Raw genomic sequence first — 50,533 nt, forward strand, 5'->3', positions numbered from 1 at the left:
ATATCGATAAACGCGCTGATGCCTTCCAGCATGATCGGCAGGCGTTGTGCGTCGATGTTCTCGCGTTCGTCGACCAGCTCAGCCAATAGCTGGATGGCGTTGTACGCGTACTGCAGCCATTCGGTGGCGTCATTCAACAATGCATCCGGCCCCGCATCGGGATCGGAGAAATAATGCGCGTGGCGGGAGATCCACGGATCGCCAAAGTCGTTCATAAGCAGCTCCTTGCTAAGCGCCGCATCCTCGCCCCATAAAACGGCACGCCGCCAACAGCTCGACGTGCCGCCGACCTTACGGACTCGAAGATTCACCGACGGCCCAATGCTTGGGCGCCGGGCGGTTTGATTGAGGAAGTGGGTTGTGGCTTCGGAAGCTTCGCCGTTGCGCAGGGCAACGCGCCGGATTACACGGCTCGGATAATTCCTGCGAAAACTCTTAGGCCGCGGTTCTTCAACCGTGTCCGCGATGTCGCCGGACGGCCCGGATGTTCGGTGGGTGTGTCGTCCTGGGGATCGACGAGCGCGTCGGTGCCGTATGATCTGGGGTAGCCATGATCGACTCTCTGTCAGTTGGTGATGGTCAGCGGGTCAGGGGTGCTCGATACACCCTTGGCCCGCGCTTCTCACAGCATTGCTGCCATGGTTACCCGCGACGCGGCGAAAACACTCCGCGGGTAACAGCTACCAAAGTAGCAAGATGACTTAGCCGCTGTCTTTAGGTGAAATCCGATATTGCGCCCAACGTGAAACTCTTCTCCCCTCCGGGGAGAAGATGCCGGCAGGCAGATGAGGGGTCGCTCTAGCGCAAGCGTTTCAACGAAGCGAAGAAGCATCCGCGATATCACCTCACAAATACGCGACGCAAAATGCCAGCACATCGGAAATGTATTTCCGCCTAATCGCGAACACCTGCGATCAAACGCTCGCACCACATTGCGCGCAGACTCGACTCCACGAATTATGCGATTCAAATCGCATCGCCAGCACCACGACGGCGCTAGATTGCGCCCGCGCTCGCATCCGTTCCCTCGTTGCAGAGTCGAACCATGCGAACGCGGACCTGGGGCCCGTCTACCGACACGGCCTGCAGGCATTCGATCATCTTAGGAGCTGCGCCATGGTTAATACCGATGACCTGAAGCACCTGTTCGCGCTGTTCACCAGCTGGCTATCGCCGTAAACCTCGAATAGAGGCTTTCAAGCGCGCCCCATTTCGGGGCGCGCTTTTCTTTGCTTCAAGATGCCGTGGAAACGAGCTAAGGTCGTGACCTGGAAATGCGGAAAATACGTCTTATGCAGAATCGAGCCAGGGTCTCCCGCACCGTTGCGTCTTTCCTCGCCATCGGCCTCATGAGCATGGCCGCCACGCTGGCGACAGCTCCGGTTTCTCCGGCAAACGCCCAGCAGGCATACGTCCCGGCGCAGAAGGATTTCGTCGGCAAATGGAAACTCAGCAGTGCGACCAGTCGGCCGCCGCTTGACATGAAGAATGCGCCGACGCCTTCGCAAGAAGCCGACGCCACGATGTTCCAGGAGACAGTGACGAGCTTTTACTCGACGCTCGACTATCTGGAGATCACCGCGGACGGTCGTTACATTTTCCACCGATCCGGTGACCCGACCGCTGGACCCTGCGCTCGGTGCGGCACCTGGTCCTTCAACGAGAGCTCACTGTGGCTAAAGCTGGATACGGCACCGCGGCTCGATATCCACGCCCAGGGCGGCGAGATGCAGATGACCTTCACCGCGGAAACCGATGCGACATCGAAGTACGCCTGGCTGGCTTTCGGCTGGACCCGGATCAAGTAAGCCGCGCGACAGGCCCCTCAGTTCATGCCACGGAGGCAGGCCAACCCGGGGGCATCATCGAGCCGAAGAGATCGTCGTGCGCCATCGGGTGCACTGACGACATGAGATGGCTCAGGCAATCAAGCTCTCATGCGTGCAATAAGCCGGGATCGGGCCGCCTGCATCGATAAAACGCACTTCCAGATAAAGATGCAGTCGCGTCTGCAAGCGCTCCAGCAACCGCCTGCAGGCCGAAGCGCTCACATCCTCCTCGCCGGTCAGCCTGCCCACCAGGCGCATGAACCAGCTGTCGTGCGCCTGCACGTACAAGAACCAGCGCGGTGGGTCTGCCGTCTCCGGCGGCGTATCGCGGCAAAGCCAGATAGCGCGGGCGTGCTGGAAAAGCGGTTGGAGTTTCTCTCGCAGCAATGCAAGTTCGGTCGCCTGCATGCCATGAGGAAACAGATCGTCGCCTGCTGGCCGGCTTCCATCGCCGCCGGTCCAGGCCAGGTCGGCGACCTGCCGATGCCGCTCGGCTGCTGACGCATCTCCCGCCCGCAGGTAAAGCTCGCAAAGATGGCGGTGTGCTCGATGCTCCGAAGAAGACGGGATGGCACCGATGCGATGCCACGCGGCAATGGCCCCGCGCATATCCCCATCACGTTCCAGGTCATCGGCCTTGAGTTCCAGCAGGGCAAGGTCGTCGGGTGCCTGTTGCAGCCCTTGTGCCATCGCTTCAGCGCGAAGCGGACCTGCGGGATCGAACTGCTCCGCCAACTGCGCCAGCTGCCTCCAGTCGTGCTCGTCAAACAGCTGTTGCTCGCGACGCTGCAGAAGCCTCAGGAACTGGCCATGCTGCCGTGCCCGCCGTTCTTTTGCTTCCTGCCAGCCCCTGGCCGCGTGCTCACGCCAGTCAGCATCAAGCTGCGCAGAGATAGCGGAGGCCTCCCCTTGCAGCCAGTCCGACGCCGCCGACGGTGCTTCAAGGCGCCAGGGAAGGCGGTCCGGAAGTAGATCTGCCGGCCCCCTTCCCGTCGCCGCAAGGCGCTCGGAAAACACAGGGTGAGTATCGTGAATATCCGCTTTCAGGCAGAGGCTTTCGTGCAGCCAGACAGCCGCCTGCGCACCATCACGTGGACGACTGCTTGCCGGCTCCGTCAACAGCTGCGTAAACGGCTGTGCCTGAGCGATGTCATCGTGGCCAGCCCGCGCGAAGATATCCGGCCAGAATTGGTCGGACATGGCTTTTTGCCGCAACACCAGGGCGATTTCCGTTTCGAAAGCGGCGTCGGCACCCACCACCGCCATGGCCTGCGCATCGGCCACGACTTCGCAACGGCGATAAAACTCCAGCGTCTCGCGCCTCATGCGCGGCACATACCAGGCGAGAAACAATCGCAGCGGAGCGGTGATCAGCCGATGATTGCGCTCATGCAATGCACCCAGCGCTCCCCACCGTTGACGTGCCACATAAGCCCAGCGTGCGAAATGGCCATGCCGCCGCGAGATATGTGCATATTCATGCGCAATGACTGCCGCGGCCTGCCTGCTCGTCAATAAGGCAAGAAGCGGCAAGCCGAGCACCAGCACGTGCTTCGGCCGACCGGCACGGGAGCCCGCCTGATAGATGGAGGCATTCAACTCGGTGTTGATATAGATGGCCGTGAACGCCGGCGCATCGCAGGCCCGCCGCAAGCGTTCAATCTCGCCGGCAAGTGCGGGAACCGTGCCGAGCTCCAGCGCCATTCCGTTCGAGACCGGAGCCGGCGGTACCGTCGCATAGGCGCGCAGGACCATCAGGCCATAAGCGAGCCACGACAGCGAAGGCAAGGCGAGGAGCGCCAGCACCAGCGGCGATGACACCAGCCATGCCAGCAGAAGCGGCGACAGGATCAGCGCAACCCCGCAGACCAGCAGACACGCGTCGCCAAAGGCGAGCCATATCAGGGCTCGCGATCTGCCTTCACGCGGTGGAGGGAGCGGGCTGGCCACGGCGACGCTCATTTCGGCGGCAGATGCTCGCTCGAAAGTTTCTTGCCGAAAAAGGCTCGCAGCCCCCGCCCGGCCATCTGCCATCCGCTCGCCCCATAGACCTGCGTCTCCAGCCAATCCAGCGTGGAATGGCTTGGGAAAAGCTCCTTGTAGCGATCGAACCACTGCATGGCGATGAACTCGCTTTGAGGAACCCCATCGCCATATTTGTAGGCCAGGACGATCTCGCCATAGGCCTCTCCAGCGATGTGATCGTCCTCGTGAGCGACCAGGGATTTCATATGGGCGATGGCCTGCTGTTTTTCGTCCGCCGTGCCTTGCCGCCGATCGACGCTCGCGATCCTGATCATCGCCATGTCGATGCCGCCATGCATTGCCCTGACGTAAAGCGAGCGGATGCGCTCGAAGTTCTCACGGACCGTCAGGTCCAGCTTGTCGACATGTTCAAGACGCCAGGCGTAGTTGTGCAGCGCGACCGGCTCACCCTCCTCCGCTGCTTGCATCAGCCAACGATTCGCTTCGCTCTCATCGAGCAGCGATGCCTCCACATCAGAGCGGATTCCTGCGGTGATGTCGTACATGCTGGCCGCGGCAGAGTAAACGCGCCTTTGCGCAAACGCGCGGGTGAGATAGGTCGCCTCCTTCTGAAAGCCCCCATCCCAGATCAATCGGCAAGCATGCATGGGCGTACATTCGTCGGGCTCGTAGAGCGGCTCCAGTTGTACCGCGCGATCGATCAATTGCGTCGCAATGGCCGGGTCGGCTTCGATACCCCATATGCCGAACTGCCAGGCAAAGGCAGCCACGGTGAGCATGGTCGGCTCATCGAAATGGCGCACCGCCGTTTGCAGGACGCTTGCATAGGCGCCTTCTTCATCGTCGACATGTTTGTCGTCGACGTGCTTGATCAACATCAGGTTGGTGAAATCCCGGAACGGACCATCCACGCCCGGATAGGTCTCGGGCGGCTTGCCATATCGAATGGATTCGACATGGCGTTGGTGCGCCAGCTTCGGGTCCTTGAGCGAGTAATGGGTGAAGTTGGCGTACTTGCCGAGCGCCATGAAGCGCAAGTCATCGGAGAGATCGCGGGCAAGCCAATCCTTGAAGATTTTCTCCCTGGCGCGGATCTCGCGAACATCGCCCGGCTCCGGATAATCCGGAATCGTCAGTGCGTCATGCACGCCGGGCCAGCGGACGGCATTGCGTTCCTGCTCGCTCAGCGCAGCACACAAGGGACCGACGGCGAATTTCTCGACCTCTCCATCGTCGCCACCCCAGCGTGGGCTCAGATACTGGGCATAACCCGCCAGGAGACCGGGCCAGCGCGGCCTGAGCGAAAGGCCATAACGCAGCCAGTAATACCCCGGATTTTCGATGTCCGCCGGTTGCGGCGGCGGCAGAGCGGAGGGAAGCGTCGCCGTTAAGCTGCCGGGCGGCTTCAGGCCATGCATGGCCAGCCGGGCGCAGGCGGCATCGTAAAGGCCGGGCTCGAAGTCATCCCGCTGCATGGTGGTTTCCACGGGCGAGCCGCGAAACAAGGCATCGACAAAGTCCGGCTGACCGAGATACTGGCTGATCTGCATCATGGTTTCGACGGCAAGCGCCGGCCGCTCCGAGAGCGCCATCGCCGCCAGCAGATGCTCGGCCGCCGTTACGCAAGCCATGTGGGCGGCGACCCATTGGTCTTCGCTCACCGCGGATGCCCAGGCCGCCGTCCGAATGGCGCAGGCCCGGCCGAAATAATACCGGCCGAGGATTTGCCTGGCGTGGTAGGAGCGCGGACAGGCCTGACTCCAGGCCTCCAACCCTTCCAATCTGAGGGACGCATCGACGCTGGCGTAGTCGAACAGGCCGGCACCGCTGGCCAGAAACCGGTAGTGGACTTCTTCCCCATCCGTCGGCTGCCACCATGCCGCTTCAAGCGCGGTCAGCGTGTGCTCGATCTCGTCGAAGCGCCGCTCAAGCATCGCCTTCCGTAATGCTTCGCGCTGCCGGAACCGGGCCCATTCAGGACCATCCAGCGGCAAGGGCGGCGAGCTTGTGATGATCTGCATGGATAGATCCTTCGACAATGGGGAAGTGGGAGGGGATAAAGAAAACTGGCCCGCGAACAGGGCCCACCGCGCCGCGGGCCGACAGCGCTTTTCGGCAACCTATCTGGCGTAGTCCGGCGCTGCCGGACACGCGTGCTGGGTTACTTCGAGCCGTACGATGTCGTTGCGTGCGAGCAGGTCGTCGCGGACATAACCGACCCGGACCCGTGAATCGGCATGGACTATGCCGCCTCCGGGTTTGGTCGCATGATAGCCAAGCCGGATTTCGTCCGGCCCGTAATCGAACAGCTGCCCCGCCACGAACCATTGCTCCACGCCTGAATCGGACTCGCCCGATGAGGCAAGCCCTGGATGGAACTGATCGAGGCAGCCCTCAACGCTGGCAAAGCGGCCACTCAGAACCTGCGCCTTCACCGCCCTGACATGACGGATCTCGTGCAGCAGCGCCCAGCACGCGCCCACCGTGATGGCCAAGGAAGCCAGAAGGAAGAACCACGCGCCTTTTCGTCCGAAGCGGGTCAGATACGACGTGAAGCCAACCATGCTCAGACCGACCACCACGAAGGTGAGAAAGAAGAGATAGGCCGGGCTGATCAGGTCAGGGTTTCGGGTTAAATCGAAAACGTCCAAGAACACATCCTCTGTGTAGCGCCATACCATGGCCGGACTGGCACGAATCCGCAATGCCATCGGGCTCAGTAAGAAGCCTCATGGAATTCGCTTTCGCATCGACGGTTGCAACTTCACCCACGGGGACCGGGGTTCGCGCCGGTGATGAGCATGTAAAGCGCGAAAGCCACGCTCTCCACCCCTTCTCTGAGGGCCGTCAATGGCCGTAACACGGCATTGAGCCGCCGATTCTGTTTCAGCGCCAGCTCGTCATCGGAAGCGACCAAGGCTTCAGATGTCGCTGATGTCATCAGATCCATGCCCTCGTAAGCCTCGCGGCTATTTGCGGGGTATTGTTGTCCTGACAGTTCGGCGTTCCAGACCATGTAAAGCGGCGTATCAAAATCGCCGACAGAATTGCCATTGGAGGGCTCGAAGCCAAGATCCGCGAGGTCTGATCGGAGAGCGGATCCAGTTGAATGCTGACTAGAGTGTCATGTGCAGAACTCGCTATTGCACGCCCTTAGTGGTCAGCGCTGCATCATCAATCCGCTATCGAGCATGGCCGGAGCCTGGTTGGCATCCATGCCCTGGATCGTACACGCGACCAGGCGCTGATCCAGGCTGATCCTGGGCGGAGTCGAAGGCCTTGACGCTGTGCCTGCGCGGCCTGGAGCGCGATGGGCTGGTCAAGCGGACGGTGCTCGCGAGCATGCCGCCGCACTTGGAATACGAGCTCACCGCGATGAGCATTTCACTGACCAGGCCGGTGACCGAGCTGGGGATGTGGGCGATTGAATATGTGGACGACATCGACGCGGCGAGAGCCGCGTTTGACGCGCAGGACTAAGTAGCTGCGCCTCGAATCAAGGCCAGCGCACCGCCAAGATCAGTTTACGGCGCAATGCTTACACGCCCCGCGCGGGCCAGTGTCTTGCGTGTGGCTTATGCGTCCAGGTCATTCCTACCAGGGATTGAAGCGCCAGCCATCAAAGACTTGACCTCACAAAAAAAGCGCTTGCCGAGAAACAGCAAGCGCCCTTCAGAACAGGTCACAACTTTATTGCCTAGGTCACATCTTTATTTCATTTCCGCAGATGTCACCCAACAACGCCGTGATTACTCCACCGTCACCGACTTCGCCAGATTACGCGGCTGATCCACATCCGTGCCGCGCAGCACCGCCACGTGATACGCGAGCAACTGCATCGGCACCGTAAACACCGCCGGTGCGATGAAATCGCCACCGCCGTCGATGCGCAGAATGCTGCCGCGCGCCGCATTGCCGTCCATGCTGGCCGCGCCATCGGCGAACACCAGCAATTCGCCGCCGCGCGCGCGCACTTCCTGCAGGTTGGACTTGAGCTTGTCCAGCAGCGGGCCGTTCGGCGCCACCGCGATCACCGGCATGTCTTCGTCGACCAGGGCGAGCGGGCCGTGCTTGAGTTCACCGGCGGCGTAGGCCTCGGCGTGGATGTAGGAGATTTCCTTGAGCTTCAGCGCGCCCTCCATCGCCACCGGATACTGCGCGCCGCGCCCGAGGAACAACGCGTGCTGGCGGTGGATCAGGTGCTCCGCCAGGTCGACGATCTGCGGCTCCAGTTCCAGCGCACGCTCGATCTTCTTCGGCAGGCTCTGCAGCTGCGCGGTCAGGTCCGCGTAGCGTCCATCGTCCAGGCCGCGCTGGCGGGCCAGCTGCAGGGTGAGCAGGCCCAGGGCGGCGAGCTGGGTGGTGAAGGCCTTGGTGGAGGCCACGCCGATCTCGGGGCCGGCGCGCGTCATCAGCTTGAGGTCGGCCTCGCGTACCACCGAGGACTCCGGCACGTTGCAGATCGCCAGCGTGCCGAGATAGCCGCGGCGGCGCGATTCGCGCATCGCGGCCAGGGTGTCGGCGGTTTCGCCGGACTGGGAGATCGCCACGAACAGCGTGCCTTCCGGCACCACCGCTTCGCGGTAACGGTATTCGCTGGCCACTTCGACGTTGACCGGCAGGCGCGCGTATTCCTCGATCCAGTACTTGGCGACGAGGCCGGCGTGGTAGCTGGTGCCGCAGGCGATGATGTGCAGGCCCTTGGCCTTGCTCAGCAGCTCGTCGCCGTTCACGCCGAAGATGTTCGGCAGCACGCCGTGCGGGCCGATGCGCGCTTCGAGCGTGTCGGCCACCGCGCGCGGCTGCTCGAAGATTTCCTTCTGCATGTAGTGGCGGTATTCGCCGCGCTCGACGGCATCGGTGGAAAGCTCGCTCTCGTGGATGGCGCGCTCGACCACTTGTCCGTCCTGGCCGAACACGCGCACGCGGTCGCGGGTGATTTCGACCACGTCGTGTTCTTCGAGGTAGATCATCCGGTTGGTGACCTGGATCAGCGCCTGCGCATCGGAACCGAGGAAGTTCTCGCCGATGCCCACGCCGACCAGCAGCGGCGCGCCGCGGCGGGCGCCGACGACGCGGCCGGGCTCCTTGTCGCTGATCACGGCGATGGCGTAGGCGCCTTCCAGTTCATGCACCACCGAGGACACCGCGTCCAGCAGCGACTTGCCGGGTACCAGGCGCTCGCTGATCAGCGCCGCCATCACTTCGGTATCGGTTTCGGAGGTGAACACGTGACCGCGCGCTTCCAGCTCGCTGCGCAGCGACGCGTAGTTCTCGATGATGCCGTTATGCACCAGCGCCACGTGGCCGGCGACGTGCGGATGCGCGTTGACCTTGTTCGGCACGCCGTGGGTGGCCCAACGCGTGTGCGCGATGCCGGTGCCGCCGGGGAACGGGTCGGCCAGATACTGCGATTCCATCTCGCGCACCTTGCCTTTCTCACGGACGCGGCGGATCTCGCCTTCCTGCAGCACGGCCAGGCCGGCCGAGTCGTAACCGCGGTATTCCAGCGCTTTCAGGCCGGCGATAAGCAGGGGAGCAACGTCGCGCTGGGCCGTGGCGGCAACGATTCCACACATGGGCAGAGTCCTCTTGAGGGGAAATGGGGACCGGAAGCGGACTTCCGCCGGCCGGGACTTTGTCGGCCGCCCATTTCAGCAAACTTTCGTGACGCATCCGACCATGCATCGGCCATTTCGTGCACTTGAGCGGCCGGCTGTTCATCGAACAGCCGGCTTTGTGGCGACGAGCATCCGTCAAGGATGGATTGGCGCCTAGTGCACCTTACGGCGTAGGTAATTCAGCAGGTCGATGCGGGTGATCAGGCCCATGAACTGCTCGCCGTCCATCACGATGGCCACGTGGCCGCGCTCGAACACCGGCAGCAGCGCGGTGATCGGCTCGTGGCAGTCGAGGATCTGCAGGTTGCTGATCATGGCGGTGGCCACCGAGTCGCGGAAGCGGCTTTCGTCCGCGTGCACGTGCATCAGCACGTCCGATTCGTCGAGGATGCCGACCAGCTTGTTGCCGTCCATCACCGGCAGCTGCGAGACGTCGTACAGCTTCATGCGCGTGTAGGCGGTCATCAGCAGTTCGCCTGGGCCGACCACCACGGTGTCGCGCTGGGTGAACGGGCGCAGCAGCAGGTCGCGCAGGTCGCCGTGCTGTTCGCGGTCGATGAAGCCGTTGTCCAGCATCCAGTAGTCGTTGTACATCTTCGACAGGTACTTGTTGCCGGTGTCGCATACCAGCGTCACCACGCGCTTTGCGCTGGTCTGCTCGCGGCAATACTTGAGCGCGGCGGACAGCAGCGTGCCGGTGGACGAGCCGCCAAGCACGCCTTCCTTCGCCAGCAGTTCGCGCGCGGCGAGGAAGCTTTCCTTGTCGCTGATCGCGTAGGCCTTCTTGACCCGGCTGAAGTCGCTGATGCTCGGCAGGAAATCCTCGCCGATGCCTTCGACCATCCAGCTGCCGGACTTGGTCGAGAGCACGCCTTCGTTGATGTATTGGGCGAGGATCGAACCGACCGGGTCGGCCAGCACGATCTCGGTGTTCGGCGACACGTCGGCGAAGTAGCGCGACAGGCCGCTCATGGTGCCGGACGAGCCGCAGCCGACCACGATGGCGTCGACGCGCCCGTCCATCTGCTCGAGGATTTCCGGGCCGGTGGTGGCGATGTGCGCGGCCGGGTTGTCGGGGTTGCCGAACTGGTTGATGAAGTAGGCGCCGGGGGTTTCGCGCGCGATGCGCTCGGCCATGTCCTGGTAGTACTCCGGATGCCCCTTGGCCACGTCCGAGCGGGTGAGCACCACTTCGGCGCCCATCGCCTTGAGGTTGAAGATCTTCTCGCGGCTCATCTTGTCGGGCACCACCAGGATCAGGCGATAACCCTTCTGCTGCGCCACCAGCGCCAGCCCCAGGCCGGTGTTGCCGGCGGTGCCTTCGACCAGGGTGGCGCCGGGCTTGATCCTGCCGGCGCGCTCGGCGCCTTCGATCATCGACAGGCCGATGCGGTCCTTGATCGAGCCGCCGGGATTGGCGCTTTCCAGCTTGAGGAAGAGCTCACAGGGACCGGCATCCAGGCGCTGCGCGCGCACCATCGGGGTGCGGCCGATCAGTTCGAGGACACTCTGGTGGACCGTCATGGAAGCTCCTGCGTTGGCTTGCGGGCGGTCCGGATCGGACCGCCTCAGACTGCCGATCATACCGAGCCGACCCCTTCCCCTGGAAACGAGGCGGCCCCGGCAGCCGTTCCCTCGAGGGGTGGCTCCGGGGCCGCGAACTTGAGTTTGAAACCGCAGGCTAGTTGACGATGCGGTGCTTGTGCGCGCGTTCATCCCACATGCGCTGCAACCGTTCCTTGGCGTGGAGCTTTTCTTTCTTCATGCCGGTGAGGGTCATGTCGTCGATGGGAAGGACGCCGATCTCGGCGTCGTGCACCTTGCTGTCGAGCTCTTTGTGGTGCTGGTAGAGCCGACGGAATTCGGCGTCGGCTTTCATCAAGGCTTCGACATCGTCACGCTGCTGGTTTTCGAACATGATCCGACCTCCTCGCGAAGAACCGCGGACGCGGGATCGGTGCGCCCGCTAACGGTGATAAATCATGCGCATGCCAACAGCCCGCGCCGGCTTGCCGGTACGCAGGTGATGGGGTGATCGAGGGATAGGCGCATGATTCAGGTCAGTGACCCATGGTGCATGAGCGCCCCATGGGTATTCGACCCTACTCCCGCCCCCGGGGGCATGCAAGCGTATGGCGGCGAAGCGCGCAGCAGCGCGATTCGCGCTGGAAAAGACCGTCGCGGCAGGCTTTTTTTCGCGTTAATCGATGGTCTCGGCGGAAACGAAAACGCCCGGTGACAAAGCCACCGGGCGCCTCGATACACGCGGTCGGGAGAACCGTCTTACTTGCCTGAATCGCCCTGCATCTGCGAGCGCATCGCCTTGGCGGCCTGGGTGGCCAGGTCGGCCTGGCGCTTGGCGGCGTTCGCCACCTTGGCCTGGGCGGCGGCCAGCTTCTTGGCCTGGTCGGCCTGGGCCTGGGCCTGCACCGCCTGGGCCTGCGCGGCAGCGCCTTCCTGCTGCAGGCGCGAGGCTTCTTCCTGGGCCATCTGGTACTGCATGCGCTGGCGTTCCAGTTCGCGGCGCGCGGCCTCGACCTCGCGGCGGGTGCCGTCGAGCTGGATCTGGTCGTGCTCGCGGTCGAGCTGGTTGACCTTGAGCTGGGCTTCCTGCAGCTGGGCGGTGGCCTTGGCCAGGTCGACCCGGCGTTCGGCCACGTACAGCTCGTGCGGGCGGTCGCGCGAGCGGGCCTGGGCCAGGCGGCCGATGGCGTCGCGGGCGCGGGCCTGCTCGGCCTGCGCATAGCCGCTCAGGGCCGGGTCGCGGGCGAGCTGGTCCAGGCTGCTGTTGAGGCGGGCGACGTCCATATCGTCCTTGGCGTGGGCGCTGCCCACGGCCGCTACGGCGAGCACGAGCGCCGCCAGGGTGGTGCGCAGCGGGGTCATGGGTGGCCTCCCTGATCGTTGGTCTGCGGTTGCGGCTGCGGCAGGGTCTGGAAGCCGCCGCCCTGCGGCAGCGGCTGCAGGGCCGACGACGACGGCGCCGGCATGTCCTGGGTCTGCTCCTGCGGCGGCAGGCCCTGCTGCTGTTCCTGGAACTGCCGCTGTTGCTGCTGGGCCGCCTGCTGGGCAGCTTCTTCCTGCGCATTCAGGTTCTGCTCGATCTGCTCGCGCAGCTCGCGGTTGGCCTGGGTCTTGCGCTGGATCTGGGCGCGGGCGGCGCCAAGGCGCGCCTTGGCGCGCGCCAGCTCGGCATCCGCCTGGGCCTCTTCGGCCAGGGTGGCGGCGTCCTCGTACTTGCGATTGGCCATCGCGGCCTGGGCTTGCTGGAACTTATTCTGGGCGAAATCCAGGTCGACCGGGGCGTAATCGGCCGCCCCGGCGTCACGGGCGTACTGCAATTGCATCTGCGCCTGGTTCATGGACCCGTCGGGCGGAGGCACGCTGGCGCAACCGCCGAGCGAGCCCAGCACCAGGGCTAAAACCAGGGTGGAAAGTACCGTGCGGACGCCATTTTGACGGCCTTCCGGCGCGGAGAAGATGTGGACCATCACTCATTCCTCTAAGAGTGTCGCAGCGTATTGTGGGCGGGCATAATCGTTGTTTGCAACGCGTGAGCGTCAATTCAGGGGACACGAGTGGACATTGGTTACTTCCTCAAGCTCATGGTGGACAAGGGCGCGTCGGACATGTTCCTGACGACCGGCGCCCCCGTGAACATCAAGGTGGAGGGCAAGCTGTACCCGTTGGGCAATACCGGACTGCCCAGCGGCATGGTGAAGAAGATCGCCTATTCGCTGATGGACGAAGGCCAGGTGCCCCAGTTCGAGCGCGACCTCGAGCTCAACATGGCGCTGGCGGTGAAGGAAGCCGGCCGTTTCCGCATCAACGTGTTCAAGCAGCGCGGCGAAGTGGGCATGGTGATCCGCGCGATCAAGAGCGAGATCCCCAGCATCGACCAGCTGCAGCTGCCGAGCATTTTCCGCGACCTGATCCTGGAGCCGCGCGGCCTGATCCTGGTGGTCGGCGCCACCGGCTCGGGCAAGTCCACCACCCTGGCGGCCATGCTGGACCACCGCAACCAGAACACCTCCGGGCACATCCTCACCATCGAGGATCCGATCGAATACCTGCATCGCCATAAGAAGTCCATCGTGAACCAGCGCGAGGTCGGGCTGGACACGCATAGCTATCACGAGGCGCTGAAGAACGCGATGCGCGAGGCGCCGGACGTGATCATGATCGGCGAGATCCGTGACACCGACACCATGGAAGCGGCGATTTCGTTCTCCGAGACGGGCCACTTGTGCCTGGCCACCCTGCACTCCAACAACGCCGACCAGACGCTGGAGCGCATCCTCAACTTCTTCCCGGAATCGGCGCACAAGAACGTGCTGATGAACCTCGCGCTGAACCTGCGCGCGGTGATCAGCCAGCGCCTGGTGATCGGCAAGGACAGCCGCCGCCTGCCGGCGACCGAGGTGCTGCTCAACACCCCGTTCATCCGCGACATGATCCGCCGCGGCCAGATCCACGAGGTGAAGGAAGCGATGGACCGCAGCCTGCAGGAAGGCATGCAGACCTTCGACCAGTCGCTGTACCGCCTGTACAAGGAAGGCCGCATCGAGCTGGACGAGGCGCTGGCCAAGGCCGACTCGCGCGACGGCCTGGCGCTGAAGATCCGCCTGTCCGAAGGCGGCGGCGCCGACAACACCGAGCTGGTCGGCAACGACCCTTACGGGCTCGGGTTCTAAGTACCGCTCAGAAGAGAACACCGTCACCCCAGCCTTCGCTGGGGTGACGCGTTTCAAGGCCCAGCTCAATCCACCGCCGGCGCATCCGGCTGCGCTTCCGGCGCGGCGCGCTTGAACGCATCCAGCGCCTGGCAGGCCTCGACGATGCGCTGGATGGTGGGGAACGCGTCCATCGGCAGCTTCCAGCGCACCGCGTTGTAGTGCTGCGGCACCAGGCAGGCGTCGGCCAGGCCGGGCTGGTCGCCATGGCAGAAACGCCCCGTCGCCGGGTTGGCGGCCAGCATCGCCTCCAGCGCGCGGAAGCCCTCGCCGATCCAGTGCCGCGACCAAGTGCCGCGCACGGACTCATCCACATGCAGCTCGTTGCCCAGGTACTGCAGCACGCGCAGGTTGCCCAGCGGGTGCACGTCGCAGGCCAGCAGCTGCGCCAGCGCACGCACGCGGGCGCGGCCGGCGGCATCCGATGGCAGCAGGGCTGGCGCCGGATGCGTCTCATCGAGGTATTCCATGATCGCCATGGACTGGGTGAGCACCTGCGCGCCGTCGACCAGGCAGGGCACCAGCTCCTGCGGATTGAGCGCGCGGTAGGCCTGCAGGTGCTGCTCGCCGCCGTCGCGGACCAGGTGTACGGGGCGCTGCTCGTAGGCCAGCCCCTTCAGGTTCAACGCGATGCGCACGCGGTAGGCCGCGCTGGAGCGCCAGTAGCCGTACAGCACCAGGTCCGGGGTCATGGGCTTGAAGTCCTTTGGCTGTCTCAAGGCGGCCAGGATACCCGTGCCGCGGTTTGCATCGTCATGGGGCGGGCGGGACAATACGGGGTTCGCGCTCTATCGGGCGCCCCGTTGCATCCACACTTCCAACCAGGAGTTGCGCCGTGTCGTCCTTCCTCCGCATGAGCGATCTTGATCTGCGCGGCAAGCGCGTGCTGATCCGCGAAGACCTGAACGTGCCGATCGAGGACGGCCGGATCACCTCCACCCAGCGCCTGGACGCCTCGCTGCCCACCATCGAGGCGGCGCGCGACGCCGGCGCCCGCGTCATGGTGATCTCGCACCTGGGCCGCCCGAAGGAAGGCCAGTTCGACGCCGAGTCCTCGCTGGCACCGGTGGCCAAGTGGCTGGGCGACAAGCTGGGCAAGCCGGTGCGCCTGGTCTCCGACTACCTCGGCGGCGTCGACGTCGCCGAAGGCGAGGTGATAGTGCTGGAGAATTGCCGCATGAACGTCGGCGAGGGCAAGGACGACGAAGCCCTGTCGAAGAAATATGCCGCGCTGTGCGACATCTTCGTGATGGACGCCTTCGGCACCGCGCACCGCGCGCAGGCTTCCACCCATGGCGTGATCAAGTACGCCCCCATCGCCGCCGCCGGCCCGCTGCTGTCGGCCGAGCTGGACGCGCTGGGCAAGGCGCTGGAGCATCCGGCCAAGCCGCTGCTGGCGATCGTCGCCGGCTCCAAGGTCTCCACCAAGCTCACCCTGCTGGAGAACCTGATCGGCAAGGTCGACCAGCTGATCGTCGGCGGCGGCATCGCCAACACCTTTATCGCCGCGGCCGGCTACGGCGTCGGCAATTCGCTGTACGAACCGGACCTGCTCGACGCCGCCAAGAAGGTAATCGCCGACGCCAGGCGCCGCGGCGCCGAAGTGCCGATGCCGGTGGACGTGGTGGTGGCGCCGGAGTTCTCCGCCCACGCGCCGGCGACGGTGAAGCCGGTGGACCAGGTGAAGGACGGCGAGTTGATCCTCGATATCGGCCCGCAGACGGCAAAGAATTACGCCGCGCTGATCGCCAAGGCCGGCACGGTGGTGTGGAACGGCCCGGTCGGCGTGTTCGAGTTCGACGCATTCGGCAAGGGCACCGAGACGCTGGCGCGTGCCGTCGCCGCGTCCGACGCGTTCTCCATTGCGGGCGGTGGCGACACGCTGGCCGCCGTCGAGAAGTACGGCATCGAGAAGGATGTCTCGTACATCTCGACCGGCGGCGGCGCCTTCCTGGAATTCCTGGAAGGCAAGGAACTGCCCGCGGTGGCGGCGCTCAAGGCGCGCGCAGCGAAGTGAGCGATTCGCGCATGCTTTGCCTGTTCGACCTCGACGGCACCCTGATCGATTCGGAACTGGGCATCGTCAGCTGCGTGCGGCACGCCTTCGAGCAATTGGGCGTGCCGGCGCCGGAACAACTGCGCCACTGGATCGGCCCGCCGCTGCGGTATAGCTTCGCGCCGCTGCTCGACCACGATCCGGCGCTGGTCGAAGCGGCAGTCGAGCATTACCACCAGCGCTTCCACGCGATCGGCTGGCGCGAGCACACGGTGTATCCGGGCATCGAGGCGATGATCCAGCGCCTGCGCGACGCCGGCCATGAGCTGGCGATCGTCACCAGCAAGCCGCAGCGGCATGCGACGCCGATCGTCGAATCGTTTCCGTTCGCCGATGCGTTTGTGCGGCTGTACGGCCCGGACCCGAGCAGCCCGCATAGCGAGAAGGCGTCGATGATCGCCGCGGCGCTGGCGGATTTCGGCGCGGACCCGGAGCAGACGGTGATGATCGGCGACCGCCATTTCGATATCGACGGCGCGGTGGCCAACCACGTGCGCGGCATCGGCGTGCTATGGGGTTTCGGCAGCCAGGAAGAACTGGAGCAGGCGGGCGCGCACGTGCTGGTAAACGATCCGGCACAACTAGGCGACTTGCTGGTGGCATGACGCTGCCGCAGCGGGCATAAAAAACGCCGCAGAGATGCGGCGTTTTTTTTATCGCTCACCGGGAAGACCCAAGCCTTCCGGGTGTATCGATGCGTCAGCGGATCGTGCGCTTCACCGCGTCCACCACGTGCGCCACGGTGAAACCGAAATGCTCGAACAGCTGGCTCGCCGGCGCGGAAGCGCCGAACGTGGTCATGCCGACCACTTCGCCATCCAGGCCCACGTACTTGCGCCAGAAGTCGGCGGTCGCCGCTTCCACCGCCACGCGCGCACGGCACCAGCCGGGCAGCACGCCTTCGCGGTATTCCAGCGGCTGCTCGTCGAACAGTTCGGTGCACGGCATCGACACCACGCGCACGGCGATGTCCTGCTGCGCCAGCGTCCGCGCCGCTTCCATCGCCAACTCCACTTCCGAGCCGGTGGCGATCAGGATCGCCTTGAACTTCGTGTCTTGCGGATCGGACAGCACATAGCCGCCGCGCGCGATTTCAGCCACCTGCTGCGCGCTGCGCTGCTGGTGCTTGAGGTTCTGGCGCGAGAACACCAGGCACGACGGCGCACCCTTGCGCTCGATCGCCAGCTTCCACGACACCGCCGATTCCACCGCGTCGCAGGGACGCCACAGCTGGTTGTTCGGGATGTAGCGCAGGGTGGCCATGTGCTCGACCGGCTGATGGGTCGGGCCGTCCTCGCCCAGGCCGATCGAGTCGTGGGTGTAGACGTGGATGGCGTGCGCCGGGATCAGCGCGCTCATGCGCACCGCATTGCGAGCGTAGTCGGAGAACACCAGGAAGGTGGCGTCGTACGGAATGAAACCGCCATGCAGGGCCAGGCCATTGGCAATGGCGGTCATGCCGAATTCGCGCACGCCGTAATACACGTAGTTGCCCTTGCCGTCGGCGCTGTTGCCGTTGCCGGCATCGAGGCTGCCCTTCCATTTGGTGAGGTTGGAACCTGCCAGGTCGGCGGAGCCGCCGATCAGTTCCGGCAGCAGCGGGCCGAACGCGTCCAGCGCCATCTGCGAAGCCTTGCGGCTGGCCACTTCCGGACCTTCCAGCTGCAGCTTGGCGACGTAGGCGCTCGACTTCTCGGCCCAGTCGGCCGGCAGTTCGCCGGCGAGGCGGCGCTTGAACTCGACGGCGAGTTCCGGATGTGCGGCGGCGTAGGCGTCGAACGCGGCGTTCCACACCTTCTCGCGCTCGGCGCCGGCGGCCTTGTGATCCCAGCCGGCGTAGATCTCGGCCGGAATCTCGAACGGCGCGTAATGCCAGCCGAGCTGCTCGCGCGCGGCGGCGATTTCGTCCTTGCCCAGCGGCGCGCCGTGGCTCTCTTCCTTGCCCTGCTTGTGCGGGGCGCCGAAGCCGATGATGGTCTTGGCGCAGATCAGCGTGGGCTTGTCGGACTGCGCCACGGCCTGCGCGATGGCGCGCTTGATGTCGTCGGCGTTATGGCCGTCGACGTGGCGGATCACGTTCCAGCCGTAGGCTTCGAAGCGCTTCGGGGTGTCGTCGGTGAACCAGCCATGCACTTCGCCGTCGATGGAAATGCCGTTGTCGTCGTACACCGCGACCAGCTTGCCCAGGCCCCAGGTGCCGGCGAGCGAGGCCACTTCATGCGAGATGCCTTCCATCAGGCAGCCGTCGCCGAGGAACACGAAGGTGCGGTGGTCGACGATCTCGTGGCCCGGACGGTTGAAGTGCGCGGCCAGCACCTTCTCGGCCAGCGCAAAACCCACCGCATTGGCCAGGCCCTGGCCCAGCGGGCCGGTGGTGGTTTCGACGCCGGGGGTTTCGCTGGCTTCCGGATGGCCGGCGGTCTTCGAATGCAGCTGGCGGAAGCGCTTGAGCTCGGCCATCGGCAGGTCGTAGCCGGTCAGGTGCAGCAGCGCGTACTGCAGCATCGAACCGTGGCCATTGGAGAGCACGAAACGGTCGCGGTTGAACCACTTCGGATTGACCGGGTTGTGGCGCAGGAAGTCGTTCCACAACACCTCGGCAAGGTCGGCCATGCCCATGGGCATGCCGGGGTGGCCGGACTTGGCGGCCTCCACGGCGTCCATGGCGAGGGCGCGGACGGCGTTGGCGAGTTCGCGGCGGGTGGTCATCGGGGAGTCTCCGGAGGGAAGGCGGCGGCGAAAAACCGTGATTGTCGCCGATCCATGCAGGGCTGTCGCCCGCTTCACCCCGTTCCAACGGACTTAACTCGGCCTTAATTTGTGCGGTCGCAGTACGGAAACCCTTCAGTCCCGGGCCGCTCTAATCCGGGGCATGGCTGGCAAGGCCATGTGCGATCGCAGGCCACCCCCTCCCCCTTCCGGCCGGCGATCGCTCCCTATAAGGAAAAGAGGAGTATTCCCATGAAAAAGTCCCTACTTGCCCTCGCTTTCACCAGTGCCAGCCTCATCGGCGCACCCGTCCTGGCTCAGGACAGCAGCTCCACCCCCTCGACCGCCCCGGCGGGCGGCAACTACCTGCCCAGCCAGCCGGTCGGCAGCGGTAACTGGTTCATCGGCGCCAACGTCGGCCGCACCAATGGCGGCGACAACGGCGGCTTCGGCAGCGGCAACGGCAGCGGTTTCAATTTCCTCAAGGGCGAAAAGGGCCGTCGCACCGGTTACGGCGTGCTCGGCGGCTATCGCTGGAAGGCCGGCCAGGATCTGGGCCTGGGCCTTGAGGCCGGCTACGCGGACCTGGGCAACTACCGGGTCAAGAACGTCTTCAATTCGCAGGACGTCAACCAGCGCAGCACCAGCAATGCCCTGCGCGGCTGGCTGCTCGGCGTGAACGGCCGCATCAACTTGCTGCCGCAGTGGTACATCAGCGCCCACGGCGGCTACTTCCGCGCCAATGACAACGGCAACAACTACAACAACAGCCTGGGCCAGGACCTCGGCCTGACCAGCGGTGGCCGCTCCGGCCGCGGCAGCTGGTACGGCGGCGTCGGCACCGGCTGGGACATCACCGAGCAGGTCAGCGTGGGCGTGAACTACGACTACTTCCACGCCAACGCCGGCAAGATCAAGAGCACCAGCACCGGCGAGGTCAGCCAAGGCCTGAAGCGCTCCACCGGCATCGTGTCGCTGAGCGGCGAATACCGCTTCTGATATCTGGGCACACAGCAAGCCGGGTTGAGAACGGGCGCCCCTGGCGCCCGTTTTCTTTTCTTATCAATAAGTTAAATCTGCCCGAGCTCTGCCATAAATCTTAACTTTGGCTTAATACTGAACTCATCGGTATTGAATCTTTTCCGGCCGGTTCCCATCTAACTCTTGTGAAGCCGAGACCCCTCGGCCACGCGGTGCCCGGCCCTTCCCCCAACGGCCGCCACCGTTCTTCCATAACAGGAGACTCTCCATGAAGAAGACGCTGCTCGCCCTCGCTTTCGCCACCGCCGGCCTGATGGCCGTTCCCGCTTTCGCGCAGAACGCGTCGTCTGACAACGGCGGCTGGTTCGTCAACGGCAATGTGGGCCGCACTTCGATCAACAAGGGCCCGTACGACGACCACGACACCGGCTACGCCCTCAACGGCGGCTACCGCTGGTCGCTGGCCCCGAACTTCGCGCTGGGCGCCGAGGTTGGCTACAACGACCTGGGCAACATCCACCCGAAGAACCTGTTCAACAGCAACCCGGTGGTGGACAAGGGCAAGACCCAGCTGCACGGCTGGACCGCCGGCGTGAACGGCCGCTTCAACATCGACCAGAACTGGTATGTCGGCGCGCGCGCCGGCGTGTACAGCTGGAAGGGCCACGGCCTGAGCAACGACGTGAACCCGGTCCGCAAGAGCCTGGACGACACCAGCTGGTATGCCGGCGCGGGCTTTGGCTACAACTTCAGCAACAACATGAGCGTCGGCCTGAACTACGACTACTTCGACGCCAAGAAGAACAAGGTGGACCTGAGCACCGACATGGTGTCGGTGAGCGCGGAATACCGCTTCTGAGTAAGGCAAGTCGCAGGTCTACGGACCGGCGAGCGTGACAGCGGGAGGGCGCCGGAAGGCGCCCTCTTCGCTTGTCCGGGGCATGAAAAAAGGCGCCCTGGGGCGCCTTTTTTCTTATCGGGACGGCGCGAAAACTCAGCCGTTCCACTGACCCTGCGCAGCCAGGCCATTGTCCTTGGCGCGGGCGTGCACGGTCTTCTGCGCGTCGCCGTAGTTGGCCTTCATGTCCTTGGCCCACAGCTTCAGCGCGGCCTGCTGCATGGCGCGGCCGTAGGAGAACGACAGCGGCCACGGGTGCGGGCCCATGCGGTTCATCGCGTTGAGGTGCGCGGTCGACTGCTCGTCGGTCTGGCCGCCGGACAGGAACACGATGCCCGGCAGGGTGGCCGGCACGGTGGTCTTCAGCACGCGCACGGTGGCCTCGGCGACTTCCTCGACGCTGGCCTGCTCTTCCGCGTCCTTGCCCGGGATCACCATGCTGACCTTCAGGATGGAACCTTCGAGCAGCACGTTCTGCTCGTACAGCGCGTTGAACAGGCTGCGCAGCACGGCTTCGTGCACTTCGTAGCTGACTTCGATGCTGTGGTCGCCGTCCATGATCACTTCCGGCTCGACCATCGGCACCATGCCCGCTTCCTGGCACAGCGCGGCGTAGCGCGCCAGCGCGTGGCAGTTGGCCTCGATCGCGGTGGAGCTGGGGTTGTCCTCGGTGATGTTGATCACCGCGCGCCACTTGCAGAACTGGGCGCCGAGCCGGGCGTATTCCTGCAGGCGCTCGCGCAGGCCGTCCAGGCCCTCGGTCACCACGTCGCCGGGGAAGCCGGCCAGCGCGACCGGACCCTTGTCCACCTTGATGCCGGGGATGATGCCGTTCTTCTTCATCACCTCGGTGAAGGGCACGCCGTCCTTGGTGGACTGGCGCAGGGTTTCGTCATAGAGGATGGCGCCGGAGATGTGCTCGCTCAGGCCGGGCGTGGTGAGCAGCAGCTCGCGGTAGGCGCGGCGGTTCTCTTCGCTGTTCTCGATGCCGACCGCTTCGAAACGCTTCTTGATGGTGTTGGTCGACTCATCGATGGCGATGATGCCCTTGCCGGGCGCGACCATCGCCAGGGCGATGCTTTCAAGATCTTCGATGCTCATGACGACTCCGTGGAACGCGGGGACGGCCCTTGGCCGCGTTGATATGGAGACCATCCCGTCGCCGGGCGGCCAAGTCTAAAGAGCGCGAGTATAGCCGGATCGGCAAAGCGGAAAGCCCCGCCTCCGGTGGAGGCAGGGCCGCAGGGGCTTCGCAGCGGGGCGAAAAGCCGTTTTTAGGCCTGGTCGTAGCCGGGCAGTTGGCAGGCGTCGGTGATCTTCTTCGCCGCGGCCTTGTCCTCGGGCAGGTTGAAGCCCACCACGTAGTAGGTCGACACGGGTTCCTTCTTGCTGCCGTTGTGGAGCGAGGGGCCGTACTCGAAGCGCTTGACCACACTGAGCGCGGCCGAACCCAGATCGCTCCTGGGCACCACCTGCTTGATGGCCGCTTCCTGCGGCTTGCCGTCGGTGCCGATCTCGTACGTCACCGCCACGCAGCCGGGCTTGTCGAGGTTCTGCCCGCTGTTGGGCACGTCGGCCTGCACGGAACGGTAGTTGAGCAAAATCCAATACGTGGAAAGCTGCTCGGGGCCGACCCTGCGCGCCTGCGACTGGGCCAGCGCCGGCATGGCGGCGGCCAGCGCCAGCGCCGTCGCGGCAGCCAGCGACAGGGAACGAAGCATCGTGTTCATGGAGCCGACTCCTTGGGGACGGGGGTGTGGCAGGCAGTGTAGCCCTGGCGCTGCGCGGCGGTGCATGCCGCGCCGGCGCTCAGAGATCCTGCAGGCTCTCCACCACGCCGTCGGCGCCGACCGAAAGCAGCTTCAAGGTATTGGTGCCGCCGCCGCGACCGATATGGTCGCCATGCGTCATCACCAAGCGGTCGCCTTCGGCCAGCTTGCCCTGGCTGAACAACAGGCGCACCGCTTCGCGCGCCGAGGCCGCGGTGGTCTGCGAGCTGGCATGGGTGAACTCCACCGGCTGCACGTCGCGCAGCATCAGCATGCGGCGGCGCGCATCGGCGAACGGCGACAGCGCATAGATCGGCACCGCGCTGCGATAGCGCGACAGCCACTGCGCGGTGGCGCCCGATTCGGTCAAGGCCACCAGCGCACGCACGCCGACCTGGCTGGCCAACAGCATCGCCGCCAGCGCAATGGCCTGATCGGTGCGGTCCAGGCGATGGCCCGCCGTGGCGAGATCTTCCTTCGGCTCGAACTGGCGCTCGGCGCCGAGACAGATGCGGCGCAGCGCCGCGACCGCCTTGTCCGGATGCGCACCGGCAGCCGATTCCTCGGACAGCATCACCGCATCGGTGCCGTCGATCACCGCATTGGCCACGTCCAGCACTTCGGCGCGGGTCGGGATCGGCGAACGCACCATCGACTGCAGCATCTGCGTGGCGGTGATCACTGCGCGATTGCGCTGTACCGATTCGCGGATGATCTTTTTCTGCAGGCCCGGCAGCTCGGCATCGCCGATCTCCACGCCCAGGTCGCCGCGCGCCACCATCACCACGTCGGACGCGTCGATGATTTCGCCCAGCACCGGAATCGCATCCGCGCGCTCGATCTTGGCCACCAGCGAGGCCTTGCCGCCGGCTTCTTCCAGCAGGCGCCGCGCCAGTTCCATGTCGGCGGCGGAACGCACGAACGACACCGCCAGGAAATCCGCGCCGATTTCGGCGGCGAGTTTGATATCCGCCTTGTCCTTGTCCGACAGCGCCGACACCGACAAGCCGCCGCCCTGGCGATTGAGGCCCTTGCGGTCGGACAGGCGTCCGGCCACCAGCACGCGGCAGCGCACTTCGGCGCCAACCACGCTTTCCACCGTCAGCGCCACCAGGCCGTCGTCCAGCAGCAGCACGTCGTCGGCGACGACGTCCTTGGGCAGGTCGTGATAGCTCACGCCTACCCGAGTGTTGTCACCCGCCGGCGCGCCAGGGCTGCAGTCCAGCACGAAGTCGTCGCCCACCTTCAGTTCGATCGGGCCGTTGGCGAATTTCTCGATACGGATCTTGGGACCTTGCAGGTCGGCCAGCACACCTACTTCAAGGCCCAGCTTTTCGGCGGCCACGCGGACCGCATTGGCGCGGGCGCGATGGTCGTCGGGCTGGCCGTGCGACAGGTTGAGCCGGACGACGTTGACGCCCTCGGCGAGAATTTTCTCGAGCATCCCGGGCACGTCGGTGGCGGGGCCGAGGGTGGCGACGATCTTGGTGCGGCGCAGCGGAGTTTCATTGGTCATCATTCGAGGCTAACAGAACTGCCTCGTTGCGCCAGAGGGGTGCCGCGAGCCTTTTTCACGGCCCCTTGGCGCACCCCTGGGGACCGGTCGGCACCGGTCTACCACTGTCTAAAGTGGTATCACCGACCAGAGACCACATGAGTCCTCAGCCAACTAACTGGTATGCCGTATGGACGTCCAGATGGCTGGCGGGAGGTTCGCCACGAAGCTCGTCGCGAACCCGTTCACCCGAGCACCCAGGCGCCCCATCCAGGCACTCGCCAGAGCCCTTCGAATACCCGCGATGCGCCACAAAAATTCATCCCGCATCGCAGCAAAAAAACCAATCACTGCGCCAAGGCGCGATTCAACACCTCGGCCAGCCGCACCCCCGCCACGCGCAACTGGCGCTCGGCCAACGGCAGCTCGGCGGCCACGTAGGCGTCGTCGATCTGGTGCCCGTCGGGATAGATCTCGCGGCTTGCCGCGCAGGACTGCTCGGCCCACTGGGCATACACGTTGTCCTGCGGCGCGATCGGCGCCGACATGGTTTCGGCCGGACGCGCGTCCAGCTCCTGCGCATAGGCGCGCCACTCCTTGCCATGCGTGCCGAGCAGGCCGGAATCCCACACGCTGTGCAGGTTCGTACCCTTGCCCTGGAACTGCACCTGGTAGGCATTGCCGCCCTTGTCGTCGCGATTGCCGGCGTGCAGTGGCTGGTGCACGTCGCCGACGAAATGCACCACGAACTTCAGCGCTTCCAGGCGAGCCGCATCCGGCTGCTTGCGGTCGGCCAGTACGGCGACGTAGCGATCGAGGCCACCGACCACGCACTGCCCGTCCGTGCAATCGCGCGGCGGCACGTACACGCAGTCGTCCGCGCGGAAGTTGATGTAGTGCAGCTTGCTGGTGGCCTTGGCCAGGTCGACGCGCGTGTCGTCGCTGCGCAGTTCGTCGGCCCAGCTGGCGATATCGGCCAGCGACTTGGTGTTTTCCGGCGCCAGCAGGCGCTCGACCTCGGCCTCGGCGGCCGGACTCAGGCGCCGCTGCGCCAGCTCGGCCACGATGGCGTGGCCCTGGCGTCCCCAGGCGTGGACGGCGGGTGCAACGGCGAGCGCGGCCAGGAGGCCGGCGAGGAAACGTCGGGAAGTGGACATGTAATTCAACTTGATTTGATTAATGGGGACATCGAAAAAAGTCGGCGCCGCGTCCGACCCGGGGAAACGTCTTAACGGGTGCCCGCCTCAGCCAGTGGCGGCTTTGTGCAGCAGCGTGCCCGCGGCATCGCGCACGCTTACGTCGACGGCGATGCCCTGCCGCACGCTCTGCGTCACCGTGCAGAACTCCTCGAACTGCGCCAGCGCCCGGTCCACGTGCGCCAGGTCCGCCTCGGCCTGGCCCAGGTCCAGGTCCACCGCGATGCGCGCCACGCGCCAGCGCCCCTGCTCGTTGCGCGCCAGCGTGGCGCGAGCCTTGGCGGCGAGCTGGCCGGGATCGTTCTTGTACTTGCGCAGGGCGAACAGCAGGCTGGCGGCCAGGCAGTTGGCCACCGATACCGCCAGCATCCGGGTGGGATTGGGGCCGGCGCCGGTGCCCAGCGGCGGCAGCTCGTCGGTCAGCAGGTCCGGCGCGGCGGTGTCGTCGAAACGCACGCGGAATTCGTAGCCGGACATCTGTTCCAGGCTGATCTCGATGGTCTGCTGTTCGTCGCTCATGGCCCGGCCCCTGTGTACCGCATCCGCAGATAAGGCCCGCGAGCCTACCCCACATGCACGCCCTATGAACCGTGCCGGATGAGATGGCCCTGCTTTCCAGCTAACATTAGGGTTCTTTGGCGGCCGGGTCCGGTCGCCGCTGCCCCGCCATCATCTCCGGAGGACGCTGTCCCATGGCCATCAAGGTCGCCATCAACGGTTACGGTCGCATTGGCCGCAATGTATTGCGCGCGCTGTACGAGTCCGGTCGCACCAACGAGTTCCAGATCGTCGCGATCAACGACCTCGGCGACGCCGAGACCAACGCCCACCTGACCCAGTACGACACCGCCCACGGCCGTTTCCCGGGCACCGTGTCGGTGGACGGCGGCGACCTGATCGTCAACGGCGACCGCATCAAGGTCTGCGCCGAGCGCGACCCGGCCAAGCTGCCCTGGGGCGAGCTCGGCGTCGACGTGGTGCTGGAGTGCACCGGCCTGTTCACCTCCAAGGCCAAGGCCGGCGCGCACATCGCCGCCGGTGCCAAGAAGGTGATCATCTCCGCCCCGGGCGAGAAGGACGTCGACGGCACCTTCGTGTTCGGCGTCAACGACGACACGCTCACCGCCGCGCACCAGGTCATCTCCAACGCATCTTGCACCACCAACTGCCTGGCGCCGCTGGCCAAGGTGCTGCACGAGAAGATCGGCATCGTGCACGGCCTGATGACCACCATCCACGCCTACACCAACGACCAGGTCCTGACCGACGTCTTCCACAAGGACCTGCGCCGCGCCCGTTCGGCCACCATGAGCCAGATCCCGACCAAGACCGGCGCCGCCGCCGCAGTCGGCCTGGTGCTGCCGGAACTCAACGGCAAGCTGGACGGCTTCGCCATGCGCGTGCCGACCATCAACGTGTCGGTGGTGGACCTGTGCTTCGTCGCCAAGCGCGCGACCAGCCACGAAGAGATCGACGCCATCATCAACGAAGCCGCCAACGGCAAGCTCAAGGGCATCCTGGCGGTGAACACCCAGCCGCTGGTGTCGGTGGACTTCAACCACAACCCGGCTTCTTCCACCTACGACGCGACCCAGACGCGCGTAATGGAAGGCACCCTGGTGAAGGTGCTGAGCTGGTACGACAACGAGTGGGGTTTCTCCAACCGCATGCTCGACATGACCAAGGCGCTGATGGCCGCGAAGTAAGCGGCAGTCGCTGGCTGGACCGAAAAAGCCGGGCATCGCCCGGCTTTTTCTTTGCGTCGACTTGCCGCACGGCCCTCGCCGGCACCGCGCCCTATGATGGACGCCATGGAACGCTCAGCCTCCATCGACGAAAGCAGCCTCGCCCTCCTGGTCGAGCGCTTCTACGACAAAGTCCGCGCCGATCCCGCGCTGGGCCCGATCTTCAACGCCGCCGTGCACGACTGGGACCAGCACCTGCGCACGCTGGTCTCGTTCTGGTCGTCGGTGGCGCTGGGTACGCAGAGTTATCGCGGCTCGCCGATGTCGGTGCACCGGCAGCAGCCGATCCGCGGCGAGCATTTCGACCGCTGGCTAGAACTGTGGCGGGAGACCGTGCGGGAGTTGTTCGAGGAAGCGGCGGCGATGCGGATGATCGGATATGCCGAACGCATCGGCAGCAGCTTGCGCATGGGGCTGGGACTGCACGAACGCCGAGGGGCGAAACCGCTCGGCATTCCCATCGTCAATCAATAAACGATCGGCGTAGGTTGGGGTGAGCCGCAGGCGAACCCCAACACCACGGAATCGAAACGCCTCGCATCGTTGGGGTTCGCCTGCGGCTCACCCCAACCTACGGGTTGCGTACGTCAGAGCACCTTCAACGCCGCCTCGTAATCCGGCTCATGCGCAATCTCCCCCACCAGCTCCGCATGCAGCACCTTGTCGTTCTGGTCCAGCACCACCACCGCGCGCGCCGCCAGCCCGGCCAACGGACCGGAAGCGAGCGCCACGCCATAGTCGCGCAGGAATTCCGCGCCACGCAGCGTCGACAGCGTCACCACGTTATCCAGCCCCTCCGCGCCGCAGAAGCGCGCCTGCGCGAACGGCAGGTCGGCCGAGATGCACAGCACCACGGCATCCTTCAGCCCGGCAGCCTGTTCGTTGAAGCGGCGCACCGACGTCGCGCAGGTCGGCGTGTCGATACTGGGAAAGATATTCAGCACCTTGCGCTTGCCGGCGAACGACGACAGCGCCACGTTGGACAGGTCCTTCGCCACCAGCGTAAACGCCGGCGCCTTGTCACCAAGCTTGGGAAAGCGGCCATCGACCTGGACCGGATTGCCTTTGAGCGTAACTGTGGACATGCGGATCTCCTGGATGAAAGGGCCGCCCAGTAAACCACGCGGCGGCGCCTTGCATCCATGCCCGTCAGTCCAGGGCTTTCTCCAGGTTCTTTTCGAATAGATCCGGATCACGATCGCTGGTCATGTCGTAGAGGTTATAGCGTCGATACAACCGCGCACCGCCATCGCGCAGCAGCGGCTCCCACATGAAACTGGCGCGGGAGCGGCTGGAATGCGGCAGCAGCAGGTCGAACGGGATCGAGAAATAAATGCCCTTGTCGAAACTGCCCTCGCCCGTCTGCGTACCGGACTTGTTGGTGATCGTGGCGTAGGCACCCATGCGCACGCCGTTGTCGAACTCGCGCGATACATCCAGGGTGACGCCGTAATCCTTGGCCAGATAGCGGCCGACGCTGGCGGCAAGGGTGACGTCATGGAAGCCGGTGTTGAGATACACCGTGGCATTGCCGGTCACGGTCTTGTAGCCGCGCAGTGCAAAGTCCTGGCGGAAGCCGCGCTGGCGCACCCAGTTCAGATCGACGCCGAAGGCCCAGCGCTCACCGTATGGGCGATACAGCACCTCGCCGCCCACGCCGGCATACATCGATTCGAGCATGCCGCCGTAAGCCATGCCGAACAGATCCGGCGCCAGCACCTTGGTGCCAGTGAGCTGGAAGTTCGGCATCGTCACGTCGGACGTAGTCAGGTATTCGCGGATATTGGTGCGCACGCGCGGCAGCAGGCTGGGCGCGGTGTAGGTGAACTTGTCGTAGTTGTTGAGCAGGTTGACGCTGACCACGCCGTCCCACCACAGGTTGCGCGAGAAGCGGTAGGTCGCGTTGCCATTGGCGGTGAACTGGTACAGCACGAACGCATTCGGTCCGCCCAGGCTCTGCTGGTAGCCGAGCGATACGCCGCCATCGAAGTGCTTGGGCGGTTTGATGTAGAGCGTCTGCTCTTCCTGCTGCGCCGGCGGATTCTGCTCGGCGCTGCGGCGCAGCTCCTGCATGCCGATGCGGTGATCGAGCGCATCGATAAAGCGCGGGCGGTGGATGCTCTGCTCCGCCAGCGGCATGCCGTAGTTCTCGTCGGCCACGGTGAACCAGTCGATGCTCTGGTCCACGCGGTTGTCGAGGATGCGCGCGGCACGGCCCAGCGTGCGGCTCGGGTAGAAATACGCGCGCGGCTCGCCATGCACCACCAGCTCGGAACCGCGCAGGCCGATGCTGCTGACGTCGATGCCGGCGTTCCGGCCCAGCGCCTTGCTCAGCTCATCCCAATCCAGCTGGCCCGGCGGCTTGCGCACGATCGCGGCGGCGCCCTCCGCCGGCTCCGGCGTCGTGGCCACTCCGCGCACCGGCTCGGGCGCCGGGTCGTCGGTCTTGCGCGGCTCCAGATGCCTGGCCAGGTTCGTGTGCAGCGTGAGCGTGGCCATGACCTTGTCGCCACGCTCGAAACCGAGCGAGACATCCACATTGTCATTGACCCGGTACATCGCCGCGACATTGATCGGCGAGCGCTGCTTGAACTTGTTGCCCAGGCCCTCGTGCTTGTAGTTGTTGCCGTCCAGCTCGACCTTCAGGCGCAGCTTGTCCAGCGGCGTCTGGTACTCGATGCCGCCGATCACGGCGGCCGGTCCGCGGAAGTAGCGCAGCGTATTGAACTCGCCGCCCTGCTGGTTGGTATTGCCCGCGCGATTGTCGAAACCGCTCCACACCCAGCCGAACGGGCTCTTGATGTCGCCGCGCGCGCCCATGTTGCCCCAGGCCAGGCCGGCGGTGACGTCGAGCGGTCCGAAGCGCTTGCTCGCCACCACGTACTCGCTGCCGAACAGACCGGTACCGCCGATGTCGCGTCCGCCCACCGCCACCGCGGGCCACCAGCGGGTCTCGTCCCACAGGCGCAGCTTCAGGTCGATCGATTTGTCTTTGTAGCTCTGGTGTCCGCTCAAGGCCACCGAGCCATACAAGCGGTTGCTCACCGACGAGTAGCGGAAGGTGCCTTCGATCCACGGCAGCGGCTGCAGCGACAAGTTGTAGTGCGTGTACGGGTAGGTGCGCGACGCGGTGAAGGCCAGGTCGCCCTCGTCGGCCATGCGCGCGGTCGGCGTCTGGATCAGGCCGACTTCGCCGTAGTCGTTGCGCGTATAGCCAGGCGCCGACTGCGCATGCAGCGCGCCGACGATGCACTGCGACAGCAGCAGGCTCGCCGGCAGCACCACGCAGCCGCTGCGCCAGGTCAGGCGCGCGATCATGGCAGCACCCCGCCATCCAGCGGTTGGGTGGCGATGAAATCCGCCATCTCGCGATTGAACACCTTGTCGGCCGCGCCGGCGACGAGGCGCTGGTCGAGCGGCACATACACGATCGCGCCGGGCGCCAGCACCATCGGCGGGCTTTCGTTCCACAGGGCGATGCCGAGCTCGAACACCTGGCCGTCCGGCTGGATCACATACAGAAAATCGCGATCGGCCATCTGCGTGGCGCAGGCTTTCACGTACTTGCGCGCTCCCTGCAAGGCCACGTGCGGCAGCTCGCAGGACTTCTGCACCGCGCCCACCACGCGCACCGTCGAGGGGCGGCGCGGATAGCTCAGCGTGTCGGCGTCGTCCAGCGGCAGGTTGTCCGCGTCGTTCGCGGCCAGCGCGCCGGGATCGAGCGTGTTCGCCACGCGGCGTCCGGTCACCGGCATCGCCTGCAGCCACTGCCGCAACTTCGTGCTCAACGCCGCCAGCGGCGCATTGCCTTCGCGCCGGGCCTGATCGGCAACGGCGCCCAGCTCGTACAGCAAGCCCACCTGCAGCCGTTTCTGCTCGAACTGCTTCGACTGCTGCGTCCAGCTCGCGCCGAGCACATAGGCTTCGGGCTTGATCTGCGCCGCGGTAGCTGCATCGGCCAGCCGCGCATTGCCTTGCAGCGACTGCACGCCGGGCCGCCCGACTTCTCCGGAAACGCTGACGGATACCGCCATCGCGTGAATCGGCCAGGCAACGCCAATGAGCGTCATGCACAGCAGCCATCCGAGCGGGCGGACGAGCCTCACGTTCGGGCCTCGCGATAAGGGCGCAGCTGGATCAGTTCCAGCGCCTGGCCTGGCGCGACATGCTGCCGGCTCTTCCAGATAAAGCCGTCGGCGGGATCGACCCAGTAGCGATTGGTCACGTCGAAGTGGGCGCCGTCGGCGCGCACGCGTTCGTCGTAGCGGCGCAGCCGATGCATCTGGCCGAGGATCTCCACGTTCTCGATGCCCTTCGGTTCGAGCTGCGCCGTCGCCGCAATGCCGTAGCGATAACCCGGCGACCAGTCCAGCACGCGCCGGTACTCGACCTGCGCCTGCACGTGCTGCAAGCCGGCGGCGAACGGATCGCCGCCATCGAACGCGACATGATCGAGATTCGCTTCCAGCCCCACGGTCCGGATCAACACACCGTGGCGCAGAAACACCGCCTGTCCATCCTGCCCATACCAGCCCTGCAGGTCGCCCTGCACGCTGGCCAGCAGCAGCACCGCCTCGCCGCCCGGCGCATCGACCAGCAGCTGGTAGTACGGCTCGGCCGCCACCGAAGCTGCAGTGGGATGCACCGCGGTGCCGCCGCCGACGGCCTGGCGGATCGTATCCACGCTTCCCAGCGATACGTCAGTGCAGCCAGCCAGCGCCCAACTCGCAGCAGCCAGGGCCGCGAGGCGGAGCGAAGCTCGCCACGGGAAGCTCGTCATGCGCGCGTACCTCAATTGGTGAGGTTGTTCTTAGCCGAAGCTGCGTTGGTCACGATGCCGGACAGCGGCAGCAGCTGCGAGAGGAAACGGTTCCAGCGCGTCACGCCCGCAGGTCCCACGAACACCACGTCGCCGGGGTGCACGGAGAACTGCGCAGCCAGCGCGAATGCCGCCGGCGATTTCGCGTCGAGCTGGTAGATCGTGGCGGGCGACTTCTCCATGTCCTCCACGCCGCGGATCACATACACCGCATTGCCCTTGGAGGTGGTCTCGTTCAATCCGCCGGCCTTGCCCAGCACCTGCGACAGGCTCATGTCGCTGGTCTTGAACGGGAACGCCGCCGGACGCGTGACCTCGCCCACCACATAGACCTCCTTGCGATCCGCATAGGGAAGGAAGATCTGGTCGCCGGGCTTGAGCCACACATCGCCCAGCTGGTGATTGCGCGCGAGCGCGTCGAGATCCAGGTGATATTCGCGTCCGTCGCGCGACAACACCAGGCCGGAGAGATCGGCCTGGTCGGTATTGATCTGTGCCGTGCCCACTGCCTGCGCCAGGCTCAGCGGGGTCACCGTCACCGGCAGCGGATCGGTCTTCACGAACGCGCCGCGCATGGTGATGCGCTGCGCGCCGTAGCTGATCACGCTCATGTCGACCTGCGGCTCCTGCACGTACTTGGCCAGGCGCTGCGAGATCTCCACGCGCAATTCTTCCACCGTCTTGCCGGACGCCTTGATCACGCCGACATAGGGATAGAACAGCGTGCCGTCGGCGCGCACCACGCGGCCGTTCGCGCTGGGCAGCTGCTGCGAGCCCGCGGGCGAGGTCAGTTCGGGGTGATCCCATACCGTGATGTAGAGCGAGTCGCCGATGCCGATGCGGTAGGGCTCCGGCTGATAGCTGCTCAACTCGTCGGGAAGGGTGGCCAGCGGATTGGATGCTTTATCCATCGCCAGCAATTTCGGCGTGATCGGCACCAGCTGATAGCGAGCCGCATCGATCGAGCCGTGGCGTGAGAAGTCGGTCACGCTCATGTGCTGGCCCGGAGCCCAGAAACAGCCGTGCAGGGTCAGGGCGGCACATGCCAACAACAATGCCCGTCGCTTGTTCATCCGTAGAGCCCTTCGATTATCGCGAACGCCGCCGCTGCGGCGAACTTGGATCGTCGGCCCCCTACCGATGACGTGAGACGTGCCCGGCCTGTATGTCGCGTGGACTGCAGGCCGCGCGACGCGTTCGCTTCTGCGAACGCGTCGTTAAGAACCTATCAATGCGAGCCGGTCGTGCCCGTGGTGCCGGTGCCACCGGTACCGGTGCCGCCCGTACCCGTGCCACCGGTGCCTGCAACGGCCGCTGCGGCCGCCGCGCCGGGACCGGCATGGTTGGCCTTCATGCTGCCGTGCGCGGCGCCCTTGGCGCTCTTGGGCGAGATCAGCTGCGCCGGTGTCGCCGGCTTGGCCTGCTGCTGGTCGATGAGTTGATTCACGGTGGTCGGCTGCTGCTGGGCGTTCTGCGCGTTCTGCGCGAAAGCGGTGCTGGTCAGGAGCAGCGCGGTGGTCACTGCGATGGAAGCGGTAAAAAGTTTCATGAGCATCCTCTTCGGTGCGTCGCGTGATGGCGGAGATGCGGAGAGTGAAGCGACTGGACTTTAGCGTCGTTCGTGCGTGCATGACTGAACCAACACCAACCCAGCTTGAGAAAAATCTACTGGACGTTCACTTACATCGCTTAGAGTTGCCCTTCTCCGCGAAGAGCTTCAACACGTATGGAACATCTACGTCGCGGGATCGTGATGTCGCTCAAGTTTTTCACTCTTGCGCATCACTCGATCAGCTTGCTGTCATCACCGCTACGCAGAAGCGAGCGAAGATAGGCGACGCGTGACGCTGCATTCGACGCGAGCCATCCCCACTGGATTGCCCCGAGGAAGCCACGATATGCACGACACAAGAACGATGCTCGCCTGCGCTGCGGCCTTGTTCACCTCGGCCGTGGCGATTGTCGTTCTGCGCCGCCTGGCCGAGCCCCTGGGGCTGCTGGACCGCCCCAGTGACCGCAAGCAGCACAAGGGCAGCGTGCCGCTGGTAGGCGGCCTGGCGATGTTCTGCGGCGTGTTCGTCGGCGCCTGGTGGTATGGCGACGCCACGCAGATCAGCCGCATGCTGCTGACCACCGCCGCCGGCCTCACCATCATGGGCTCGCTGGACGACCGCCACGAGCTGAGCGTGCGCACGCGGCTGATCGTGCAGACCATCGCCGTGTTCGTGATGATTGGCAGTACAGACGTCTATATCCGTTCACTCGGCACGCTCAACGGCGTTCAGCTTCCGCTGGGCCCGCTCGGCATCCCGGTGACCCTGATCGCGGTGATCGGCCTGCTCAACGCGTTCAACATGATGGATGGCATCGATGGCCTGTCCGGCAGCATGGGCATGGTGGGCATCGGTTCGATCTTCGCGTTCCATCACGGTGGCGTCACGCCTGGCGTCACGGTTCTGATCGCCATGCTCGGCGCGGCGATGATCCCCTACCTCGCCGCCAATCTCGGCCTGTTCGGCCGGAAGATCTTCATGGGCGATGCCGGCAGCACCGTGCTCGGCTATCTGCTCGGCTGGGCGCTGATCGACCTTAGCCAGAGCCCTGGCTCCGACCTGCTGCCCACCGACGTGCTGTGGTGCGTGGCGCTGCCCGCGCTCGACACTCTCGCCGTGATGTGCCGGCGCATGCGCAACCACCAGTCGCCGTTCAAGCCGGACCGCGGCCATATCCACCACATCCTGCTGCGCACCGGCCTGAGCCCGCGCATGACCCTGGTGGTGCTGGTGATCGCCTCGATCCTGCTGGCCTTTATCGGCCATCTCATTCACGACTACGGCCAGCTCGCCAGCCTGGGCACGTTCGGCTTCCTGCTGCTGACCTACATCGTGTGCACCACGCGCCGCTCCACCATCGCCGCCAGCCAGGCGGTGCAGCAGCGCGGGCAGTGAGCGGAGCGCGCCGGCATCGCGCCTGCGCCAGCGCATGTTCGACCTGGTCAACCTGAGCATCAGCCACCCCATCACCCAGGCGTGGCTGCTCGGCGCCATCGGGCTGCTGTGCCTGGTCGCGCGGCGCTACCGGCTCGGCCTCGGCGTCGCCGCGATGGCGCCGCTATGGCTGCTGCTGTGCGCGACACCCGCGTTCGCCCACGGCCTGCAGCGCTGGCTGGAAGAGCAATACGTCACGCAGCCGGCGGTGGACTACCCCAAGGCGGATGCCATCGTCGTACTCGGCGGCGAAGCGCTCGCCGACGAGAAGGAGAGCTGGCGCGACGAGGGTGGCGATGCGGTCGCCAACAGCCGTGTCGGTTTCGGCTATCTGCTGTTCCGCGCGGGCCGTGCTCCGCTCGTGCTGCTTTCCGGCGAAGGCGATGCGGCGCGCATGGCGACGATGCTGGAACGCCAAGGTGTGCCTGCCACCGCCGTGCGCCAGGAAGGCACCAGCCGCACGACGTATGAGAACGCCCGCAACTCCGCCGCGCTGCTGCGCGGCGAAGGCGCTCGCACCATCCTGCTGGTGACCTCGCCCGGACATATGCCACGCGCGGCGGCGAGCTTCGAGAAGCAAGGCTTCCAGGTGATTCCCGCGCCCGCACTGCTGCCTCCTGTCCGCGTGCCAGGCAGCGACTGGGAACCGCGGCGAGCAGTCCTGTGGGATGCCTCGCACACCCTGCACGAGTACATCGGCCTGTGGGTCTACCGCCTGCGCGGGTGGGCCTAGGGCGTAGGCTGGGGTGAGCCAAAGGCGAACCCCAACGCAATGACGCGCATGAAGTTGGCAATGTTGGGGTTATCACCCCAACCTACGTCAATCGCGCGACCTGCCGCCGAACTCCACCGCCGCTCCATTCGCCACCCGCGGCACGCCGGCATCCACCTTGTTGTCATACTCGAACGACTGCGCATCCAGCCGCACGTCGCCCTTGCTGATCTGCAGTTTCTTGCCCGTGCTCATGAAGGCCATCGGCACCGGCTTGCCCGCGGCCACCGCGCGCGTACGCCGCACCGTATTGCCCGAGATCACCACCGAGCCGATATGCCGCGCACTGTCGGCCGACTCGTCCTCGGAGAAGTTGATACAGGTGCCGTAGATATCGCTGAAGGTATTGCCGGCCACCACCAGCCCGCTGACCCCGAGCACGCCGATCGCGCCCATCTGCGGCCGGATGCCGATAAAGGTATTGCCGGTGATCACCGCATTCACCGCATTGCGGCTGCGTGCCGAGGCCATATCGCCCAGCCGGATCGCATCGCCGCCCGGTCCGTTGCCCGGCGGCGAACGCTCGAAGATGCAAGCCATCACGCGCGCGCCGCTCAGGCCCTTGAGCGCCAGGTCGGTGCGCACCGAGTTGAGGAAATGGCAGTTACGCACGGTGAGGTTGTCCGGCGTGTCCGCTGCGGTCTTGGGCCGGGTGGAGCTGTCGATGCCCCAGTAGCAGTTGCGGAACTGGCAATCGAGCACCTGCCAGTTACCGATATTGCCGCCCTTCTGGTGCCCGTTGAAGAAGGTGATCCCGGCGGTGTTCACCGTATCGATGTCGATGAAGTTGCAGCGACGGATCGTCACGTTGCGGTACACGCTGAAATCGTGGTCCGGCTCGAAGTCGATCCCGCCCACCGAGCACGACAGCTTGGCATTGCCGATATTGCGGAAGGTGCAGTTCTCCACCAGCAGCCCGTCGCAGTCGATGATCGACAAGCCGTTGCGGTTGTCCTTCACCGCGCCGTCGAAGATGCAGTCGCGCACGGTGACCCGCTCGTTGTGCCGCTCGGTATTGGACTTGGTGCCCGAGCCCACGTACATGCCGTCGCCGCGAAAACCGAAGAAGGTCATCCGCTCCACCGTCAGGTCGGAGGTCGCGTTCACCGCCAGCAGATAGTAGAACTGCGCGTAGCCGAACTCGCCGACGCGCCCGTTGAGCTTCAGGTCGTGCAGATGGATATCGCGCATATTGTCGGCCACGCGCGGTGTGCCGCCATCCTTCACGTAGGTGGCCAGCATGAATTCCGAGGCCAGCGAGTTATCGAACGAGCGCAGCTCGCTCGACGCACCCTCGCCGTACAGCTCCAGCCCCGAGCGCAGGTTCAGTTGCTTGACCGGATAGACGCCGACGGGAATCAGCACCCGGCGCGAACCATCGATGGCCTTCTGGATACCGGCCGTGCAGTCGTAGTTGCTATGCCCTGCACGGATCGCCGCGTGCTCTTGCTTGGGCAGGAAGTCCAGTACGTTTGCCGGCGTGTCGGGCATGTGGCGTTTCCTCGGAGCCGACCGCTATGCGGTCATCGCCCCCTGTCCTTTCGAGTTTAGGGATTCGCGCAAGCGCGAGGTTTACTCGTGCATGAACCTGTTCCTTGCGATCCATGCGCAAGAAGTCACCGTAGGTTGGGGTGAGCCGCAAGCGAACCCCAACACCGCAACGCATATACGCACCGTATGGTTGGGGTTCGCCGTTGGCTCACCCCAACCTACGCCGTATTCATCTGCCTCAGGCCACGCGCCGCTGCGCTACCGGCTCTTCCACCGGCATCGCCAATGGTCCGCACAGTTCGCGATACACATCGACGGTGCGGCGGATCACGATGCGCTCGTCGAACTCCGCATGCGCTTTCGCCCACGCCGCCTCGCCCAGGCGCCGCGCCAGCGCGGGATCGTCGTGCAGGCGGCGGATCGCATGTGCCAGCGCCTTGGCGTCGCGCACCGGCACCAGCAAACCGTCGACGCCGTCGGTCACCACTTCGCGGCAACCGGGCACGTCGGTGGTGATCAGCGGCTGCGCGCAGGCCGCTGCTTCGATCAAGGTCTTGGGCAGGCCTTCGCGATAACTGGGCAGCGCCACCACATCGACCGCGCCGAGCAAGGTGGGCATGTCTTCCACATGGCCCAGCCAATTCACCACGCCCTCGTTGACCCAGCCACGCACGGTTTCTTCGGGCACCGCCGCAGGGTTACCCGGATCGGGCGTGCCGGCGAGCAGGAACTCGATGCGCCGCCCCTCTCCCAGCAGTTCGCGCGCGGCGGCCACATATTCCTCCAGGCCCTTGTCCCACAGCAGGCGCGCCGCCACCAGCACGCGCAGCGGTCCACCGGAACGCTCGCCGCCACGCTTGACGAAGCGCCAGCAATCCACGCCCGAGCCGCGCACCAGGCGAATGCGCGACGAGTCGACCAGACCCGCACGCTCGAACAGCGCCACGTCGTCGCTGTTCTGCAGGATCAGCCGCGCACCCTCCCCGTCCAGCGCCAGGCGCAGCAGCGCGCGCACCACCGGTCGCAGCGCACGCGCCTTCAGGTCGTTGCTGGTGAACACATAGCCCATGCCGGCCACCGCGTTCACCCGCGCCCGTACACCGGCGAAGCGCGCGGCCAGCGAGCCGTACACCGCGCACTTGATGGTGAAGCCATGCACCAGCGCCGGCCGCTCGCGCTTGAGCAGCTTCGCCAGATAGCGCAGCAGCGCCAGCTCGCGCAGCGGATTCAGGCTGCGCCGCTCCATCGGCACCGGCTCCCAGCGCAGGCCGAGCGCACGCAGCTTCTCGCCGTACGGACCCGGCGGAGAAAGCAGCAGCAGCTCGTGGCCGGCCTTATGCAGCGATAGCGCCAGCGAGCGCCGGAAGTTGTAGAGATACCAATCGGTATTGGCGAACAGGACGATCTTCATGGGATGGCTTGCCGCTTCGGAGGTAGGGATCGCTCGCGCGGCTCCGCCACAGGCGGCGCATGCGCCTTCCTGCATCGACCGCGTTCATGCCGTTTCCCCCTGTTCGGCGCCCAGCCAGGCCTGGAACATCAAGACGTTCCATAGCTGGTGCTGCCAGTTACGCTTGCCGCTCAGATGTTCCTGCCATACGCGCCGGATCGGCGCATGCCGCAGATAGCCCTCGCGGCGCAGGCGGCCTTCGTCGAGCAGGCTTTCCGCCCAGTCGCGCAGCGGGCCGCGCAGCCAGCTGTCGAGCGGCACGCCGAAGCCTTGCTTCGGGCGCTCGATCAACTCTTTCGGCACGTGCCTATACAGCACCTGGCGCAGCAGCCACTTGCCCTGGCCATCGCGGATCTTCAGATGCAGCGGCATGCGCCAGGCCAGCGACACCACGCGCGGATCGAGCAAGGGCACGCGCGTTTCCAGACTGTTGGCCATGGCCGCGCGGTCGACCTTCACCAGGATGTCGTCGGCCATATAGGCCTGCGCATCCATCGCCATCATCCAGTGCTCCAGGCTGTCGGTCTGCGGCCAGGCCTGCGGATCGGTCAGCAAAGTGGTGGGTTCGGCTGCGCCGTGCACCAGGTGTTCGGGATCGCTCCACTGGCTGGTCAGCTGGTGGAAGAACTGCTGCCCGCTGGACAGCGTAAGCACGCCTGCCAGCTTCTGCGCCTTGTCGCCCGGCGTGGACACGTGCATCCGCTTGGGCAGCAGCACGCGAGCGCTTTCATACCAGCGGTCCCAGGTGGCCGGCGGCACCGCGCGCAAGGCGCCGGCGGCGGCGTGGCGCACGAACGACGGCAGGCGTTGCATGCGTTCCCACACCCGCCGCGCGGCGAGGTAACGGTTGTAGCCGCCGAACAGTTCGTCGCCGGCATCGCCGCTGAGCGCGACGGTGACGTGGCGGCGCGCCAGCTGGCTGACCAGGTAGGTCGGAATCTGCGAGCTGTCGGCGAATGGCTCGCAGAACATCCCGGGCAACTTGGGAATCACCGCCAGCGCATCCTCGGGCCGCACGTACAGCTCGGTGTGCTCGGTGCCCAGGTGTGCGGCCACAGCTTTGGCGTGCTTAGCCTCGTCGTAGCCGTCCTCGCCAAACCCTATGGTGAAGGTCTTCACCGGACGGCTGCTCTGCTTCTGCATCAGCGCGACGATGGTGCTGCTGTCGATGCCGCCGCTGAGGAAGGCGCCGAGCGGCACGTCCGCCAGCATCTGCGCGCGCACGCTTTCGGCGATCTGTGCTTCGAGTGCGTCGACGGCTTCCTGCTCGCTGCCGAAGAACGGTTCGGCCATGCCGGCGGCGACCACGTCGTTGTAGCGCCAGTACGGCTGCGGCTCCGCTTCGCGCGGACCGCCCGCCTGCAGGCGCAGCACGTGGCCCGGCCGCAGCTTGGCGATGCCGCGATAGATGCTGTACGGCGCCGGCACGCAGTTGTGCCGCAGCAGCAAGGTGAGCGCGTCGCGGTCGACGTCGGGACGGAAACCCTCGTACGCCTTCAGCGCCTTCAGCTCGGAACCGAACAACAGCGCCTCGCCCTGCCAGCCGTAGTACAGCGGCTTCTCGCCGAGGCGGTCGCGCGCCAGCGCCAGGCTGCGCTCGCGCCGGTCCCACAGGGCCAGCGCGAACATGCCGATGCAGGCTTTCAGCGCGGACTCCAGGCCCCAGGCCGCGATGCAGGCCACCAGGGTCTCGGTATCCGAATGGCCGCGCCATGCAGGCGCGCTGCCTTCGGCGGCGAGACGCGCGCGCAGGTCCAGATGGTTGTAGATCTCGCCGTTGAACACCGCCGTGTAACGGCCACAGGCCGAATGCATCGGCTGATGTCCGGCCGGCGACAGATCGATGATCGCCAGCCGCCGCTGCGCCAGCGCGATACCCGACACCTCGTCGCTCCACACGCCGCCGTCGTCCGGGCCGCGGTGCAGCAGGCGCGCAGTCATCGCCAAAGCCTGGCGCTCCAGCCGCTCGCGCGGCGCGCCGCCGGGTATCCACCATCCAGCGATGCCGCACATCAGCGTGCCTCCGCATTGCGCAACACATCGGCCAGGCGGGGGGCCTGCGAGGCGAGGCTGTAATGGTCTTCGACCCGATGGCGCCCGGCGCGCCCCTGGCGCGCGCGCAGCTCCGGGCTGCCGATCAGCTGGCGCAGGCCCTCGCGCCAGTCATCGTCGTTGGAGGCGAGAAAACCGTTGTCGCCATGCCGCACGATGTCCGCGTTGACGCCCACCGGCGAAGCCACCACCGGCAGGCCGCAGGCCATGTACTGGATGATCTTGTAACCGCACTTGCCGCGTTCCCACGGCCCGTCGCGCAACGGCATGATGCCGACGTCCATCAGGGCGATCAGCTCGGCCTCGGTCTCTTCCGACCACGGCAGCACCTCGACCTCGACACCTTCGAACTGCGCCGCCACTTCCGGCCGCGCGCCGATCAGCAGCAGGCGCGCGGCGCCACCGGCGCATACGTCGAGCAGCACGTCGCGCAGGTCCAGCGCGTAGTGCTCGGTGGCCGGCGAGCCGATCCAGCCGATCACCGGCTGCGTACGGCCGCCATGCTCCACCGTGTCGTAGCGCAGCTCGTCCACCACCGTCGGGATGATCTCCACCCGCCCGGCCTTGGCCTGTTCCGCGCGCGCGGCCAGGTACGGATTGCCGGCGATCACGCAGGCGGAGCGCGCCATCACGCGATCGATCTTGCGGCCGAGCACGCGGCGTACCACCGGGCTGGGCGAGAGGTCGTACTTGTGGAACAGCGCGTCGTCGTAGTCCACCACATAGGGCCGCGCATGCAGCGAAAGCAGCGCCTCCAGCCCGTACGGCAGATACGGAAACAGCTCGCCCTCGATCCAGGCCAGATCGTGTTCGCTGTTGCGCATCAGCTCGGCGATGCGCCGCCCGTAGTAGCGCCACGCGGTGTACTTGGCCACCTGCGAACGCCCGCCGTAGAGGTTTTCCAGGTAGGAATCGGGAAACAGCTCGTGCACTTCCACGTCGATGCCCCGACGTTCCAGCTCTTCCAGGTACTGCAGGCTGCGCAGCCGCGTGCTGGGCCCCAGCCTGGAGTATCGGGCGAACAGGATCACCTTCAGACGCTTCATGCAGGCACGCGCTCCACCCCGGAGGGGAATTCCACGAACAGCGCCACCAGCGGGATGGTGTACATCCACTGGAACGCGAACGCTTCGATATAGGGATTGGTATTGGAAGCGATGAATGCGGCCACGAAGGCGCAGAACAGGAACTTGTGGTGCGGCGGCAGCTTCCTGGCCGAAGCCAGGCGCAGCACGCGCACGATGTAGACCACGAACGGGAAGGCATACACCGCCGCGCCGAGCAGGCCCACGCGGTAGATAGTGGCCAGCCACACCAGCTCGTAACGCCAGGGATACTCCGCGCTGCTGACGAAGCTCACGCCCTTGCCATGGCCGGCGCCGATGCCGCCGTTGTCGAGAATGCCTTGCAGCAGCGAACCGGCCATGCCCACGCGCGAGCTGCCGCCGCCGGAGCTGAGCTTGTCGGCGAAGCTGTCGTAGATCACTTCCAGGCGGATGCTGGTGTAACTCTCCAGCAGCACCACCACCGCGACCATGCCCACCAGCATCGGCAGGCCGACCTTGACCATCCGCGTGAGCGGCGAGCTCAAACTGCGGTGGAAACCCAGCGTGCGCGGCCCGAGCATGCGCCCCAGGATCCAGCCCACCGGAATGGCCAGGATCAGTGCCGAGCGACCGGAGGTCACCGCGCAGACGAAGATCATCGCCAGCACGGCCATGCGCAGCAGCCGGTTGCGGATCAGTTCCGGCGAGCTGTAGAAACCACCCGCCAGGAAGATCAGCGAGCCGTATACATGCATGATCGCGCCGGCAAAGCCGCCCTGCAGGTTGATATTGGCCTGCCCCTTGAAGAAGAACGACACGGCGTCCGCGCCGTAATGGAAGTACAGATAGAAGTACAAGGCGACGCTGGCGCAGGCGAACACCGTCAGCACCGCCAGCCAATCGACCAGGCGCTCCGGCCCCGGCGCGCGCATCAGCCCCGCCGCCACCAGCATCCACAGCAGCGGCGAGAGCAGATAGATCACCATCATCTGCGCCGCGGCTTCCGGCGGCGCGTCGTTGAGATAACCCACGGCGGTGTAGATCACCGTCACCATCGCCGTACACACGTACAGCGCCAGCAGTTTCTTGAAGCCCAGGCCGAGGCGGAAGCCGGGCAGCGCCAGCACCGCGGTCAGGCCCAGCATCGCCGCGGTGGGCACCGGCAATGAGTTGGGGATCACCACCGACAGGAACAGCAGGCCGAGCGCCGACAGCAGGAACAGGTGCCGGCGCGTGATGCTGCGCTCGCTCATCGGCGCCGGACCGGGCACGCCATGCATCGGCGGAGAGATGGTCGGATTCATGAGGTCACCATGTCGGCGATCCAGCGATCCAGCACGCCGGCCTGCGCCACCTTGCTGTACGCACCGATGTCGCGGCGTCCTTCCGCCGGCGCGGCGATGATCCGGCGCAAGGCCTCGGCGCTTTCGCCGCCGCCTTGCGTCACCAGGGTCCGTCCGGCGCCGGTCTCGGCCAGGATCGACGAGGCCGCATTCTCCACGCCGGACACGCACACCACCGGCACGCCCGAGGCCAGGTACTCGAACACCTTGCCGGTGGCGCAGCACACGCGATTGCCGGTGAGCAGCAGCAGGCGGTCGCAGCGCTTCATCAGCTGCAAGGCCAGCCCGCGGCGCACCGGCTTGATGGTGGTGACGCCGAAGCGCGCGCGCTGCAGCGACTGCTGTTCGCGCTCGGTCAGTTCGCCCACGAACAGCACGTGGCGGCGCGCATGGCCGTCCTCGGTCGCATTCATCAGCGACACGAAGCGTTCCAGGCTTTGCGAGGCGGAAGCGTCGCTCGCGCCCACGCGCCCGAAGTGGCCGAGCAGCATGGCGCCTTCCGGAATCTGCCGCGCCAGCAGCGCGGAGGCTTCCTGCGCGTCTTCGTCCATATGCGCCGAGAAATCGTCGGGATCGAAGCCGTTCGGCAGCAGGCCGGCGCGTTTGTCCGGATAGCGGCGCGCGAAGTCTTCCACCAGCGCCGGGCTCACCGACGTGACCAGGCTGGCGGCGGCGATCACGCGCGCCTCGATCATGCGGCGCGCGGTATCGGCCGCACGGCCGGCGCGGCCGAGCGGTTCGAACACCAGGCCGTCGCGGAAGTCCTGGATGCACGGCAAGCCGTGGCGCGCGCTCAGGCTGGCGGCGGCGATCAGTGCATCGATCGGCGAATAGGTGCCCACCGCCACGCAGCGTTCGCCGGCGGCCAGGTACTCGCGGCAGCGCCGGTCCGCTTCGGCCAGCGCATTGACCAGCCACGGCCGCCGCGCGGCATCGCCGCGGGCCAGCATCGAGAACGGCAAGGACGGCACGAAGGCCGAGGCCATGCTCAGCAGCGACGCGGCGAGCGACGATTCGCTGCCCACGCAATGCCCCGGCAAGCGGATCACTTCCACCGCCGGCGAACCGGCCACGACCGGCGCCGCGCCATGCTCGCGCGCAAGCACGTGGACCCGGTAGCGATCCGCGTCCAGGTACTTCACCAGGCCCTTGAAGCGCTGCGCCGCGACGTTACCGGTCGCATGATGGGCCGCGAACAGGAAAAGATTGACCTTGCTCATTGCACTCCATTCCTGCGCAGCTGCGGCGACGCATTCGCCCCGCGCAGCCGCGCACCTTGCAAGACCTTCGCGCACAGCTGCGCCGCCAGTGCCAGCGAAGGACGGAACCAGGCCAGCGACAACAGGCCGAAGCCGGCCCACAAGCACAGGAACAGCCCGCGGTGGCGCTCGCCGAACAGCACGAAGGCCACGGCCAGGCCGGTCGCCGCCGACGTCGCCAGATACAGGCGCGCGCGCGGCACCGGACGCCATACGCGGCACGAAAACTCGGTGCGCACGATCAGGAACAGCAGGAACGACACCGCGGTGGAAATCGCCGCGCCGCCCGCGCCCAGTCGCGGCACCAGCAGATAGTTGCCGGCGACGTTCAGCGCCGCCGCCAGGAACGAGGCCAGCATCGAATACATGCTGCGGCGCGCGAGGCTGATGCCCACCGCGGCGCACTCGGACAGCGCATACAGCAGCGGCGGCGCCAGGCTGGCGGCGACGAGGTACTGCACGCGGTCATAGGTAGGCGGCAGCACCAGGGCCAGCACCCACGACAACAGCCCGGTGGCGACGAAGATCAACACCACCGCGGCCAGCAGATGGTCGGTGACCGCGTCGATCTTCGCCTGCGCATCGCCCTCGGCCGCCCAGCGATACACGGTCGGCGCCCACACGGTGGAGAAGATGCTCGACACGATGCCGGCCGCGGCCGCGATGCTCGCCGCCACCGAGAACACGCCCAGCTCGGTCAGCGTCGACAACTGGCGCAGGAACACCCGGTCCATCGCCATCAGCGCCCACGAGGCGACGCCGCCGAAAATCAGCGGGAAGCCGAACCCGAACAGCTTGTGCAGCCGGCGGCGGTTCAGCCGCGCCGCCAGCGCGGGCACCCAGGCGTGGCGGGTGTTCCACGCGTAGGCGAACATCACCGCGACGATCGAAACCGTATAGGCCGCCAGCAGCATGAAGAAGGTGCGGCCCGGCGCGGCCAAGGCATAGGCCACCACCAGGGCGAGGAACAGCAGCTTCGGCAGCACCTGGCTCATGGAGAAGGCGAAGCCCTTCTCTTCCATGCGCAGGATCACCGACAGGAAACGCGAGACGAAGGTGGCCAGGATGGAAGCCGCCGCGATCGCACTCAGCGCGCCATCGTCCACCGCGAACAGCGCCTGCGACAGCAGGCCCGGTGCGATGGCGAGCATGGCCGCCAGCAGCAGGCTCAGCGCGATCAGGCCCGGCAGCGCCGCCGCTTTCAGCAGCGCGGGCTTGTCGGCGGACTCGTGGTACTCCCGCGCATAGCTCTGGTCCAGCCCGAAGGTGAACAGGATCACCGCGAAATTGGTCGCCACCTGCAGCATGGCGATGCGGCCGATGTCCTCGGCGCTGAAGAACCAGGCCAGCATCGGCAAGGTGACGAAGCCGACCGCCGCCGAACCGAGCGGACCGAGCGCGAAGCCAAGCAGCTTGCTCTTGTTCATTGCCCGGCCGCCTCGCGCAGCGGCAGCGCCACGCGTTCGCGCACGAGGCGCGATTCGCGCCCCGCCAGCGCCTCGTAGGTTTCGCGCAGCCGTGCCACCACGGCGCCTTCGCCGAAACGCTCCAGGCAGGACTGGCGGATCGCCGCCGCGTCGTACCGGTCGATGTGCGCACGCAACTCGTGCATCGCACGCGCCAGTGCATCCACGTCGTCCACCGGCACCAGCAGGCCGTCGCGCGCGGTGACGATGCCATCCGGACCGCCACAGCGGGTGGCTACCACCGGCCGGCCCATCGCCAGTGCTTCGACGATGGCTACGCCGAAGGTCTCATAGCGGCTGGGGTGCACCAGGGCCTGCACGCGCGCCAGTTCCTCGGCCACCTGCTGGCGCGTCAGCGCGCCGAGGAAGCTCACGCGATCGGCGATACCCAGCTGCACGGCCAGCTTCTCCAGGCGCGCACGTTCCGGGCCATGGCCGCCGATGCGCAGGCGCACGCCCGGCTCGTCGGCGAAGCCGCGAGCGAACGCCTCGAACAACAAGTGGATGCCTTTGTTCTCGTTGAGTCCACCGACGGTGAGGAAAGTGAAATCGTCGCCAGTCGCCGGTACGCCCAGCGCACGCTCGCCGAACGAGGCGTCCACGATATTCGGCATCACTTCCCACGATCCAACGTCCGCCCCGAAATAGCCTTCGAGGAAGCCACCGAACGATGCGCTCACCGCAAACCGGCGCCGAGCATCGCGCGCCGCCTCGCGAGCGATGCTCGCCTGCGCGCGGCTGACCCTGCCGCGCGGATACATCGAACTGTGCTCGGTCAGCACGTACGGCAGGCCCTCGCGCAGCCACAACTGCCGCGCCAGCGCGCCGCCGTACAGCGCGGCATGGGCGTGCACCACGTCCGGGCGCCCGAACTCGGCGACGTAATGCCGATAGAGCTTCAAGCCATGGCGCACCCACCACGCCGACGCGGCGCGATGCAGCAGCGGAAACGGATTGACGCCCGGCGAGCGCAGCACCGGCATGCCCTGGTCGAACTCGCGCTGCAGGCCACGCTCGCTGCCGGCCAGGCCGCGCCAATGGCGCAGCGAACGCAGCTGGGGATAGATCACGCCCAGCTTGCAGCCATGCCAGTGCAAGGCCAGCGCCTGCTCGCGGAAGAAGCTGCCGCTGATGTCGCCGGGCCTGGCCGGATACCACGAAGGTATGACCAGCACGTGGATGTCGTCGCGGGTGGCGGGCGTGCGCATGTCGTCAGCGCTCCCGGATGATCCGCGCCGGAACACCGGCGATGATCTGGTTGCCGGCGAAGGATTTCGTCACCACCGAGTTGGCGCCGACGATGACGCGGTCGCCCAGCACCACGCCCTCGCGGATGAATACGTTGTCGCCGATCCAGCAGTCGTCGCCGATCACGATATCGCCCTCGACGTGGCGCAGCGGACCCTCTGCATTGCTGGTCGGCTTCGCGGGATCGTGGGTCAGCGCCTTGATCGACACGTTGTAGCCGATCGCGCAGCCGCGCCCGATCACCACGCGCGAACCCGGCCCGCAGGACAGCTGCGCCTGGTTGAGATAGCTGTGCTCGCCGATGCGGAAATGATCCTTCGGCCCGATCAGCTTGCTGCCCAGGCCGACGCTGGCCGTGGAAGCAACGCCCGGATAGCCGCGCAGGCGCCGCGCGTGGCTGCGGCGCTCGGCCCAGTTCACGGAGCCGCTGATGCATCGGGCGAGCAGGTCGAACACGGCGCGCCTACCTCGCCGGCACCGCGGCGAGACCGTCGACAATGGTCGCCACCTGCGCGTCGGACAGATAAGGATGCATCGGCAGGCTGAGCACTTCGCGCGCGGCCCGGTCGCCGAACGGCAACTGCGCCGCTGCATCTTCGACCGCCGGCTGGCGGTTCAGCGGCAGCGGATAGTGCACCGCGGTCGGCACGCCGGCCTCCTTCAGCCGCGCCTGCACCGCCTCGCGGTCTTCCACGCGGATGGTGTACTGGCCATACACGCTGAGGTTGTGCGCCTCGACGAACGGCGGCTCGACACCGGCCTCGCTCAGATGCCGGGCATACGCGGCCGCCACCTGCTGGCGCTGGCCGATCTCCTCGTCCAGGATCGCCAGCTTGGGCAGCAGGATCGCGGCCTGCAGCGTATCCAGGCGGCTGTTCATGCCGACCCGGATGTGGTGGTAGCGGCGGTCCTGGCCGTGGCGCGCGATCTGGCGCATCACTGTGGCCAGCGTGTCGTCATTGGTGAACATCGCGCCGCCGTCGCCATAGCAGCCCAGCGGCTTGCTGGGAAAGAAGCTGGTGCAGGCGATAGTCGTGAGGTTGCAGGAGCGGCGGCCCTTGTAGGTGGCGCCGAAGCTCTGCGCGGCGTCTTCGATCACCGGGATGCCGTGGCGCGCCGCGATCGCATTGATCGCATCGATGTCCACGCACTGCCCGTACAGCGATACCGGCACGATCGCGCGGGTACGCGGTGTAATCGCCGCTTCCAGTAGCGCCGGGTCCATCAGGTAGGTGCGCGGATCGATATCCACATACACCGGCCTGGCGTGCAGGATCGCCGCGGTTTCCGCTGTGGCGATATAGGTAAAGCCCGGCATGATCACTTCGTCGCCCGGACCCACGCCCAACGCCATCAGCGCGATCTGCAAGGCGTCGGTGCCGTTGGCGCAACTGATGCAATGCTTCGCGCCGACGTAGGCGGCAAGCTTTTCTTCCAGCTCCGCCACCTCCGGACCGAGGATGAACTGCCCATGCGCGAGCACGCGCTGGATGCCCTCGTCGATCCGCGCCTTGATGCGCGCCTGCTGCGCCTTGAGGTCGATGAAGTCGATCACGCGGCAACCTCCTCGCGTCCGACGCGGCCGTCACGCAGCACGTAGCGCCGGCCAGTATGCGCGCACAACGCCTCGCCCGCGCCGCTGAGCGGCAGGTCGAGCTGTTCGCCGTACTCGCTCATCCAGCCGATCTGGCGTGCCGGCACGCCGACCATCAGCGCATAGGCCGGCACGTCCTGGGTCACCACCGCGCCGGCGCCGACGAAGGCGTATTCGCCCACCGTCACGCCACACACGATGGTGCAGTTGGCGCCCAGGGTGGCGCCGCGCTTGACCAGGGTGTCGCGGTATTCGTCCTTGCGCTCGATCAGCGAGCGCGGGTTATAGACATTGGTGAACACCATGCTGGGGCCGCAGAACACGCCCTCTTCCAGCGTCACGTTGTCGTACACCGACACGTTGTTCTGCACCTTGCAGCGGTCGCCGATCACCACGCGGTTGCCGACGAACACGTTCTGCCCCAGCGATACGCCCTTGCCGATGCGCGCGCCGCCGCAGACGTGGACGAAATGCCATACGCGCGAGTCGTCGCCGATCTGCGCACCCTCGTCGACGATCGCACTGGAATGCTGGTAGTGGGCCATGACTGCCTCAACCGGCGCTGCGCGCCAGGAACGGGTGGTATTCGCCGCGCAGGCCGACCGGCGCGGCGTGGCGGATGTCGGAGACGGTGGTGATGGCGCAGCGGTTTTCCTCCAGCCCGAAACCGCGGCCGGCGAGGATTTCCTGGTAGCTGCGCGTATGCAGGTCGGTGAAGCCGCCGGAGAACTCGATCTCCTCGCCGTCCACGGTGATCGAGCGATAGGTGCGCTGGCCGGCCAGGCGCTGCGCGGCCGGCACGTCTTCCACGTCCACCGAGAGGAACCAGCGCACGCGGCCGTGCTCGTACTCGAGATAGCCGCCGGCCTTGGTGTCGGACAACTGGTGCACCACATTCTGCTGCAGCTCGCCGAAGATGAAGTGCAGCATGTCGAAGAAGTGCACGCCGATATTGGTGGCGATCCCGCCGGACTTCTTGGCGTCGCCCTTCCACGACTGCAGGTACCAGTGGCCGCGCGAGGTGACGTAGGCCAGGTCGACCTCGTGCTTGGCGGCGCGTTTGGAGCTGCGCACTTTCTCGCGCAGCTCGACGATGGCCGGGTGCAGGCGCAGCTGCAGGATGGTGTTGATCATGCGGCCGGTATCCTGCTCGATCTCGCGCAAGCCGTCGATATTCCACGGATTGAGCACCAGCGGCTTTTCGCAGATCGCGTCGGCGCCGGAACGCATGGCGAAGCGCATATGCGAATCGTGCAGGTAGTTGGGCGAGCAGATCGCCACGTAGTCCGCGCGCTGCGGATGGGTGGCGCGGCGCATCTTGTCGATATGGCGGTCGAAGCGCTCGAATTCGGTAAAGAAGTCGGCCTCGGGGAAGTAGCTGTCGATGACGCCGACCGAATCGTTCGGGTCGTAGGCGGCCACCAGCTTGTTGCCGGTGTCGCGGATGGCCTGCATATGGCGCGGGGCGATGTAACCGGCAGCGCCGATCAAAGCGAAGTTCTTCATCAAGCGACTCCTGCGACGGCCGTGCGCGGGGTCGCGACGGCGTAATAGGTTCGATACCAGTCCACGAAGGCGGCGATGCCTTCTTCCACCGATACCTTCGGCCGATAGCCCACTGATTCGATCAGGCTCGATACATCCGCCTCTGTCTCCGGCACATCGCCGGCCTGCAGCGGCAGCATCTCCATCGTTGCCTTGCGGCCCAGGCACTGTTCCAGCACCTCGATATAGCGCAGCAATTCCACCGGCTGTTCGTTGCCGATGTTGTAGAGCCGGTACGGGGCGACGCCGCTGGTGGACGGGTCAGGATGGGTGGCGTCCCACGTGGGGTCTTTACCCGGCACCGTATCCAGCGCACGCACCACGCCTTCGACGATGTCATCGATGTAGGTGAAGCTGCGCTTGTGCCGTCCTTCGTTGAACACCCGGATCGGTTCGCCGGCCAGGATCGCCTTGGTGAACAGGAACAGCGCCATATCCGGCCG

General features: G+C 65.9%; 47 protein-coding genes. 11 read left to right on the forward strand and 36 right to left on the reverse strand.

All coding sequences use genetic code 11. The features are described from left to right. Positions 1-215: hypothetical protein (locus tag AB4083_RS20535; RefSeq protein WP_441610369.1), on the reverse strand; the 215-nt coding region annotated here is incomplete at its 3' end. 1,077 nt (positions 216-1,292) lie between these two features. On the opposite strand from AB4083_RS20535, the gene AB4083_RS20540 reads away from it, so the two are divergent. Further along, positions 1,293-1,808: a hypothetical protein gene (locus AB4083_RS20540; protein WP_441610370.1), complete on the forward strand. Its 516-nt coding sequence runs from the start codon at positions 1,293-1,295 to the stop codon at positions 1,806-1,808. A 111-nt stretch (positions 1,809-1,919) separates the two neighbouring features. Here the strand turns inward: AB4083_RS20540 and AB4083_RS20545 are convergent, their stop codons facing one another. The 4 genes from AB4083_RS20545 to AB4083_RS20560 all read right to left on the reverse strand — a co-directional run bounded on the left by AB4083_RS20545 (position 1,920) and on the right by AB4083_RS20560 (position 6,831). Beyond that, positions 1,920-3,791, reverse strand: coding sequence for a M48 family metalloprotease (locus AB4083_RS20545; protein ID WP_441610371.1), 1,872 nt, complete (start codon positions 3,789-3,791; stop codon positions 1,920-1,922). Then, entirely contained in the window at positions 3,788-5,836 is a 2,049-nt protein-coding gene (locus AB4083_RS20550) for a DUF4034 domain-containing protein (RefSeq protein ID WP_441610372.1), read from the reverse strand. Before AB4083_RS20550 ends, AB4083_RS20545 begins: the two co-directional genes overlap by 4 nt. Positions 5,837-5,935: 99 nt before the next feature. After that, complete coding sequence (locus AB4083_RS20555; RefSeq protein ID WP_441610373.1) at positions 5,936-6,466, reverse strand: hypothetical protein; 531 nt, start codon at positions 6,464-6,466, stop codon at positions 5,936-5,938. A gap of 113 nt (positions 6,467-6,579) precedes the next feature. After that, positions 6,580-6,831, reverse strand: a complete 252-nt coding sequence (locus AB4083_RS20560) for a hypothetical protein (RefSeq protein WP_441610374.1) — start codon at positions 6,829-6,831, stop codon at positions 6,580-6,582. 263 nt (positions 6,832-7,094) lie between these two features. Here AB4083_RS20560 and AB4083_RS20565 point away from each other — a divergent pair, with 263 nt between their 5' ends. Continuing rightward, positions 7,095-7,295, forward strand: coding sequence for a winged helix-turn-helix transcriptional regulator (locus AB4083_RS20565; RefSeq protein WP_441610375.1), 201 nt, complete (start codon positions 7,095-7,097; stop codon positions 7,293-7,295). A 269-nt stretch (positions 7,296-7,564) separates the two neighbouring features. Here the strand turns inward: AB4083_RS20565 and glmS are convergent, their stop codons facing one another. From glmS to AB4083_RS20590, 5 genes are all read right to left on the reverse strand, one after another. Continuing rightward, positions 7,565-9,394 (reverse strand): glutamine--fructose-6-phosphate transaminase (isomerizing), encoded by a 1,830-nt coding sequence (gene glmS, locus AB4083_RS20570; protein WP_441610376.1) that lies wholly within the window; start codon positions 9,392-9,394, stop codon positions 7,565-7,567. Positions 9,395-9,589: 195 nt separating this feature from the next. Continuing rightward, complete coding sequence (locus tag AB4083_RS20575) at positions 9,590-10,960, reverse strand: pyridoxal-phosphate dependent enzyme (RefSeq protein WP_441610377.1); 1,371 nt, start codon at positions 10,958-10,960, stop codon at positions 9,590-9,592. 157 nt (positions 10,961-11,117) lie between these two features. Further along, positions 11,118-11,354 carry a YdcH family protein gene (locus AB4083_RS20580; RefSeq protein WP_167257087.1) on the reverse strand — a complete coding sequence of 79 codons (237 nt, stop codon included), beginning with the start codon at positions 11,352-11,354 and terminating at the stop codon, positions 11,118-11,120. 365 nt (positions 11,355-11,719) lie between these two features. After that, on the reverse strand, positions 11,720-12,322 hold the full coding sequence (locus tag AB4083_RS20585) for a hypothetical protein (protein WP_441610378.1): 603 nt from the start codon (positions 12,320-12,322) through the stop codon (positions 11,720-11,722). Beyond that, entirely contained in the window at positions 12,319-12,927 is a 609-nt protein-coding gene (locus tag AB4083_RS20590; RefSeq protein WP_441610379.1) for a DUF4398 domain-containing protein, read from the reverse strand. Before AB4083_RS20590 ends, AB4083_RS20585 begins: the two co-directional genes overlap by 4 nt. 87 nt (positions 12,928-13,014) lie before the next feature. Here AB4083_RS20590 and AB4083_RS20595 point away from each other — a divergent pair, with 87 nt between their 5' ends. Continuing rightward, positions 13,015-14,130: a PilT/PilU family type 4a pilus ATPase gene (locus AB4083_RS20595; protein WP_441610380.1), complete on the forward strand. Its 1,116-nt coding sequence runs from the start codon at positions 13,015-13,017 to the stop codon at positions 14,128-14,130. Between the two features lie 65 nt (positions 14,131-14,195). On the opposite strand, the gene maiA is transcribed toward AB4083_RS20595, so the two are convergent. Further along, positions 14,196-14,861, reverse strand: coding sequence for a maleylacetoacetate isomerase (maiA, locus tag AB4083_RS20600; protein WP_441610381.1), 666 nt, complete (start codon positions 14,859-14,861; stop codon positions 14,196-14,198). A gap of 161 nt (positions 14,862-15,022) precedes the next feature. On the opposite strand from maiA, the gene AB4083_RS20605 reads away from it, so the two are divergent. Together AB4083_RS20605 and AB4083_RS20610 are read left to right on the forward strand one after the other, a co-directional pair. Beyond that, the gene (locus AB4083_RS20605) at positions 15,023-16,186 is read left to right on the forward strand and encodes a phosphoglycerate kinase (protein WP_441610414.1); all 1,164 of its coding nucleotides are present in this window, start codon (positions 15,023-15,025) and stop codon (positions 16,184-16,186) included. A gap of 11 nt (positions 16,187-16,197) precedes the next feature. Continuing rightward, on the forward strand, positions 16,198-16,830 hold the full coding sequence (locus tag AB4083_RS20610) for an HAD hydrolase-like protein (RefSeq protein WP_441610382.1): 633 nt from the start codon (positions 16,198-16,200) through the stop codon (positions 16,828-16,830). A gap of 94 nt (positions 16,831-16,924) precedes the next feature. Here the strand turns inward: AB4083_RS20610 and tkt are convergent, their stop codons facing one another. Continuing rightward, complete coding sequence (tkt, locus tag AB4083_RS20615) at positions 16,925-18,934, reverse strand: transketolase (RefSeq protein WP_441610383.1); 2,010 nt, start codon at positions 18,932-18,934, stop codon at positions 16,925-16,927. Positions 18,935-19,186: 252 nt separating this feature from the next. Here tkt and AB4083_RS20620 point away from each other — a divergent pair, with 252 nt between their 5' ends. After that, positions 19,187-19,933, forward strand: a complete 747-nt coding sequence (locus AB4083_RS20620; protein WP_441610384.1) for an outer membrane protein — start codon at positions 19,187-19,189, stop codon at positions 19,931-19,933. 250 nt (positions 19,934-20,183) lie between these two features. Next, entirely contained in the window at positions 20,184-20,774 is a 591-nt protein-coding gene (locus AB4083_RS20625) for a porin family protein (RefSeq protein WP_441610385.1), read from the forward strand. A gap of 135 nt (positions 20,775-20,909) precedes the next feature. On the opposite strand, the gene AB4083_RS20630 is transcribed toward AB4083_RS20625, so the two are convergent. From AB4083_RS20630 to AB4083_RS20650, 5 genes are all read right to left on the reverse strand, one after another. Then, entirely contained in the window at positions 20,910-21,914 is a 1,005-nt protein-coding gene (locus AB4083_RS20630; protein WP_441610386.1) for a class I fructose-bisphosphate aldolase, read from the reverse strand. A gap of 173 nt (positions 21,915-22,087) precedes the next feature. Next, entirely contained in the window at positions 22,088-22,543 is a 456-nt protein-coding gene (locus AB4083_RS20635) for an energy transducer TonB (RefSeq protein ID WP_441610387.1), read from the reverse strand. 79 nt (positions 22,544-22,622) lie between these two features. Then, positions 22,623-24,098 carry a pyruvate kinase gene (pyk, locus tag AB4083_RS20640; RefSeq protein WP_441610388.1) on the reverse strand — a complete coding sequence of 492 codons (1,476 nt, stop codon included), beginning with the start codon at positions 24,096-24,098 and terminating at the stop codon, positions 22,623-22,625. Between the two features lie 326 nt (positions 24,099-24,424). Beyond that, positions 24,425-25,234: a S1/P1 nuclease gene (locus AB4083_RS20645; RefSeq protein ID WP_441610389.1), complete on the reverse strand. Its 810-nt coding sequence runs from the start codon at positions 25,232-25,234 to the stop codon at positions 24,425-24,427. Between the two features lie 87 nt (positions 25,235-25,321). After that, positions 25,322-25,792 (reverse strand): OsmC family protein, encoded by a 471-nt coding sequence (locus AB4083_RS20650; protein WP_441610390.1) that lies wholly within the window; start codon positions 25,790-25,792, stop codon positions 25,322-25,324. A gap of 173 nt (positions 25,793-25,965) precedes the next feature. Between AB4083_RS20650 and gap the strand changes: the two genes are divergently transcribed. Both gap and AB4083_RS20660 read left to right on the forward strand, forming a co-directional pair. Continuing rightward, positions 25,966-26,979 carry a type I glyceraldehyde-3-phosphate dehydrogenase gene (gap, locus tag AB4083_RS20655; RefSeq protein ID WP_441610391.1) on the forward strand — a complete coding sequence of 338 codons (1,014 nt, stop codon included), beginning with the start codon at positions 25,966-25,968 and terminating at the stop codon, positions 26,977-26,979. A gap of 105 nt (positions 26,980-27,084) precedes the next feature. Next, positions 27,085-27,492 carry a group III truncated hemoglobin gene (locus tag AB4083_RS20660; RefSeq protein WP_441610392.1) on the forward strand — a complete coding sequence of 136 codons (408 nt, stop codon included), beginning with the start codon at positions 27,085-27,087 and terminating at the stop codon, positions 27,490-27,492. 113 nt (positions 27,493-27,605) lie between these two features. On the opposite strand, the gene tpx is transcribed toward AB4083_RS20660, so the two are convergent. The 6 genes from tpx to AB4083_RS20690 form a co-directional block, all read right to left on the reverse strand. Beyond that, entirely contained in the window at positions 27,606-28,103 is a 498-nt protein-coding gene (gene tpx, locus AB4083_RS20665; protein WP_441610393.1) for a thiol peroxidase, read from the reverse strand. 64 nt (positions 28,104-28,167) lie between these two features. Then, positions 28,168-30,336: a YjbH domain-containing protein gene (locus tag AB4083_RS20670; protein WP_441610394.1), complete on the reverse strand. Its 2,169-nt coding sequence runs from the start codon at positions 30,334-30,336 to the stop codon at positions 28,168-28,170. Continuing rightward, positions 30,333-31,088 (reverse strand): capsule biosynthesis GfcC family protein, encoded by a 756-nt coding sequence (locus AB4083_RS20675; RefSeq protein WP_441610395.1) that lies wholly within the window; start codon positions 31,086-31,088, stop codon positions 30,333-30,335. Before AB4083_RS20675 ends, AB4083_RS20670 begins: the two co-directional genes overlap by 4 nt. Before the next feature lie 32 nt (positions 31,089-31,120). Beyond that, entirely contained in the window at positions 31,121-31,702 is a 582-nt protein-coding gene (locus AB4083_RS20680; protein ID WP_441610396.1) for a YjbF family lipoprotein, read from the reverse strand. 107 nt (positions 31,703-31,809) lie between these two features. Further along, on the reverse strand, positions 31,810-32,832 hold the full coding sequence (locus AB4083_RS20685) for a polysaccharide biosynthesis/export family protein (protein ID WP_441610397.1): 1,023 nt from the start codon (positions 32,830-32,832) through the stop codon (positions 31,810-31,812). 233 nt (positions 32,833-33,065) lie between these two features. Next, positions 33,066-33,386, reverse strand: a complete 321-nt coding sequence (locus AB4083_RS20690; RefSeq protein WP_441610398.1) for a hypothetical protein — start codon at positions 33,384-33,386, stop codon at positions 33,066-33,068. Between the two features lie 349 nt (positions 33,387-33,735). Between AB4083_RS20690 and AB4083_RS20695 the strand changes: the two genes are divergently transcribed. After that, positions 33,736-34,785 (forward strand): undecaprenyl/decaprenyl-phosphate alpha-N-acetylglucosaminyl 1-phosphate transferase, encoded by a 1,050-nt coding sequence (locus AB4083_RS20695; RefSeq protein ID WP_441610399.1) that lies wholly within the window; start codon positions 33,736-33,738, stop codon positions 34,783-34,785. A gap of 34 nt (positions 34,786-34,819) precedes the next feature. After that, the gene (locus AB4083_RS20700) at positions 34,820-35,557 is read left to right on the forward strand and encodes a YdcF family protein (RefSeq protein WP_441610400.1); all 738 of its coding nucleotides are present in this window, start codon (positions 34,820-34,822) and stop codon (positions 35,555-35,557) included. An 87-nt stretch (positions 35,558-35,644) separates the two neighbouring features. Here AB4083_RS20700 and AB4083_RS20705 read toward each other — a convergent pair whose 3' ends face one another. From AB4083_RS20705 to AB4083_RS20765, 13 genes are all read right to left on the reverse strand, one after another. After that, the gene (locus AB4083_RS20705) at positions 35,645-37,087 is read right to left on the reverse strand and encodes a right-handed parallel beta-helix repeat-containing protein (protein WP_441610401.1); all 1,443 of its coding nucleotides are present in this window, start codon (positions 37,085-37,087) and stop codon (positions 35,645-35,647) included. A 238-nt stretch (positions 37,088-37,325) separates the two neighbouring features. Further along, the gene (locus AB4083_RS20710; RefSeq protein ID WP_441610402.1) at positions 37,326-38,498 is read right to left on the reverse strand and encodes a glycosyltransferase family 4 protein; all 1,173 of its coding nucleotides are present in this window, start codon (positions 38,496-38,498) and stop codon (positions 37,326-37,328) included. Between the two features lie 84 nt (positions 38,499-38,582). Then, positions 38,583-40,550 (reverse strand): asparagine synthase (glutamine-hydrolyzing), encoded by a 1,968-nt coding sequence (gene asnB / locus AB4083_RS20715; RefSeq protein WP_441610403.1) that lies wholly within the window; start codon positions 40,548-40,550, stop codon positions 38,583-38,585. Continuing rightward, positions 40,550-41,635 carry a glycosyltransferase family 4 protein gene (locus tag AB4083_RS20720; RefSeq protein WP_441610404.1) on the reverse strand — a complete coding sequence of 362 codons (1,086 nt, stop codon included), beginning with the start codon at positions 41,633-41,635 and terminating at the stop codon, positions 40,550-40,552. Before AB4083_RS20720 ends, asnB begins: the two co-directional genes overlap by 1 nt. Beyond that, a complete protein-coding gene (locus AB4083_RS20725) occupies positions 41,632-42,939 on the reverse strand; it encodes a hypothetical protein (protein WP_441610405.1) in 1,308 nt (435 codons plus the stop codon). The genes AB4083_RS20720 and AB4083_RS20725 overlap by 4 nt, the downstream gene beginning before the upstream one ends. After that, positions 42,936-44,198 carry a glycosyltransferase gene (locus AB4083_RS20730; protein ID WP_441610406.1) on the reverse strand — a complete coding sequence of 421 codons (1,263 nt, stop codon included), beginning with the start codon at positions 44,196-44,198 and terminating at the stop codon, positions 42,936-42,938. The genes AB4083_RS20725 and AB4083_RS20730 overlap by 4 nt, the downstream gene beginning before the upstream one ends. Continuing rightward, positions 44,195-45,664 carry an oligosaccharide flippase family protein gene (locus tag AB4083_RS20735; protein ID WP_441610407.1) on the reverse strand — a complete coding sequence of 490 codons (1,470 nt, stop codon included), beginning with the start codon at positions 45,662-45,664 and terminating at the stop codon, positions 44,195-44,197. The genes AB4083_RS20730 and AB4083_RS20735 overlap by 4 nt, the downstream gene beginning before the upstream one ends. After that, a complete protein-coding gene (locus tag AB4083_RS20740; protein ID WP_441610408.1) occupies positions 45,661-46,911 on the reverse strand; it encodes a glycosyltransferase in 1,251 nt (416 codons plus the stop codon). Before AB4083_RS20740 ends, AB4083_RS20735 begins: the two co-directional genes overlap by 4 nt. Positions 46,912-46,915: 4 nt before the next feature. Then, positions 46,916-47,407, reverse strand: coding sequence for an acyltransferase (locus tag AB4083_RS20745; protein ID WP_441610409.1), 492 nt, complete (start codon positions 47,405-47,407; stop codon positions 46,916-46,918). A 7-nt stretch (positions 47,408-47,414) separates the two neighbouring features. Then, entirely contained in the window at positions 47,415-48,506 is a 1,092-nt protein-coding gene (locus AB4083_RS20750; protein ID WP_441610410.1) for a DegT/DnrJ/EryC1/StrS family aminotransferase, read from the reverse strand. Next, a complete protein-coding gene (locus tag AB4083_RS20755; RefSeq protein WP_441610411.1) occupies positions 48,503-49,090 on the reverse strand; it encodes an acyltransferase in 588 nt (195 codons plus the stop codon). The genes AB4083_RS20750 and AB4083_RS20755 overlap by 4 nt, the downstream gene beginning before the upstream one ends. Positions 49,091-49,097: 7 nt before the next feature. Next, positions 49,098-50,051 (reverse strand): Gfo/Idh/MocA family protein, encoded by a 954-nt coding sequence (locus tag AB4083_RS20760; RefSeq protein ID WP_441610412.1) that lies wholly within the window; start codon positions 50,049-50,051, stop codon positions 49,098-49,100. Further along, the coding region (locus AB4083_RS20765; protein WP_441610413.1) for an NAD-dependent epimerase/dehydratase family protein at positions 50,051-50,533 on the reverse strand (483 nt) is incomplete at its 5' end. The genes AB4083_RS20765 and AB4083_RS20760, both read right to left, overlap by 1 nt.

Source organism: Dyella sp. 2RAB6, from assembly GCF_052115385.1.
GTDB lineage: Bacteria > Pseudomonadota > Gammaproteobacteria > Xanthomonadales > Rhodanobacteraceae > Dyella_D.

Excerpts from the sequence above, each read along its gene's own strand:
- AB4083_RS20540 (WP_441610370.1), top strand. The coding sequence starts at position 1,293 with ATGCAGAATCGAGCCAGGGTCTCCCGCACCGTTGCGTCTTTCCTCGCC.
- AB4083_RS20545 (WP_441610371.1), bottom strand. The coding sequence starts at position 3,791 with ATGAGCGTCGCCGTGGCCAGCCCGCTCCCTCCACCGCGTGAAGGCAGA.
- AB4083_RS20550 (WP_441610372.1), bottom strand. The coding sequence starts at position 5,836 with ATGCAGATCATCACAAGCTCGCCGCCCTTGCCGCTGGATGGTCCTGAA.
- AB4083_RS20560 (WP_441610374.1), bottom strand. The coding sequence starts at position 6,831 with ATGGTCTGGAACGCCGAACTGTCAGGACAACAATACCCCGCAAATAGC.
- glmS (WP_441610376.1), bottom strand. The coding sequence starts at position 9,394 with ATGTGTGGAATCGTTGCCGCCACGGCCCAGCGCGACGTTGCTCCCCTG.
- AB4083_RS20575 (WP_441610377.1), bottom strand. The coding sequence starts at position 10,960 with ATGACGGTCCACCAGAGTGTCCTCGAACTGATCGGCCGCACCCCGATG.
- AB4083_RS20580 (WP_167257087.1), bottom strand. The coding sequence starts at position 11,354 with ATGTTCGAAAACCAGCAGCGTGACGATGTCGAAGCCTTGATGAAAGCC.
- AB4083_RS20585 (WP_441610378.1), bottom strand. The coding sequence starts at position 12,322 with ATGACCCCGCTGCGCACCACCCTGGCGGCGCTCGTGCTCGCCGTAGCG.
- AB4083_RS20590 (WP_441610379.1), bottom strand. The coding sequence starts at position 12,927 with ATGGTCCACATCTTCTCCGCGCCGGAAGGCCGTCAAAATGGCGTCCGC.
- maiA (WP_441610381.1), bottom strand. The coding sequence starts at position 14,861 with ATGACCCCGGACCTGGTGCTGTACGGCTACTGGCGCTCCAGCGCGGCC.
- AB4083_RS20605 (WP_441610414.1), top strand. The coding sequence starts at position 15,023 with ATGAGCGATCTTGATCTGCGCGGCAAGCGCGTGCTGATCCGCGAAGAC.
- AB4083_RS20610 (WP_441610382.1), top strand. The coding sequence starts at position 16,198 with ATGCTTTGCCTGTTCGACCTCGACGGCACCCTGATCGATTCGGAACTG.
- tkt (WP_441610383.1), bottom strand. The coding sequence starts at position 18,934 with ATGACCACCCGCCGCGAACTCGCCAACGCCGTCCGCGCCCTCGCCATG.
- AB4083_RS20620 (WP_441610384.1), top strand. The coding sequence starts at position 19,187 with ATGAAAAAGTCCCTACTTGCCCTCGCTTTCACCAGTGCCAGCCTCATC.
- AB4083_RS20625 (WP_441610385.1), top strand. The coding sequence starts at position 20,184 with ATGAAGAAGACGCTGCTCGCCCTCGCTTTCGCCACCGCCGGCCTGATG.
- AB4083_RS20630 (WP_441610386.1), bottom strand. The coding sequence starts at position 21,914 with ATGAGCATCGAAGATCTTGAAAGCATCGCCCTGGCGATGGTCGCGCCC.
- AB4083_RS20635 (WP_441610387.1), bottom strand. The coding sequence starts at position 22,543 with ATGAACACGATGCTTCGTTCCCTGTCGCTGGCTGCCGCGACGGCGCTG.
- pyk (WP_441610388.1), bottom strand. The coding sequence starts at position 24,098 with ATGACCAATGAAACTCCGCTGCGCCGCACCAAGATCGTCGCCACCCTC.
- AB4083_RS20645 (WP_441610389.1), bottom strand. The coding sequence starts at position 25,234 with ATGTCCACTTCCCGACGTTTCCTCGCCGGCCTCCTGGCCGCGCTCGCC.
- AB4083_RS20650 (WP_441610390.1), bottom strand. The coding sequence starts at position 25,792 with ATGAGCGACGAACAGCAGACCATCGAGATCAGCCTGGAACAGATGTCC.
- gap (WP_441610391.1), top strand. The coding sequence starts at position 25,966 with ATGGCCATCAAGGTCGCCATCAACGGTTACGGTCGCATTGGCCGCAAT.
- AB4083_RS20660 (WP_441610392.1), top strand. The coding sequence starts at position 27,085 with ATGGAACGCTCAGCCTCCATCGACGAAAGCAGCCTCGCCCTCCTGGTC.
- tpx (WP_441610393.1), bottom strand. The coding sequence starts at position 28,103 with ATGTCCACAGTTACGCTCAAAGGCAATCCGGTCCAGGTCGATGGCCGC.
- AB4083_RS20670 (WP_441610394.1), bottom strand. The coding sequence starts at position 30,336 with ATGATCGCGCGCCTGACCTGGCGCAGCGGCTGCGTGGTGCTGCCGGCG.
- AB4083_RS20675 (WP_441610395.1), bottom strand. The coding sequence starts at position 31,088 with ATGACGCTCATTGGCGTTGCCTGGCCGATTCACGCGATGGCGGTATCC.
- AB4083_RS20685 (WP_441610397.1), bottom strand. The coding sequence starts at position 32,832 with ATGAGCGTGACCGACTTCTCACGCCACGGCTCGATCGATGCGGCTCGC.
- AB4083_RS20690 (WP_441610398.1), bottom strand. The coding sequence starts at position 33,386 with ATGAAACTTTTTACCGCTTCCATCGCAGTGACCACCGCGCTGCTCCTG.
- AB4083_RS20695 (WP_441610399.1), top strand. The coding sequence starts at position 33,736 with ATGCACGACACAAGAACGATGCTCGCCTGCGCTGCGGCCTTGTTCACC.
- AB4083_RS20700 (WP_441610400.1), top strand. The coding sequence starts at position 34,820 with ATGTTCGACCTGGTCAACCTGAGCATCAGCCACCCCATCACCCAGGCG.
- AB4083_RS20705 (WP_441610401.1), bottom strand. The coding sequence starts at position 37,087 with ATGCCCGACACGCCGGCAAACGTACTGGACTTCCTGCCCAAGCAAGAG.
- AB4083_RS20710 (WP_441610402.1), bottom strand. The coding sequence starts at position 38,498 with ATGAAGATCGTCCTGTTCGCCAATACCGATTGGTATCTCTACAACTTC.
- asnB (WP_441610403.1), bottom strand. The coding sequence starts at position 40,550 with ATGTGCGGCATCGCTGGATGGTGGATACCCGGCGGCGCGCCGCGCGAG.
- AB4083_RS20720 (WP_441610404.1), bottom strand. The coding sequence starts at position 41,635 with ATGAAGCGTCTGAAGGTGATCCTGTTCGCCCGATACTCCAGGCTGGGG.
- AB4083_RS20725 (WP_441610405.1), bottom strand. The coding sequence starts at position 42,939 with ATGAATCCGACCATCTCTCCGCCGATGCATGGCGTGCCCGGTCCGGCG.
- AB4083_RS20730 (WP_441610406.1), bottom strand. The coding sequence starts at position 44,198 with ATGAGCAAGGTCAATCTTTTCCTGTTCGCGGCCCATCATGCGACCGGT.
- AB4083_RS20735 (WP_441610407.1), bottom strand. The coding sequence starts at position 45,664 with ATGAACAAGAGCAAGCTGCTTGGCTTCGCGCTCGGTCCGCTCGGTTCG.
- AB4083_RS20740 (WP_441610408.1), bottom strand. The coding sequence starts at position 46,911 with ATGCGCACGCCCGCCACCCGCGACGACATCCACGTGCTGGTCATACCT.
- AB4083_RS20755 (WP_441610411.1), bottom strand. The coding sequence starts at position 49,090 with ATGGCCCACTACCAGCATTCCAGTGCGATCGTCGACGAGGGTGCGCAG.
- AB4083_RS20760 (WP_441610412.1), bottom strand. The coding sequence starts at position 50,051 with ATGAAGAACTTCGCTTTGATCGGCGCTGCCGGTTACATCGCCCCGCGC.